General features: G+C 64.1%; 52 protein-coding genes and 1 tRNA gene (1 of these 53 running past the window's edge). 30 read left to right on the top strand and 23 right to left on the bottom strand.

Features of this window, described 5'->3' with window-relative positions; all coding sequences use genetic code 11:
• The 3 genes from hemN to G3N59_RS21570 form a co-directional block, all read left to right on the top strand.
• Nucleotides 1–256, top strand: the 3' end of a protein-coding gene (hemN, locus tag G3N59_RS21580) for an oxygen-independent coproporphyrinogen III oxidase (RefSeq protein ID WP_205984663.1). It extends 1130 nt beyond the left edge of the window; only the last 256 of its 1386 coding nucleotides appear in the window; its start codon lies off the left edge, out of view; its stop codon occupies nt 254–256.
• Between the two features lie 82 nt (nt 257–338).
• Nucleotides 339–423: transfer RNA gene (locus tag G3N59_RS21575), tRNA-Leu, on the top strand.
• A gap of 299 nt (nt 424–722) precedes the next feature.
• On the top strand, nt 723–1703 hold the full coding sequence (locus G3N59_RS21570) for a phosphatase PAP2 family protein (protein ID WP_205984662.1): 981 nt from the start codon (nt 723–725) through the stop codon (nt 1701–1703).
• Between the two features lie 186 nt (nt 1704–1889).
• On the opposite strand, the gene poxB is transcribed toward G3N59_RS21570, so the two are convergent.
• The gene (gene poxB, locus G3N59_RS21565) at nt 1890–3608 is read right to left on the bottom strand and encodes a ubiquinone-dependent pyruvate dehydrogenase (protein ID WP_205984661.1); all 1719 of its coding nucleotides are present in this window, start codon (nt 3606–3608) and stop codon (nt 1890–1892) included.
• Nucleotides 3609–3890: 282 nt separating this feature from the next.
• On the opposite strand from poxB, the gene G3N59_RS21560 reads away from it, so the two are divergent.
• Nucleotides 3891–4598, top strand: coding sequence for a 16S rRNA pseudouridine(516) synthase (locus G3N59_RS21560; RefSeq protein WP_205984660.1), 708 nt, complete (start codon nt 3891–3893; stop codon nt 4596–4598).
• Nucleotides 4599–4752: 154 nt separating this feature from the next.
• Entirely contained in the window at nt 4753–4941 is a 189-nt protein-coding gene (locus G3N59_RS21555) for a hypothetical protein (protein ID WP_205984659.1), read from the top strand.
• 34 nt (nt 4942–4975) lie between these two features.
• On the opposite strand, the gene G3N59_RS21550 is transcribed toward G3N59_RS21555, so the two are convergent.
• A complete protein-coding gene (locus tag G3N59_RS21550) occupies nt 4976–6034 on the bottom strand; it encodes an NAD-dependent epimerase/dehydratase family protein (protein WP_205984658.1) in 1059 nt (352 codons plus the stop codon).
• Between the two features lie 116 nt (nt 6035–6150).
• Between G3N59_RS21550 and G3N59_RS21545 the strand changes: the two genes are divergently transcribed.
• From G3N59_RS21545 to G3N59_RS21535, 3 genes are all read left to right on the top strand, one after another.
• Nucleotides 6151–7182 (top strand): CDP-6-deoxy-delta-3,4-glucoseen reductase, encoded by a 1032-nt coding sequence (locus G3N59_RS21545; RefSeq protein ID WP_205984657.1) that lies wholly within the window; start codon nt 6151–6153, stop codon nt 7180–7182.
• A gap of 377 nt (nt 7183–7559) precedes the next feature.
• Nucleotides 7560–8744 carry an acetylornithine transaminase gene (locus G3N59_RS21540; RefSeq protein WP_205984656.1) on the top strand — a complete coding sequence of 395 codons (1185 nt, stop codon included), beginning with the start codon at nt 7560–7562 and terminating at the stop codon, nt 8742–8744.
• 18 nt (nt 8745–8762) lie between these two features.
• Nucleotides 8763–9239, top strand: coding sequence for a GNAT family acetyltransferase (locus tag G3N59_RS21535; protein WP_205984655.1), 477 nt, complete (start codon nt 8763–8765; stop codon nt 9237–9239).
• Nucleotides 9240–9340: 101 nt separating this feature from the next.
• On the opposite strand, the gene G3N59_RS21530 is transcribed toward G3N59_RS21535, so the two are convergent.
• The 7 genes from G3N59_RS21530 to G3N59_RS21500 form a co-directional block, all read right to left on the bottom strand.
• The gene (locus tag G3N59_RS21530; protein ID WP_205984654.1) at nt 9341–10057 is read right to left on the bottom strand and encodes an ABC transporter ATP-binding protein; all 717 of its coding nucleotides are present in this window, start codon (nt 10055–10057) and stop codon (nt 9341–9343) included.
• Nucleotides 10057–10833, bottom strand: a complete 777-nt coding sequence (locus G3N59_RS21525) for an ABC transporter ATP-binding protein (RefSeq protein ID WP_205984653.1) — start codon at nt 10831–10833, stop codon at nt 10057–10059. The genes G3N59_RS21530 and G3N59_RS21525 overlap by 1 nt, the downstream gene beginning before the upstream one ends.
• 13 nt (nt 10834–10846) lie before the next feature.
• Nucleotides 10847–12016, bottom strand: a complete 1170-nt coding sequence (locus G3N59_RS21520) for an ABC transporter ATP-binding protein (RefSeq protein ID WP_205984652.1) — start codon at nt 12014–12016, stop codon at nt 10847–10849.
• Nucleotides 12017–12032: 16 nt separating this feature from the next.
• Nucleotides 12033–12983 carry a branched-chain amino acid ABC transporter permease gene (locus G3N59_RS21515; RefSeq protein ID WP_205984651.1) on the bottom strand — a complete coding sequence of 317 codons (951 nt, stop codon included), beginning with the start codon at nt 12981–12983 and terminating at the stop codon, nt 12033–12035.
• 210 nt (nt 12984–13193) lie between these two features.
• The gene (locus tag G3N59_RS21510) at nt 13194–13742 is read right to left on the bottom strand and encodes a hypothetical protein (protein WP_205984650.1); all 549 of its coding nucleotides are present in this window, start codon (nt 13740–13742) and stop codon (nt 13194–13196) included.
• 579 nt (nt 13743–14321) lie between these two features.
• Nucleotides 14322–15281, bottom strand: coding sequence for a 4-hydroxy-3-methylbut-2-enyl diphosphate reductase (ispH, locus tag G3N59_RS21505; protein WP_205984649.1), 960 nt, complete (start codon nt 15279–15281; stop codon nt 14322–14324).
• 9 nt (nt 15282–15290) lie between these two features.
• Nucleotides 15291–15746, bottom strand: coding sequence for a peptidylprolyl isomerase (locus tag G3N59_RS21500; RefSeq protein WP_183720364.1), 456 nt, complete (start codon nt 15744–15746; stop codon nt 15291–15293).
• 173 nt (nt 15747–15919) lie between these two features.
• On the opposite strand from G3N59_RS21500, the gene radC reads away from it, so the two are divergent.
• The 4 genes from radC to nadB all read left to right on the top strand — a co-directional run bounded on the left by radC (nt 15920) and on the right by nadB (nt 19309).
• Nucleotides 15920–16741 (top strand): DNA repair protein RadC, encoded by an 822-nt coding sequence (radC, locus tag G3N59_RS21495; protein WP_205984648.1) that lies wholly within the window; start codon nt 15920–15922, stop codon nt 16739–16741.
• 248 nt (nt 16742–16989) lie between these two features.
• Nucleotides 16990–17223: a 50S ribosomal protein L28 gene (rpmB, locus tag G3N59_RS21490; protein ID WP_027794135.1), complete on the top strand. Its 234-nt coding sequence runs from the start codon at nt 16990–16992 to the stop codon at nt 17221–17223.
• A 10-nt stretch (nt 17224–17233) separates the two neighbouring features.
• The gene (gene rpmG, locus G3N59_RS21485; RefSeq protein ID WP_027817504.1) at nt 17234–17401 is read left to right on the top strand and encodes a 50S ribosomal protein L33; all 168 of its coding nucleotides are present in this window, start codon (nt 17234–17236) and stop codon (nt 17399–17401) included.
• A gap of 306 nt (nt 17402–17707) precedes the next feature.
• Nucleotides 17708–19309 carry an L-aspartate oxidase gene (gene nadB / locus G3N59_RS21480; RefSeq protein WP_205984647.1) on the top strand — a complete coding sequence of 534 codons (1602 nt, stop codon included), beginning with the start codon at nt 17708–17710 and terminating at the stop codon, nt 19307–19309.
• Between the two features lie 98 nt (nt 19310–19407).
• On the opposite strand, the gene nadC is transcribed toward nadB, so the two are convergent.
• The 6 genes from nadC to purN form a co-directional block, all read right to left on the bottom strand.
• Complete coding sequence (gene nadC, locus G3N59_RS21475) at nt 19408–20307, bottom strand: carboxylating nicotinate-nucleotide diphosphorylase (RefSeq protein WP_205984646.1); 900 nt, start codon at nt 20305–20307, stop codon at nt 19408–19410.
• Entirely contained in the window at nt 20308–21438 is a 1131-nt protein-coding gene (gene nadA, locus G3N59_RS21470) for a quinolinate synthase NadA (protein ID WP_205984645.1), read from the bottom strand.
• 183 nt (nt 21439–21621) lie between these two features.
• The gene (locus tag G3N59_RS21465; RefSeq protein WP_205984644.1) at nt 21622–22821 is read right to left on the bottom strand and encodes an acyl-CoA desaturase; all 1200 of its coding nucleotides are present in this window, start codon (nt 22819–22821) and stop codon (nt 21622–21624) included.
• A 263-nt stretch (nt 22822–23084) separates the two neighbouring features.
• The gene (locus G3N59_RS21460; protein WP_205984762.1) at nt 23085–24458 is read right to left on the bottom strand and encodes a mechanosensitive ion channel domain-containing protein; all 1374 of its coding nucleotides are present in this window, start codon (nt 24456–24458) and stop codon (nt 23085–23087) included.
• Nucleotides 24459–24622: 164 nt separating this feature from the next.
• Entirely contained in the window at nt 24623–26014 is a 1392-nt protein-coding gene (locus tag G3N59_RS21455) for an RsmB/NOP family class I SAM-dependent RNA methyltransferase (RefSeq protein ID WP_205984643.1), read from the bottom strand.
• On the bottom strand, nt 26011–26685 hold the full coding sequence (gene purN, locus G3N59_RS21450; protein ID WP_205984642.1) for a phosphoribosylglycinamide formyltransferase: 675 nt from the start codon (nt 26683–26685) through the stop codon (nt 26011–26013). Before purN ends, G3N59_RS21455 begins: the two co-directional genes overlap by 4 nt.
• A 175-nt stretch (nt 26686–26860) precedes the next feature.
• Between purN and G3N59_RS21445 the strand changes: the two genes are divergently transcribed.
• The 6 genes from G3N59_RS21445 (at nt 26861) to dut (ending at nt 34259) form a co-directional block, all read left to right on the top strand.
• Nucleotides 26861–27868 carry a bifunctional riboflavin kinase/FAD synthetase gene (locus G3N59_RS21445; RefSeq protein ID WP_205984641.1) on the top strand — a complete coding sequence of 336 codons (1008 nt, stop codon included), beginning with the start codon at nt 26861–26863 and terminating at the stop codon, nt 27866–27868.
• Between the two features lie 178 nt (nt 27869–28046).
• Nucleotides 28047–30896: an isoleucine--tRNA ligase gene (ileS, locus tag G3N59_RS21440; protein WP_205984640.1), complete on the top strand. Its 2850-nt coding sequence runs from the start codon at nt 28047–28049 to the stop codon at nt 30894–30896.
• Nucleotides 30896–31420 carry a signal peptidase II gene (lspA, locus tag G3N59_RS21435; RefSeq protein ID WP_205984639.1) on the top strand — a complete coding sequence of 175 codons (525 nt, stop codon included), beginning with the start codon at nt 30896–30898 and terminating at the stop codon, nt 31418–31420. The genes ileS and lspA overlap by 1 nt, the downstream gene beginning before the upstream one ends.
• A 57-nt stretch (nt 31421–31477) precedes the next feature.
• Nucleotides 31478–32698: a bifunctional phosphopantothenoylcysteine decarboxylase/phosphopantothenate--cysteine ligase CoaBC gene (gene coaBC, locus G3N59_RS21430; protein ID WP_277397927.1), complete on the top strand. Its 1221-nt coding sequence runs from the start codon at nt 31478–31480 to the stop codon at nt 32696–32698.
• Nucleotides 32699–32774: 76 nt separating this feature from the next.
• Complete coding sequence (locus G3N59_RS21425; protein ID WP_205984638.1) at nt 32775–33776, top strand: LLM class flavin-dependent oxidoreductase; 1002 nt, start codon at nt 32775–32777, stop codon at nt 33774–33776.
• A 36-nt stretch (nt 33777–33812) separates the two neighbouring features.
• Nucleotides 33813–34259, top strand: coding sequence for a dUTP diphosphatase (dut, locus tag G3N59_RS21420; RefSeq protein WP_205984637.1), 447 nt, complete (start codon nt 33813–33815; stop codon nt 34257–34259).
• 71 nt (nt 34260–34330) lie between these two features.
• Here the strand turns inward: dut and G3N59_RS21415 are convergent, their stop codons facing one another.
• From G3N59_RS21415 to G3N59_RS21400, 4 genes are all read right to left on the bottom strand, one after another.
• Nucleotides 34331–35737, bottom strand: a complete 1407-nt coding sequence (locus G3N59_RS21415; protein WP_346777915.1) for an amino acid permease — start codon at nt 35735–35737, stop codon at nt 34331–34333.
• 139 nt (nt 35738–35876) lie between these two features.
• A complete protein-coding gene (gene clpA, locus G3N59_RS21410; protein ID WP_205984636.1) occupies nt 35877–38168 on the bottom strand; it encodes an ATP-dependent Clp protease ATP-binding subunit ClpA in 2292 nt (763 codons plus the stop codon).
• Entirely contained in the window at nt 38165–38479 is a 315-nt protein-coding gene (gene clpS / locus G3N59_RS21405; RefSeq protein WP_028213389.1) for an ATP-dependent Clp protease adapter ClpS, read from the bottom strand. The genes clpA and clpS overlap by 4 nt, the downstream gene beginning before the upstream one ends.
• A 398-nt stretch (nt 38480–38877) precedes the next feature.
• A complete protein-coding gene (locus G3N59_RS21400; RefSeq protein WP_205984765.1) occupies nt 38878–39150 on the bottom strand; it encodes a hypothetical protein in 273 nt (90 codons plus the stop codon).
• A gap of 63 nt (nt 39151–39213) precedes the next feature.
• Here G3N59_RS21400 and cspD point away from each other — a divergent pair, with 63 nt between their 5' ends.
• Nucleotides 39214–39420, top strand: coding sequence for a cold shock domain-containing protein CspD (cspD, locus tag G3N59_RS21395; protein ID WP_007586257.1), 207 nt, complete (start codon nt 39214–39216; stop codon nt 39418–39420).
• Between the two features lie 236 nt (nt 39421–39656).
• Here the strand turns inward: cspD and G3N59_RS21390 are convergent, their stop codons facing one another.
• The 4 genes from G3N59_RS21390 to icd all read right to left on the bottom strand — a co-directional run bounded on the left by G3N59_RS21390 (nt 39657) and on the right by icd (nt 43955).
• Entirely contained in the window at nt 39657–41255 is a 1599-nt protein-coding gene (locus G3N59_RS21390; RefSeq protein WP_205984635.1) for a multicopper oxidase family protein, read from the bottom strand.
• 162 nt (nt 41256–41417) lie between these two features.
• Entirely contained in the window at nt 41418–41774 is a 357-nt protein-coding gene (locus tag G3N59_RS21385) for a hypothetical protein (RefSeq protein WP_205984634.1), read from the bottom strand.
• A gap of 204 nt (nt 41775–41978) precedes the next feature.
• The gene (locus G3N59_RS21380) at nt 41979–42611 is read right to left on the bottom strand and encodes a hypothetical protein (protein WP_205984633.1); all 633 of its coding nucleotides are present in this window, start codon (nt 42609–42611) and stop codon (nt 41979–41981) included.
• An 87-nt stretch (nt 42612–42698) separates the two neighbouring features.
• Nucleotides 42699–43955, bottom strand: coding sequence for an NADP-dependent isocitrate dehydrogenase (gene icd, locus G3N59_RS21375; protein WP_205984632.1), 1257 nt, complete (start codon nt 43953–43955; stop codon nt 42699–42701).
• 284 nt (nt 43956–44239) lie between these two features.
• Between icd and G3N59_RS21370 the strand changes: the two genes are divergently transcribed.
• The 11 genes from G3N59_RS21370 to G3N59_RS21320 all read left to right on the top strand — a co-directional run.
• The gene (locus tag G3N59_RS21370) at nt 44240–44836 is read left to right on the top strand and encodes a pseudouridine synthase (RefSeq protein ID WP_205984631.1); all 597 of its coding nucleotides are present in this window, start codon (nt 44240–44242) and stop codon (nt 44834–44836) included.
• A gap of 345 nt (nt 44837–45181) precedes the next feature.
• Nucleotides 45182–45382 (top strand): hypothetical protein, encoded by a 201-nt coding sequence (locus G3N59_RS21365; RefSeq protein WP_027817526.1) that lies wholly within the window; start codon nt 45182–45184, stop codon nt 45380–45382.
• A 238-nt stretch (nt 45383–45620) separates the two neighbouring features.
• Complete coding sequence (locus G3N59_RS21360; RefSeq protein ID WP_205984630.1) at nt 45621–46133, top strand: DUF192 domain-containing protein; 513 nt, start codon at nt 45621–45623, stop codon at nt 46131–46133.
• Between the two features lie 296 nt (nt 46134–46429).
• Entirely contained in the window at nt 46430–48538 is a 2109-nt protein-coding gene (gene fusA, locus G3N59_RS21355) for an elongation factor G (RefSeq protein WP_205984629.1), read from the top strand.
• A gap of 145 nt (nt 48539–48683) precedes the next feature.
• The gene (locus tag G3N59_RS21350; protein ID WP_205984628.1) at nt 48684–49196 is read left to right on the top strand and encodes a cupin domain-containing protein; all 513 of its coding nucleotides are present in this window, start codon (nt 48684–48686) and stop codon (nt 49194–49196) included.
• Between the two features lie 4 nt (nt 49197–49200).
• Complete coding sequence (locus tag G3N59_RS21345) at nt 49201–50238, top strand: HoxN/HupN/NixA family nickel/cobalt transporter (RefSeq protein ID WP_205984627.1); 1038 nt, start codon at nt 49201–49203, stop codon at nt 50236–50238.
• Between the two features lie 269 nt (nt 50239–50507).
• Nucleotides 50508–52181, top strand: a complete 1674-nt coding sequence (locus G3N59_RS21340) for an ABC transporter substrate-binding protein (protein ID WP_205984626.1) — start codon at nt 50508–50510, stop codon at nt 52179–52181.
• 68 nt (nt 52182–52249) lie between these two features.
• The gene (locus tag G3N59_RS21335) at nt 52250–53263 is read left to right on the top strand and encodes an ABC transporter permease (protein ID WP_205984625.1); all 1014 of its coding nucleotides are present in this window, start codon (nt 52250–52252) and stop codon (nt 53261–53263) included.
• Between the two features lie 7 nt (nt 53264–53270).
• Nucleotides 53271–54143 carry an ABC transporter permease gene (locus tag G3N59_RS21330; RefSeq protein WP_205984624.1) on the top strand — a complete coding sequence of 291 codons (873 nt, stop codon included), beginning with the start codon at nt 53271–53273 and terminating at the stop codon, nt 54141–54143.
• A gap of 65 nt (nt 54144–54208) precedes the next feature.
• On the top strand, nt 54209–56389 hold the full coding sequence (locus tag G3N59_RS21325; RefSeq protein ID WP_205984759.1) for an ABC transporter ATP-binding protein: 2181 nt from the start codon (nt 54209–54211) through the stop codon (nt 56387–56389).
• Between the two features lie 540 nt (nt 56390–56929).
• Nucleotides 56930–57671 (top strand): hypothetical protein (locus G3N59_RS21320; RefSeq protein ID WP_205984623.1); only part of this gene is annotated, 742 nt, incomplete at its 3' end.

Here is a 57671-nt window from a genome sequence, read left to right as displayed (position 1 = left end):
CATCATCACCGAGCTGATGTGCAATCTCGAATTGCGCTTCGACGAGTTCGAGGCCGCTTATGGCGTGCGCTTTCTGACGACGTTCGCGCCCGAGCTCGAGCGCCTGCGCGCCTTCGAAGCCGACGGGCTGGTCGCGCGCAGCCCCAACCGGCTGGAAGTGCTGCCCGCCGGGCGCATGTTCGTGCGCAACATCGCAATGGTGTTCGACCGCTACCTCGGCACGCAGCAGGCCGAGCGCTTTTCGCGCACCGTCTGAGCACGGCTTGCCGAGGCTGCGGTTTTACGTCATAATTTACGGCTACTTCGAGCGCCCATTTATCTGACGGGTTGCGAGAGCTGCCTCGGTGGTGAAATTGGTAGACGCGCCGGACTCAAAATCCGGTTCCGAAAGGAGTGCCGGTTCGATTCCGGCCCGAGGCACCAAAGAATATTCCGGCAAAGTCTGGCGAAAGATTGAAACCCGCGAAAGCTTCATGCTTCGCGGGTTTTTTCTTTTCTGCGTCCGTTGTTCGTGAACTCGCACAACCCCGCCCACCAACCATCTCTCGCGCGCTTTTTATCGATATCGATAGTTGACGAATCGATGACGGCGAAATAATGTCGTTTGATAACTGAAAGCATTGCGAGGGGATGGCCGGACCGGCACGCGTCGCGCCATTCGAGCAAGAAAAAACCGTGAGAGTTCGCGCAGCGCGACCGGCGCTGTGAACGACGGGGGACGAGTGAGCGAAACCGGCATCTCCGAGCGCGCGATCGCAGTCTATGAAGATGGCAATCCGTCGTCTGCATCCGCGCGACTGAATTTCGCCGCCTGGGCCATTGCCGCTGGCGTCGCAGCCGTCGATTATGTCTGGATGCAGCGCGCCGGATTCGCTGTCACATCCGCTTCGTTCGCACGCAATACGTGGCCGCCGTTGATGCTTGCAGTTTCAGTGCTGATCCTCCGCGGCATCGCCCGCATGCCGCGCTATTCGCGACTGGCGGCGAGCAGACATATTCGCCATGGCTGCGCGCTGGTCAACGGATTCGCGGTCATGCTGCTGTTCACCCAGGCCGCCATCATCCTGCAAAACCTCTGTGTTGCGCTCGCCCCGCCTGTGATCGACAGCCAGCTGATCGCACTCGACGCCGCACTCGGTTTCCACTGGCCGGATCTCTTTGCGTGGCAGCTAAAACACCATGACCTGAATTTCGCGCTTGGCTTTGTTTATGTGACGTACACCGTTCAGGTGACGTTCACGATCATTGCGCTGGGCGTGGCGAAGCGAACCGACGATCTCGCTGACTTTGTATTGTTGTTCATGGTGAGCGTCGTTGCCGCAATCCTGATCTCTGCGCCATTCCCGGCGTCGAACCCGCTCATCCATTTTGGTGTCTATCGCACGCCTGCGGATTCGCCCTGGTCGCAGTTCTACGCGCTGCGCGAAGGCGCGATGAGGGTTTTCGATCTCGACATCGAGCAGGGGCTTATCTCGATGCCTTCGCTGCACGCGGCCAACGCGGTGCTGTTTGTCTACGCGCTGCGGCACCTTCGTTGGCTCTTCCCGATTTCTGCGGTGCTCAACGCCGTCATGATCTATTCGGCGATCACGGTTGGCGCGCACTATCTCGTCGATATTATTGCGGGCGTCCTGCTCGCAACGCTGCTCATCGCTGCATTACGCCGTTGGCGAATTTATCAGCAGCGGCGGCGCTCATCGTAACGTTGCGTTGCGTCGCCGCCCTTCCGGCAAGTGCCCTAAGGCACGATGGCGTCCTCTCCCGCAGACGAGGACCTTTGCTGTCAACCGGGCCACCAGCCTTTGCTTTCCAGCAAACCCACGTACAAAGCCCCGCATTCGCGAGGCTTTGTCCTTCCTACTCTCTGCCCATCCAGGCGCGCGGCTGAGTCAGCGCAAATTCGTCTCCGCGAGTTCCACCACTTCGTCGCCGCGGCCGCTCAGCACGGCGCGCAGCATATACAGGCTGAAGCCCTTCGCCTGCGCCCATTGCAGCTTCGGCGGCATCGCCAGTTCGTGCTTCGCGGTGACCACGTCCACGAGCGCCGGCCCCGGATGCGCGAACGCTTCGCGCAGCGCATCGTCCAGTTCCTCGGAGGTCTCCACCCGCACGCTGAATAGCCCCGCGCCCTTGGCGATATCCGCGAAATTGGTCGCAGCGAGATCGGTGCCGGTTTCCACGTAGCCGCCCGCCTTCATCTCCATCGCCACGAAACCGAGCGAACCGTTATTCAGGACGACGATCTTGATCGGCAGATCGAGCTGGCGCGCGGTGAGAATGTCGCCGAGCAACATGGAAAGGCCGCCGTCTCCCGATAGCGAAATCACCTGCCGCCCCACGTGCGCAGCCTGCGCGCCGAGCGCCTGCGGCATCGCATTGGCCATCGAGCCGTGGTTGAACGAGCCATGCAGACGCCGCCGCCCGTTCATCGTCAGATAGCGCGCGGCCCAGAGCGTGGGCGTGCCGACATCGACGGCAAAAATCGCGTCGTCGGCGGCCAGCGCGTCGAGGCGCGCCGTCACATATTGCGGATGCAGCGGCTTGCCCGCCGGCGCCGGGCGTGCGAGATCGTCGAGTCCCTTGCGCGCCTCGGCGTAGTGCCCGCGCGCGTGCATGATGAACTGGCGATCGGTCTTGCGCGTGAGTTTGGGCGCGAGCGCGCGCAAGGTTTCGCGCACGTCGCCGATCAGGCCGAGCGCGAGCGGCGCACGCTTGCCGAGCGCCGCCGCATCGCGATCGATCTGCACGATGTTCGCGTGATCGGGATAAAAATTGCGATACGGAAAATCCGTGCCGAGCATCACCAGCGTGTCGCACGACATCATCGCGTGATAGCCCGAACTGAAGCCGATCAGCCCCGTCATGCCCACGTCGAACGGGTTATCCCATTCGACGTATTGCTTGCCGCGCAGCGCATGCACGGTCGGCGCGCCGAGCGTGTCGGCGAATGCCACCACTTCGTCGTGTGCGCCCTTGCAGCCGCTGCCGCACAGAAGCGTCACGGCCTTCGACTGGTTGAGCAGGTCCGCCAGCCGGTCGAGGTCCGCGGCCGCCGGCAGCGTCGCGGGTCGCGCGGCCTGCGCCCACGCCGGCTCTTCGTCGGGCGCGTCGAGCAGCGCGACGTCGCCGGGCAGCACGATCACCGCCACGCCCTTCTGGTCGATCGCCGTGCGCAGCGCCGTGGCCAGCACGCGCGGAAACTGCGCGGCGTTCGTCACCAGTTCGACGTAGTGCGCGCATTCGCGAAACAGTTCGGTCGGATGCGTTTCCTGAAAATAACCGAGGCCGATTTCCGTCGACGGAATATGCGCGGCAATCGCCAGCACCGGCGAGTGATTGCGATGGCAATCGTAGAGACCGTTGATCAGGTGCAGGTTGCCCGGGCCGCAACTGCCCGCGCAGACGGCGAGCCGGCCGGTCGCCGCGGCTTCCGCACCGGCCGCGAAGGCCGCCACTTCCTCGTGACGCGTATGCATCCAGCGAATGGTGCCGAGCTTGCGCAGGCTCGCCGATAGCCCATTCAGGCTATCGCCCGTCACGCCCCAGATGCGTTCGACACCCACTGCTTCGAGCGTTTTCGCCAGAAAATCCGCGATCGTCTTCGCCATGCTGTCCTCCACGTAAGCGGTCAGGCGCAGCGCGCACCGCATGGCGGCGGCACGCGACGCTGCGCGCGATGAAAGGGGAAGCGAGCGGCACCGAACACAGTCCATCGCCGCTGCATCGCGTTACGTTACGCCATCCTCGCGAAACACGTCGCGAACAGCGCTTAACCGCAACGAGAATGGATGGAAACAGCAAGCCGATCGTCAAGCGGGCCAGGCCGTCGTACGCCTGCCGCGACGCGGTTCGCTAAAATGCTGCGGTTTTCACGCCATCGGCGTTCCGCCATGAATCTCGAAAGTATTCTTTTCTCGCAAGGCTTCGGCACGCGCCGCCAGTGCCGCGGGCTGATCGCCGATGCGCGCGTTGCCGTCGCAGGCGACACCTGCACCGATCCGCACGCCGATTTCGACACCGCCGCTCTCGTGTTCAGCGTCGACGGCGCGTCCTGGCCGTTTCACGAGCGCGCTTACGTGGTGCTCAACAAGCCTGCGGGCTACGAGTGCTCGCGCGATCCGCAGCATCATCTGAGCGTGTTTCATCTGCTGCCGCCGCAGTTCGCCGAGCGCAACGTGCAGTGCGTCGGCCGGCTCGATCAGGACACCACCGGCCTGCTGCTGCTCTCCGACGACGGCCAGTTCGTCCACGCGTTCACCTCGCCCAAACGCAAGGTGCCGAAGATCTACGTGGCGACCACGCGCCACGCCATCGACGATACGCAGTTGCAGGCGCTGCGCGAAGGCGTCCTGCTGCACGGCGAACGCGCGCCGAGCGTGGCGCTCGCGGCGAATGCACGCGGCGAGCACGAACTTGAGCTGAGCGTGCTCGAAGGGAAATATCACCAGGTCAAACGCATGGTCGCGGCGGCGGGCAATCGCGTGGAAGCGCTGCATCGCGAGCGCATCGGCGGATATTCGCTGCCGGCGGACCTCGAACCGGGCCAGTGGAAGTGGCTCGACGCGGCCGCCCTCGACGCGCTGCGCAACACGGGGTAAACCACCACGCATCGCGCGCGGGCTTGTCCCGCCGGGCCGGCGCCCGATTCAACGCATGAATGCGCCCTTTTTATGCCGCGCCGCAGCATGCCCTGCCTGACGTTCCGCCCTATACTCGTTTAAACAACGATTACAAGTTTCAAGGAGGGGCATCATGGACATCAACGGCACATTCGAGATCCCATTCGTGCTGATGGCTTTCATGGGTCTAGGGGTGATTCTGATCGGCGGCCTGCTGGCCTCGATGCATTTTCGGCATCAATACCATCCGAACCTGATCGGCGCACTCATCGGGGCGCTGTTGTGCTTCCTCCTTATCGAGGCGCTGCCGGCAATCACGTGAACGGCACGCTTTGCGCCGCGCCGCCCGCCCGGGCTTACGGGCGCGGCGGCAGCGTGCGCAAAAACGCATCCACATCCGGGTAACGCAGGCTCACGCGCAATTCGCGCTTGAGCCGCGTATTGTCGAGCCGGCGCGATTCCCGCATGAACGAGAGCAGCACCGGGTCGAGTTCGCGCTCGGCGATGTCGCGGCTCACGCGCGGCGCGCGGTTCAGGCCGAAGGCATCCGCCACGTGGTCGAAATACTCCCCCATCTTCAGTTCGCTGTCGTCGCTTGCGTGCACGATGCGCGCGGCCCGGCCGTGCGTGGCCATGCGCAGCAGAATGGCGGCGAGATCGTCGGCGTGGATGTGGCTCGTGTAGACGTCGTCGCTGGCCGCAAGCGCGGGCGTGCCCTTTTCCAGCCGCGCAAGCGGCAGGCGGCTGGCCGCGTAGATGCCGGGGATGCGGGCGATGGTTGCCTTGAGCGCGCCGCGCGCGGTGGCGCGGCGCAGTTGACGCTCGGCGGCCACGCGGCGTTTTGCGCGCACGTTGGCGGGACGCGGCGTGCGCGTTTCGTCGATGCGCGCGCCGCCGCAATCGCCGTAGACGCCCGTCGTGCTGGCGTACACGAGCGTCGGACGACCCGGCGCGGCGCTGTGGGCGGGCCGGGCTCGCCAGGTGCGCTCGGGTACAATAGCGGAGGTTTTCGCGAAGGGTTTTGGCGTCAGATCAGGGCGCAATGCCGGGCGCATCAGACGGCTGGATATGCCCCCTGCCCGCACGCGCGAAGCGCCACTGCGGCGCGTCTTGAGCGCGGCGATCAGACGGCGGGTACGCAGATCGTCGTTGCCGTCTTTCTGCGGCGGCGCGAGATGCAGCACGGTATTGGCCAGACCCGCGAGACGCTTGATGCGCGCGCGCTGGTCGAGGTCGCCGGTTACCGGCACGGCGCCTGCGGCACGCAGCAGATCGACGCGTTCCGGGCGGCGCGTCAGCGCGAATACGCGCGGTTTGGCGCGGCGCGCCTGCAACTGCGCGACACAGCGCAGGCCGACGTCGCCGCAACCGACGATAAGGATGCGCGCACGGCGCAAGGTTCGTGTGGCAATCATAATGGACCCATTTTAGCGGCCGATGACGCCCGCGACCTGCAGAGCCCCTACCGGCGACGGCCCGAACCGGCCCCAAGCCGGTTCACCCCGAATCACAGACTCACGTTTTTTCGAATATGGCTTTCAACGTAACGCTTAAGCAAAGCGGCCGGCAATTCCAGGTCGAACCCGACGAAACCGTCCTGAACGCGGCGCTGCGCCAGGGCGTCGGCATTCCCTACGGCTGCAAGAACGGCGCCTGCGGCTCGTGCAAGGGCTCGATCTGTAGCGGCGAAGTCGAGCAGCGCGCGCACGCGGCATCGGCATTGTCGAACGACGAAAAAACCCGCGGCATGGCACTGCTGTGCTGCGCGACGGCGCAGACCGACCTCGAAGTCGACATCCGCGAAGTCGCCGGTGTCGGCGACATGCAGGTGCGCAAGCTGCCCACCCGCATCGCCGCGATCGAGCGCCGCGCCAACGACGTCGTCGTCCTCAAGCTGCAACTGCCCGCCAACGAGCGTCTGCAGTACCTCGCCGGCCAGTACCTCGAATTCATCCTCAAGGACGGCACGCGCCGCTGCTACTCGATGGCCAGCGCCCCGCACGAGGAAGGTCCGCTCGAATTGCACATCCGCCACATGCCGGGCGGCAAGTTCACCGATCACGTCTTCACGCAGATGAAGGAGCGCGACATCCTGCGCTTCGAGGCGCCGCTCGGCACCTTCTTCCTGCGCGAAGATTCGGCTAAACCCATCGTGCTGCTGGCGTCGGGCACCGGTTTCGCGCCGCTCAAGGCGATCGTCGAGCATGCGGTCCACAAGAAGCTCGACCGCCCGATGACGCTCTACTGGGGCGCGCGCCAGAAGAAGGATCTGTACCTGATGGAACTCGCCGAACAATGGGCGAAGGAGATCCCGAACTTCCGCTTCGTGCCGGTGCTCTCCGAGCCCGCCGACGACGACGCCTGGAGCGGCCGCACGGGCTTCGTGCATCGCGCGGTGATCGAGGATCTGCCCGATCTGTCGGGTTATCAGGTCTACGCATGCGGCGCGCCGGTGATGGTGGAGTCGGCCCAGCGCGATTTCACGCAGCATCACGGCCTGCCCGAAGACGAGTTCTACGCGGACTCGTTCACGAGCGCCGCCGATCTGGCGAATCCGGTTTAAGACACGGCGAGGCGGGTCGTTGCGCGCGCAATGCCCCGCCATAACCGGCAATACCCCGCAATAACCAGCCGCCGCGCCCCGCCGTCACGAAAATTTCTTCGCCGCGCAGCACATTGACGGTTTACATCGCCGATCCGCTTGTCGTATTCTTGCGCCCATGAACCGCATCCTGTCCGAACTCCGACGTCGCCGCTCGCCCCATCTTTAGGGCCTGGCTTAGTCGCGGACGCGCGTTGCAAAGGGTTTCATCCCCACAGCGCACAGGAAGTTCGAATCACGAAAGCCACGGCCAGCCCGTGGCTTTTTGTTTTTCTGCCGTATCGTTATCCACCCCTTTTTGCAGCCTCAACTGCAGCCTCACCGCGGAGCCCGTTGCCATGAATTTTTCCGAGTACCCGATCGAGTCGCTGATGTACATCACCAACCGGCCCGAAATCGTTTTCACGCATGGCAAGGGGTCGTGGCTCTACGACAACGAAGGCAAGCGCTACCTCGACTTCATCCAGGGCTGGGCCGTCAACAGCCTGGGTCACGGCAACGAAGGCATGATCGAAGCGCTCGAAAAGCAGGCGCGCCTGATCATCAACCCGTCGCCGGCGTTCTACAACGAGCCGATGGCGAAGCTCGCCGGTCTGCTCACCGAACATAGCTGCTTCGACAAGGTGTTCTTCGCCAACAGCGGCGCCGAAGCCAACGAAGGCGCGATCAAGCTCGCCCGCAAGTGGGGCAAGAAGCATCGCGACGGCGCGTTCGAGATCATCACGTTCGACCACAGCTTCCACGGCCGCACGATCGCGACGATGTCGGCGAGCGGCAAGCCGGGCTGGGACACGATCTACGCACCGCAAGTGCCGGGCTTCCCGAAGGCCGATCTGAACGACATCGCTTCGGTCGAAAAGCTCATCACCGGCAAGACCGTTGCCGTGATGCTCGAGCCGATCCAGGGCGAAGGCGGCGTGATTCCCGCCACGCGCGAATTCATGCAGGAACTGCGCGCGCTCACGAAGAAGCACGGCATCCTGCTGATCGTCGATGAAGTGCAGACCGGCTGCGGCCGTGCGGGCACCCTGTTCGCCTACGAACTCTCGGGCATCGAGCCGGACATCATGACGCTCGGCAAGGGCATCGGCGGCGGCGTGCCGCTCGCGGCGCTGTGCGCGAAGAAGGAAGTCTGCGTGTTCGAAGCGGGCGATCAGGGCGGCACCTACAACGGCAATCCGCTGATGACGGCGGTCGGCTACTCGGTGATCTCGCAACTGGTCGCGCCGGGCTTCCTCGAAGGCGTGCGCGCCCGCGGCGAATACCTGCGCGAAAAGCTGCTCGAACTGTCGGCCGAACGCGGCTTCCAGGGCGAGCGCGGCGAAGGTCTGCTGCGCGCGCTGATGCTCGGCAAGGACATCGGCCCGGAAATCGTCGAAAAGGCGCGCGTCATGCAGCCGGACGGCCTGCTGCTCAACGCGGCGCGCCCGAACCTGCTGCGCTTCATGCCGGCGCTCAACGTCACGAACGAGGAAATCGACCAGATGATGGCGATGCTGCGCAACATCCTCGATTCGCTGTAAGCCAGGGAAATCCACGCGATGTCCGCCACGCCGATGACGTCCATGACGATCCGCGCGTTCGATCCGGCCGATACCGACGCCGTGCTCGCGCTCTGGCTGCTGGCTTTCCCGGAGTACAACGACGCGAGCCGGCCGCATCGCAATCCGCGTCTGTCGATTGCGAACAAGCTCGGCACGCAGCCGGAGCTGTTTTTCGTCGCGGTCGATGACAACGATGCGGTGGTCGGCACGGCGATGGCGGGTTACGACGGACATCGCGGCTGGCTCTACTCGCTGGCCGTGGCGCCGCAGGCGCGGCGTCTGGGCATCGGCACACGGCTGGTGCGCCATGCCGAAAACGCGCTGGCGGCGATGGGCTGCCTCAAGCTCAATCTCCAGGTGCTCAGCGACAAGCCCGAAGTGATCGCGTTCTATGACGCGCTCGGTTATCGGGCCGATGCCGTCGTGAGTCTGGGCAAACGGCTGGGCGTGCAGGAGCCCGAAGCGATCGCCTGAGGCAAGCGTCTGTAGTACGCACGCGATAAAAAAGCCGCATGAGCATTACGCTCATGCGGCTTTTGTACTTCTGGCGCTCGGGTCAGAAAGACCGTTTCAGATCATTCACCCAGATACGCAGCCCGCACCTTCGGATCGTCGAGCATCTGCTTCGCGTCGCCTTCCATCGTGACGAGACCGGAGTCCATCACGTAGCCGCGATTGGCCGCCTGCAGCGCCAGACGTGCGTTCTGCTCGACCAGCAGCACGGTGATGCCTTCGCTCGAAATCGTGCGCACCACTTCGAAGATCTTCTCGACCATGATCGGCGAGAGACCCATCGACGGCTCGTCCAGCAACAGCAGCTTCGGACGGCTGATGATCGCGCGCGACATCGCCAGCATCTGCTGCTCGCCGCCCGAGAGCGTGCCTGCGAGCTGCGTGGCGCGTTCCTTCAGGCGCGGGAAGAAGCCGAACATGCGATCGACGTCCTTCTGGATGCCGTCCTTGTCGTTGCGCAGATACGCGCCCATCTGCATGTTTTCGACGATCGACATGCGCGCGAAGATGCCGCGGCCTTCCGGCACCATCGCCAGGCCCTTCTTCAGCAGCTCGTGCGCGGGGATGCCCTTGATCGACTTGCCCATGTACTCGATATCGCCCGCCGAGTAAGCCTTCAGGCCCGTGATGGCCTTCATGGTGGTGGTCTTGCCGGCGCCGTTCGCGCCGATCAGCGTGACGAGTTCGCCCTGCTGGACCTCCATGTCCACGCCCTTCACTGCCTGGATGCCGCCGTAATTGACCTGCAGGCCCTTGATTTTCAACATCGGTGTAGACATCAGTGAACTCCCGCGCCCAGATATGCTTCGATAACCTTCGGGTCCTTCTGCACGTCCTGCGGCAGACCTTCGGCGATCACCTTGCCATAGTCGAGCACTGTCATGCGGTTGCACAGGCCCATCACCAGTTTCACGTCGTGCTCGATCAGCAGGATGGTCTTGTCATCGGCGCGGATCTTGTCGAGCAGGCGCGTGAGTTCGACCTTCTCGGTCGCGTTCATGCCGGCCGCCGGCTCGTCGAGCGCGAGCAGCTTCGGGTCGGTGGCCAGCGCGCGCGCGATTTCCAGACGGCGCTGGTGGCCGTACGAGAGATTGCGCGAGGTGTAGTCCGCGTACTGCGCGATGCCCACGTATTCGAGCAGTTCGAGCGCGCGTTCCTTGATCTCGCGCTCTTCCTTGCGCTCCGAAGGCGTCTGGAACACCGCGCCCAGCAGGCCGTGCTTCGTCCGCACGTGACGGCCGACCATCACGTTTTCGAGCGCCGTCATGCCGCCGAACAGACGGATGTTCTGGAAGGTGCGCGCGATACCGGCTTTCGCGACCTGGTACACGGCGGTCGGCGTATAGGCCGTGCCGTCGAGCTTGAACTCGCCCGAATCCGGCGTGTAGAGACCCGTGATCACGTTGAAGAACGTGGTCTTGCCGGCGCCGTTCGGGCCGATCAGGCCGTAAATGGTGCCTTCCTCGATCTGCAGGCCCACATCGGACAGCGCCTGCAGGCCGCCGAAGCGCTTGTTCACGCCGCTCACGGAGAGGCGGATTTGCTTGTTGCTCATATGTGTGGCCCCCTTAAGCGCGCACCGGCTTCTTGCTGCCGCGTTTGGCGATCTTCGCGATCTTGTCTTCGTGCTTCGGCGCGGGCCAGAGGCCTTCCGAGCGGTACAGCATGATCACGACCATGGCGAGACCGTAGAGCAGCTGGCGAATGACTTCCGTATCGACGATCTCGTGACCGAAGATGGCGTTCTGCAGCGGACCCATGGTCGAGCGCAGGAACTCGGGGAAGATGGCGAGCAGCACGGCGCCCAGAATCACGCCCGGAATGTGGCCCATACCGCCGAGCACCACGCAGGCCAGCACCACGACCGATTCCCAGAACGTGAACGATTCCGGCGACACGAAGCCCTGGAACGAACCGAACATCGCGCCCGACAGACCGCCGAACGATGCGCCCATGGCGAAGGCCAGCAGCTTGACGTTACGCGTGTTGATGCCCATCGCCTTGGCGGCGATTTCGTCTTCGCGGATCGCGGCCCATGCGCGGCCGATACGCGAATGCTGCAGACGCGTACAGACCCAGATCACGAACAGCGCGCACACCACGAACGCGTAGTAGTACATGTACACCGACGGGAACGAGAAGCCGAAGAAGGTGTGCGTCTGCGAGAGATTGAAGCCCGCCACCGTCAGCGGATCGATCCCCGTGATGCCCTTCGGGCCGTTGGTGATGTTCACCGGACGGTCGAGGTTGTTCATGAAGATACGAACGATTTCCCCGAAGCCCAGCGTCACGATCGCGAGGTAGTCGCCGCGCAGTCGCAAGGTCGGTGCGCCGAGCAGCACGCCGAACAAGGCCGCGAGCGCCATCGCGCACGGAATGATGACCCAGAACGGCGCATGCAGGCCGTTCGGGAACATGTGCGCGATCCACTCGAACTGCGAGGTCAGGTGCGGCGAGGACAGCAGCGCGGCAACGTAGGCGCCCACCGCGTAGAACGCGATATAGCCCAGGTCCAGCAGACCGGCGAAGCCCACCACCACGTTCAGGCCCAGCGCGAGCATCACATAGAGCATCGCGAAGTCCAGCACGCGCACCCAGTAGTTGCCGCCCGTTGCGCCCACCACCATCGGCAGGGCGATCACGAAAGCCGCCGTGAGAATGCCCACGGTCAGCGTCTTCGTCATGTTCTTTTCGGGGATGAGCGTCGTCGACGGCTCGATCGGTTGAATGGAAGTCATGTTGTTCTACCCCCTCTTATGCGCGGTCCGCGACACGTTCGCCCAGCAGCCCCGACGGACGGAACACGAGCACGACGATCAGCACGACGAATGCGAAGACGTCCTGATAGTTACTGCCGAACACCCCACCGGTCAGATTGCCGATGTAGCCCGCACCCAGCTGCTCGATCAGACCGAGCACCACGCCGCCGACCATCGCGCCGCCGAGGTTGCCGATCCCGCCCAGCACCGCTGCGGTGAACGCCTTCATACCGGGGATGAAGCCCATGTAGAAGTGCGCGTTGCCGTATTCCGAGGCGATCATCACGCCAGCCAGCGCCGCGAGCGCCGAGCCGATCATGAAGGTGGCCGAAATCACGAAGTTCGGGTTCACGCCCATCAGCGAGGCGTTGTTCGGGTTCTCGGCGATCGCACGCATCGCACGGCCGAGCTTGGTCTTGTGCACGAGCAGCAGCAGGCCGGCCATGACCAGGAACGCGACGATGATGATGACGATTTCAGTCGGCGAGATCACCGCGCCCACGCCGGTTTCGGTCGGCTTGATGACGTTGAGCGGATCGGTCGAGATGAGCTGCGGGAACGGCAGCGGATTGCGGCCCCAGATCAGCATCGCGAGCGTCTGCAGCAGGATCGACACGCCGATGGCGGTGATCAGCGGTGCGAGACGCGGCGCGCGGCGCAGCGGCCGGTAAGCGATCCGTTCGATCGTGTACCCGACGAACGCACAGACCACGGCGGCAATGACCAGCGCGATACATAGCGTGGGGATGTTCCCGAGGCCCGGGAAGTGATTCTGGAGGACCGTGATCGCGGACAGCGCAACCATCGCGCCGACCATCAGCACGTCGCCGTGCGCGAAGTTAATGATGCCCAGAATCCCGTACACCATCGTGTAGCCCAGCGCGATGATGGCGTAGATGCTGCCAAGCACCAGCCCATTCAGGATCTGCTGGATGAAAATATCCATTTAATGCTCCTTTGCCCGTGCGACCGGATTCGCGCTTGTCATCGGCCGGTGGGCGATGTTTTACGGAACCGCAACGACACTCTCGGGTACTGAAGTAAAAGACCGGTAACGGTTGGCCACCTCCGGTTCGCGTTGCCGCTGTGTTGCAGCGGCAGGCTCGCCAGGGCGGATGCAAAAACGGCACCGTCGGATGGTTCGGTGCCGTCGGGTTCAACTACCTGTCACATTCGCTGCGACGCGCACGTTACGAGCCTTGCGGCCAGCCACGTTTGCACCATGCGTCATGACTCCCTTTCCCGGGCGGCCCACTGCACCTGCGGACACGGCGTCAAGCGACGCTGTGGAGCCGCGCAGTACGGCGGGCAAACCGGCTGACAGATTTTGAGTCGAAGCCGCGCCACCTTTTACGGCAACATCGGCGACAACTTTTGGGTCCGTTACGAAATCCACTTTTGCGGGTTTCGCGGCGCTGCTGCTGTATGCAACATGCGTGCCAGTTTTCATGACTACAGAGGCGATTGCGATTCCGGTCGGCTCGGCAGCATGGCCCTGCTTCAGGCCCATGTGGCTGAAGCGCCTTTCCCCAAGGCGCTTCCGTCCGTTGTCATCGTCGTTTCCGGATCGCATATCGGTTTCCTCCGGGAGCGCAACGGTCATCGATGTCGCACTCATGCCCGTTCGGGCACCACAGGAGAACCACGCGAGGCGTGGCGCAACCGCAGGTGCCGACGACGCGGCAAAAGCAAACTCGAATTGCATTAAACAGGTCTCCTGCGCCTTCCGAAATGCTTGTCTGGTGGGCCTCGCACGGATGTCCGGCCCTCAGAACGCGCGCATTGTAACTCCAATTATGCAGCCGGCAATATTGTTGAACCGACAGGGTTTTCCTGCATTGCAACCACTCCCTGAAAGAAGAAGCCGTCAGAGGTTGCACCTTTGGTTGCGCCGCATTTTCGTGCATCAGTTGCACCAGAATTCGCCGCAATTCGCATCAAGTGTTGCGGGCGTGCGCCGCTACGCCTTATGGGGCGGGCATCGCCTGTCTGAGGGCGAGCATTTAAATGGGTATTGAGTGACAGCACCGCTTTGGTGCAGATGAATTATTCAGGACTCCGATGGCCCCATTAAACGGGGTCACACCACCAAAATCCACCCTGCCCTATAGCGAAAACACTAATACGAACAGGGTGTAGCAACGCGGTTCACCGCACATTTCCGACGATGGAGCCCCATTTATTGAACGGCCAGCGCTTCGCCGTCCTGGTGCGCAGGCAATAAAAAAGCGCGCCATCGGCGCGCTTTTAGGGGAGCGGCAAAGCGTCTGTCGATCTTTCTGTCTCAGGCAGGCTGACCCAGCCCGCGCGGCAACGGGAACGCGATGTTCTCTTCGATGCCATCGAGCGCGCGCACGTTCCGCACGCCCAGCTCGTTCAGACGCTGGATGATCTGCTGCGCGAGCGCCTCGGGCGCCGAAGCGCCAGCCGTCAGGCCGATACGGCGCTTGCCTTCGAGCCAGGCCGGATCGATCTGGTCGGGCGCGTCCACCATATAGGCAGGAATGCCACGCTTTTCCGCGACTTCGCGCAGACGGTTCGAATTCGAGCTGTTCGGGCTGCCCACCACGATCACGACGTCGCACTGCGGCGCCATGAACTTGACGGCGTCCTGACGGTTTTGCGTGGCGTAGCAGATGTCCTGCTTCTTCGGCTCGCGAATCGCGGGGAAGCGCGTCTTGAGCGCGGCGATGATGTCGGCCGCATCGTCCACGGAAAGCGTGGTCTGCGTGACGAACGCCACGCGTTGCGGATCGCGCAGCGTGAGCGCCGCGACATCGGCGATATCTTCGACGAGATACATGCCCTCGCCCACCTGGCCCATCGTGCCTTCGACTTCAGGATGGCCCTTGTGGCCGATCATGACGATGTCGAGGCCTTCGTCGCGCATCTTCGCGACTTCGACGTGCACCTTGGTCACGAGCGGACAGGTCGCGTCGTAGACGCGCAGGCCGCGCGATTCGGCGTCGGCGCGCACCGCCTTGGAGACGCCGTGCGCACTGAAGATCACCGTGTTGCCGGACGGCACTTCATCGAGCTGCTCGATGAAAATCGCCCCTTTCTTGCGCAGGTCTTCGACGACATACGCGTTGTGGACGATTTCGTGGCGCACGTAGATCGGCGCGCCATGGATCTGGATAGCCCGTTCGACGATCTCGATGGCGCGGTCGACACCGGCGCAGAAACCGCGCGGCTGGGCTAGCAGAATTTCAGCGTTGGCGAGAAAGGACGTATCCGTGGTCATGGGCTTTCTTTACAGGATTCCAATGATTTGCACTTCGAACGCAACCGCCTGGCCAGCGAGCGGGTGATTGAAATCAAAGAGCGCGGAAGTCTCGTTGACTTCCTTGAGCACGCCGGCGTAACGGTCGCCGTTAGGTGCGTTGAATTCGACGAGGTCGCCAGGGCGGAAGCTTTCACCGATCACCGCATTGTCGCGCAGCGTTTTGAGCGAGATGCGCTGGATCAGGTCGGGATTGCGCTGACCGAAGGCGACACCCGGTTCTAGCTGAAAGGTGGAGTGGTGCCCAACCTTCAGACCCCGCAGAATGTCTTCAAGCGGCGGCGCGAGCTGGCCGGCGCCCAGCAACAGCGTGGCGGGCCGGTCGACAAAGGTGTTGACGATCTCGGTGCCATCGGCGAGCGAAAGCCGGTAGTGCAACGTGACGTGGGAACCGGGTTTCACCTCGGAGATGTCGATGATGCTCATGCGGTACTCATTTTCGTCTGGGCGCGCCCGCCGCGCGTGCTCGCCCCAAGCGCCCGAAAGGGCCGGCCCGGCCGCCTGGCGTTCCAGCGGTCGGAAAACGCCTATTGTAAGCCACATAGATCATCGACGGACGCCGCGCGCAAGGCGTGCCCCGCCGGTCTTGAGGAGGTCGAATGTTCGAAATCGCCTGTGACAAACCGCATCGCGGCAGCGAGGCCGCGAGCGCGAATCCCCTGCCGCCGTTGCCGCCCTTGCCGGGCCTGAAACCCGCGACGCCAGTGGGGTCTGCGGCGCCTTTGCCTTCGGTGTCGTTCGCGCCGCCCGAACCCGGCGTGCCGCGCCGCCTCGCCATGCCGCGCGAGCGGCTGCGCGAAGCCGGCCCCGGCTCGCTTTCCGACCTCGAACTGGTCGCGCTGCTGCTCGGCTCCGGCCTGCCCGGCCACGATGTCTTCGATGTCGCGCGCTCGCTGCTCAAGCACTTCGGCTCGCTGCGCGCGATGCTCGACGCCCAGCGCGAAGAGTTCGAAGGGCTGCGCGGCATCGGCCCGGCCAAGGCGTCGAAGCTCGTGGCCGTGCTGGAACTGGCGCGGCGCGCGCTCGCCGAGCAGATCGAGGAAAAACCGCTGATAGATTCGCCCGGCGCGGTGGAGGATTATTTGCGCCTGCTGATCGGCGGGCGCGCCCATGAGGTGTTCATCTGCCTCTTTCTGGATATCCGGCACCGGCTGATCCGCACCGAGGAAAGTACGCGCGGCACACTCACCCGCATGGCGGTGTATCCTCGTGAAATCGTGCGACGGGCGCTGATGCTCAACGCCGCGCACCTGATCGTGGCGCACAACCATCCGTCCGGCGCGGTCCAGCCAAGCGCGAGCGACCGGCGCCTCACCCGGGTTCTGCGCGAAACGCTCGCACTCGTGGACGTCCAGCTGGTCGACCACCTGATCATCGGCACGCAGGAGACGTTTTCGTTTGCCCGCCATGGCCTGGACTGAGGCGTCCAGCCGACACCGCCACCACGATATCCGCAAATTGCGTTTGATTTTCCTGGATTTTTTCTGCTAGAATCGCGGTTTGCCTATTTCCAACCCTGTTCTGAAGCCCTTTGAGGCGTTCCAAGGGAAATACGGCCTGGGTTCGAGGTTGTCTCTCATCCATACGTGAGCGCGCTCTTATTCCGGCCATTTCTCGCCTGGGAAACCTTCAGCGGCTCTCGAACTCCGAATTCCGTAGGAGTGCACTCATGGCACGTGTATGCCAAGTCACTGGGAAAGCGCCGATGAGCGGCAACAACGTTTCCCACGCTAACAACAAAACCAAGCGCCGTTTCCTCCCGAATCTGCAAAATCGCCGTTTCTGGGTTGAAAGCGAAAACCGTTGGGTGCGTCTGCGCATCTCGAACGCAGGCCTGCGCCTGATCGACAAGAACGGCATCGATTCCGTGCTCGCAGACCTGCGCGCACGCGGCGAACTGTAAGGAGTAAATCATGGCCAAGGGTATCCGCGACAAGATCAAGCTCGAGTCGACCGCAGGCACGGGTCACTTCTACACGACGACGAAGAACAAGCGCAACATGCCGGAAAAAATGTCGATCAAGAAGTTCGACCCGGTTGTTCGTAAGCACGTCGAGTACAAGGAAACCAAGATCAAGTAATTGATCCGGTTTCGAGCCTGACGAAGACAAGAAAAGCCCCGCTTCCAGCGGGGCTTTTCCTTTTCCGGCCCAGATTTCGTCATGCCTCTTTCGCACATCGCGTAACAGGCTTTTGCGTGCCGCTTTTCCGTACCGCTTTTCCGTACCTTTTCTGCCTCTCGCCGCAAGTGCGGCTTTTCCTACGCTCCCCTCTCGGAGTATGCTTGCCGCTTCACCCGCCGCCGGCGCGCCTACCATGCAACCTGGGCACGCACATGACAGCGGACAGCAGTCAGCGCAGAACAAAAGAGACGGAGAAGCAGGACCATGAATTTCGATGTAGCGATCGTCGGCAGCGGGCTGGCGGGATTGAGCGTCGCCCTGAACCTTGCCGAATCGCGCCGCGTGGTGATCATCGCCAAACGCGCGATGACCGAAGGCGCGAGCGATCGTGCGCAAGGCGGCATCGCCGCGGTGCTCGACTCGGCCGACAGCGTGGAAAACCACGTCGATGACACGCTCGTCGCCGGCGGCGGACTCTGCGACGAAAGCGCGACACGCTATATCGTCGAGCACGGCCGCGCCGCCATCGAATGGCTGATCGCGCAGGACGTGCCGTTCACGAAGGACGCCGCCGCGGAACTGGGCTTTCACCTCACGCGCGAAGGCGGCCACAGCCATCGCCGCATCATCCACGCCGCCGACGCCACCGGCCACGCCGTCGTCCAGACCCTGCTCGAACGCGCGCGCCAGCATCCGAACATCACGATTCTCGAAGATCACCAGGCGATCGACGTCATCACGTCCGACCGCCTTGGCCTGCCGGGCCGCCGCTGCCACGGTCTCTACGCGCTCGACCTGAAAAACGACCGCACGGTGACGATCCAGGCGCCGCACACCGTACTGGCGACCGGCGGCGCGGGCAAGGTCTATCTCTACACGACCAACCCCGACACGGCCACCGGCGACGGCATCGCCATGGCCTGGCGCGCGGGCTGCCGCGTGGCGAACATGGAATTCATCCAGTTCCACCCGACCTGCCTGTTCCACCCGCACGCCAAGTCCTTCCTGATCACCGAAGCCGTGCGCGGCGAAGGCGGCCTGCTGCGTCTGCCCGACGGCACGCGCTTCATGCCCGAACACGATGCGCGCGCCGAACTCGCGCCGCGCGACATCGTTGCGCGCGCGATCGACTTCGAGATCAAGAAACACGGCATCGACTGCGTGCATCTCGATATCAGCCATCAACCGGCGGCGTTTCTCGAAGAGCACTTCCCCACCGTGCTGGCGCGTTGCCGCGAGTTCGGCATCGACATCACGAAAGAGCCGATTCCGGTCGTGCCTGCCGCGCACTACACCTGCGGCGGCGTCGTCACCGATCTGGCGGGCCGCACCGATCTCGCGGGCCTCTATGCCGTCGGCGAAACGTCGTACACGGGTCTGCACGGCGCGAACCGTCTGGCCAGCAACTCGCTGCTCGAATGTCTGGTGATCGGCCGCTCGGCGGCTGAAGCGATCGAGGCCGAAGGCTTCGAAGCCGGCGCGCACGCCCCGCTGCCCGATTGGGACGAGAGCCGCGTTTCGGACTCGGATGAAGAAGTCGTGGTCGCCCACAACTGGGACGAACTGCGCCGCCTGATGTGGAATTACGTGGGCATCGTGCGCACGGACAAGCGCCTCGAACGCGCGCAGCATCGCATTTCGCTGCTGCGCGACGAAATCCAGGAGTACTACGCCAACTTCCGCGTCACGCGCGATCTGCTGGAACTGCGCAACCTCGTGGAAGTGGCGTCGCTGATCGTCGAAAGCGCGCGTTCGCGTCGCGAAAGCCGTGGCCTGCACTACAGCCGCGACTGGCCGAATTCGCTGCCCAAGGCGCTGCCGAGCGTGCTGTCGCCGCAGCACGTGCGCAATCGCACGGTGTCGTAAGCGCGCCGGCAACGCCCGCGCAAACGCCCGGCGCAATAGAAAAGGCCGTCTCTCGCGAGACGGCCTTTTTGCTTTTCAAGCGCGAGTGGACTTGCCGCTCAGACGATCCGCATCGAGTAGTCGGTGGCGCGCACGTCCTTCGTCAGCGCGCCGATCGACACGCGGTCCACGCCGGTTTCCGCGATCGTGCGCACGGTATCGAAGTTCACGCCGCCCGAAACTTCGAGCACCGCGCGGCCCGCCGTGCGCGTCACCGCTTCGCGCATCATCTCGAACGAGAAGTTATCGAGCAGCACCGAGGTCGCGCCGTGGGCGAGCGCCGTGTCGAGCTGTTCGAGCGTTTCAACTTCGATCTGGATCGGCACGCCTGCGTCGAGCGCGAGCGCCGCGTTCATCGCCGCGCCCACGCCGCCCGCCGCCGCGATGTGGTTTTCCTTGATCAGGATGCCGTCGTAAAGCGCCAGACGCTGATTCGCGCCGCCGCCCACACGCACCGCGTACTTCTGCGCGAGGCGCAGGCCCGGCAGCGTCTTGCGCGTGTCGAGGATGCGCGTTTTCGTGTGCGCGATGGCATCGACGTAACGACGCGTCGCGCTCGCCACGCCCGAAAGCAGTTGCAGGAAGTTCATCGCGTTGCGCTCGGCCGTGAGCAGCGAGCGCGCCGGACCGCGCAGCGAGCAGACCGGCGTGTCCGCCGTCATGCGATCGCCTTCGCGATAGTGCCAGCGCACTTCGATGCGCGGATCGACCTGCTTCACCACGCCGTCGAACCACAGCACGCCGCACAGCACCGCGTCTTCGCGCACGATGATGCGCGCGTCGCGCACATCGTCGGCGGGCACGAGACGCCCGGTCTGGTCGCCGCTGCCGACGTCTTCCGCCAGCGCATCGGCCACATTGCGCGCAATCGCGTCATCGAACGCCGCGCCGTATTGCGCACGCACTTCGGGCAGCACGGTCGAGACCGCGTTCACTGCCATCAATTCCAGAGCACCCATTTACGCCGGCCCCACTTGAGAGAACAGCGCGGTGTCACGCGCGAGATCGCCGCTCGCCTGCACGCGACGCTTGTGCTCGGCCGCGAACGCCAGCATGCGGTCGATCGGCAGACGCGCACGTTCGCCGATGGCGGCATCGACGAAAATTTCGTTGTGGCCGCGCTCCAGCACATCGGCCAGATTCGCGAGGCCGTTCATGGCCATCCACGGGCAATGCGCGCAGCTCTTGCAGGTTGCGCTATTGCCGGCCGTAGGCGCTTCGATGAAGGTCTTGCCGGGCGCCGCCAGACGCATCTTGTGCAGAATGCCCAGATCGGTCGCGACGATGAAACGCTGCGCGTCGAGCTTCACGGCGGCGTCGATCAGCTGCGTGGTCGAGCCGACCACGTCCGCGAGCGCCACCACGCCTTCGGGCGATTCCGGGTGCACGAGCACCTTGGCATCGGGATATTCGGCGCGCAGCAGATCGAGTTCGACGCCCTTGAATTCGTCGTGCACGAGGCAGGAGCCTTGCCAGAGCAGCATGTCGGCGCCCGTCTTTTTCTGGATGTAGCTACCCAGATGGCGGTCCGGCGCCCACAGGATCTTTTCGCCCTTCGCGTGCAGATCGGCGACGATTTCGAGACCGATCGACGACGTCACCATCCAGTCCGCGCGTGCCTTCACGGCGGCGCTGGTATTGGCGTAGACGACCACGGTGCGGTCGGGATGCTGGTCGCAGAACGCGGAGAATTCGTCGGCCGGGCAGCCGAGGTCGAGCGAACAGGTCGCGTCGAGGTCCGGCATCAGAATGCGTTTGTTCGGGCTCAGGATCTTCGCCGTCTCGCCCATGAAGCGCACACCGGCGACCACCAGCGTCTGGGCCTCGTGATCGCGGCCAAAGCGCGCCATTTCGAGCGAATCGGCCACGCAGCCGCCGGTTTCGTCGGCCAGCTCCTGCAATTCAGGATCGACATAATAGTGCGCGACGAGCACCGCTTTCTCGCGCTTGAGCAATGCGCGGATGCGCTCCTTCAACGCAGCGCGCTCGGCCATCGAAGGCGCGTCGGGCACCTTCGCCCACGCCTGTCCGACACCGCACATCGCGCCCTGCGGACGGTCGTATTCGACCGCTTTAATCGCCTGACTCATGATCTCCTCTGTCGACCAGGATTGCCGCGCAAGCGGCCTGCCCTGATCCCATGCATCGTTGCTGCCCTGCCAACCGCCGCGGCACCACTGAAATCCGCGGCCCAAAAAGAAAAACCCCGCCAGCGCGGGGTTTTGTGACGTATCTGAATTCTAATGGATTTTCTTCAGATCACGCAGGGTGCATCAGGCGTAGCGGCGCAGACGCGACGCGAATTCCTGCAGCGCCTTGATGCCGCTTTGTTCGGCACGATGGCACCAATCCTGCAGCTGCGTGAGCAGTTGTTCGCGCGAAGCGCTCGAACGATCCCAGATCTGCGCGAGTTCGTTGCGCAGTTCGATGAACGTGCGCATCTTCTGGCTGTTCGCAAAAATCTGCGGCAGCTGACGCTTCTGCGGCTCGTTCAGGCTGGCTTCTTCCTTGGCGACCCACTTGCTGGCGCCGCGCATGATCTTGTACTTCTCGCGCTCGCCCACTTCCTTGAGGTGCGCCAGTTCCTGGCGATAGGCCTGCTTCACGGCCTTGGCGTAGCGCGCCATCACTTCGTAGCGGTTCGAGAGCACGGCCTGCAGCGTTTCGTGGTCGGCGATCAGCTTGCCTTCCTTGGCCAGACGCGGCGTGGGCGCGACCTTCTTGACCTTGGCCAGACCCACTGCCGACATCAGACGGATATACATCCAGCCGATATCGAACTCGTACCACTTGTTCGACAGCTTCGCGGACGTCGCGAAGGTGTGGTGGTTGTTATGCAGCTCTTCGCCGCCGATGATGATGCCCCACGGGAACAGGTTCGTGCTGGCATCCGACGAGTTGAAGTTGCGATAACCCCAGAAGTGGCCCAGACCGTTCACGACGCCGGCGGCCCAGAACGGAATCCACGCCATCTGCACGGCCCAGACGGTCAGACCGAGCACGCCGAACAGCGCGACGTCGATGACCATCAGGATGCTCACGCCGAGGATCGGGAAGCGCGTGTAGACGTTGCGCTCCATCCAGTCGTTAGGCGTGCCGTGGCTGAAACGGCGCAGCGTTTCTTCGTTCTTCGCTTCGGCGCGATAGAGTTCTGCGCCTTCGAGGAACACCTTCCAGATGCCGCGCGTTTGCGGGCTGTGCGGATCTTCTTCGGTCTCGCACTTGGCGTGGTGCTTGCGGTGGATAGCCGCCCATTGGCCCGTCAGCATGCCCGTGGTCATCCACAGCCAGAAACGGAAGAAGTGGCTCGCGATCGGGTGCAGTTCGAGCGCACGGTGCGCCTGGCAGCGGTGCAGATACACCGTCACGCCGACGATCGTGATGTGCGTCGCAGCCAGCGCGCAGAGCAGGATCTGCCACCACGAGAAATGCAGCACCCCGTGGGCGAGAAAATCAAGCAGGGAATTCAACAAGGTTCGTACCCGTGAAACGAAGCGTGCCGGCCCGGGAGCCTTACGCCGTTGTCAGAAAAGTGAAAGCGTTCAGGAGAGTTTGGACGGCATTCTACTAGAACCGTTCCAAGTGTTTGTAACAAATGAAGATTTTTTTCCCTAATGACGTCTGAGTCAACGGCTATGAGGCTGAATTTTGGCCCCTGGAGGCGCTTTGCCGCACCTGATTTGCCCCTCCAGAATCGCCTCAGCCTTTCGGCCCTTTTAGCCTCGATTCGATGCCGTCAGCGCGTCTGGGCCGCCCCACTTGCGTCTCCCGCTTCGGCGGCGTTCAAAGCGTCATTCGCGACGACCGGCAGTCCAACCGGCAGGCCTTGACCGATGATCCGCACCTCGCGCTGGGCGAACGGAATCGAAATGCCGTGCTCGTTATATAAGCGCCAGATGTTCAGATTCACGTTCGAGCGCACGCTCGACGTGCCGTTGGCCGCATCGGCGATCCAGAAACCCAGTTCCAGGTTGATGCCATCGGCGCCGAAGCCTGCCAGATATGGGGTCGGGGCCGGATCGTTCAAGACCCGGTCCACGCCCTCGGCGGCCCGCGCAAGCAGCGCCATCGCCTGTTCGATATTCGTGTCGTAGGCCACCTGCACCGCCGCCTTCGCGTAGCCACGCGTCAGATACGACGACTGGTTTTGTACGACATCGGTGATCAGTTTTTCGTTCGGAATCAGCGTTTCCACGCCGTCGAGCCCGCGCACCACGGTGTAGCGCGTGCGGATCTGCGTCACCTTGCCCGCGAGCCCGCTCACGTTGATGGTGTCGCCCAGACGCAACGAGCGGTCGATCAGGATGATGAAGCCCGACACATAGTTGCTCGCGATCTTCTGCAAGCCGAACCCGAGCCCGACGCCCAGCGCGCCGCCGAACACGCCCAGCACCGTAATGTCGATGCCGACGATCGACAGGCTGAACAGAATCGCCGCGAACACCAGCAGCGCACGGCCCACGCGCGCGAGCACGACGCGCAGATTGGCGTCGATGGTCGTGGCGCGCATCAGACGGTCTTCGAGCGCCGCGCCCGCCCAGATCGCCACCAACATCGTCACGCAGACCCACAGCACGCCGGTGGCGAGCGACAACAGCGTCACATGCGCCGTGCCGATGCGAAAGCGCACGCTCTCCATCCACGCGAGCACGTCGTCCTGAATGCCGAGCACGGTAAACAGCATGCCGAGCCAGACGATCAACGACACCAGCTTTTCGGCGATCGAGAGCCACGCGTGCGTCTGGCCGTCGCGGCTGAACACGCGCCGCGCGAAGAAGAACGCGATGTAAATCAGCCCGATGCCGAACAGCGGCACGAGGGCCAGATTCAGCAGCGAGGTGTGGATGAAGTTGCTGGAGATCTCGCGCGCGGCCCAGACGCAGCCCGCGCCGATCAGCGGAAAGAGCGCGCGGGAGAGGCTTTCGGCGCCGAAGCGCAGCGCCTCGTAGCGGACCTGGCGGCGCGCTTCGAGCGCGTGACGCAACAGGCGCGCGATCAGCCACGCGAGCACCAGCGCGCCGATCAGCACGGCGGCCTGCCAGAGCATGACCGGCTGGCCGAAGTCGCGGATCACGCCGCCCAGCATGTGTGAGAACAAACGGTTTTCCATCATGAGCGCTTTCGCGTCCGGTAATTCTGGTGAATCAAGTCCTGCTTCAAGTTCCGTTGCCAGAAACGACGACCCAAGCGACGCGGGGCCGCCCGGTCTTCACCGGACGGCCCCGCGCGCCTGCCAGCCGGACTTTTCAGTGCGGCTGGCTGCAACGCTGAAGCTTATTCGAGCGCGGCGTCCGGCTCGGCGGCTTCGGGCTGCTGCGCTTTGGCGATCGCATCGGCAGTTTCCGTGACCGCTGCGGCTTCGTCAGGCGTCGTTTCAGCCTTGGCCTTCTTCGTCTTCGGCTGCGCATCGCCGCGACGCTCCAGCACGGCGGCGAAGAAGCCGTCCGTGGCGTGGCGGTGCGGCCACAGCGAGAGGTAATCGCCGGTATCGAGACCCACGCGCTGATCCGCCAGCACCTCACGCGCGGGCACCAGCGCGTAGTCCGGGTGCGCTTCGAGGAACTGCTTCACGACTGCTTCGTTTTCCGCTTCCAGAATGCTGCAGGTTGCGTACACGAGACGGCCGCCGCGCTTGAGCAGACGCGCGGCGCTGGTGAGAATCGACAGTTGCTTGGGCGCGAGTTCCGCGACCGATTCCGGCGATTGACGCCACTTCAGGTCGGGGTTGCGACGCAGCGTGCCCAGACCCGAGCACGGCGCATCCACCAGCACGCGGTCGATCTTGCCGATCAGGCGCTTGATCTTGGCGTCGTGTTCGCTATCGATCAGCACCGGATTCACGTTCGACAGGCCGCTGCGCGCGAGACGCGGCTTGAGCTTGGCCAGACGCTTTTCGGAGATGTCGAAGGCGTACAGACGGCCGCTCGAACGCATCATCGCGCCGAGTGCGAGCGTCTTGCCGCCCGCGCCGGCGCAGAAGTCCACCACCATTTCGCCGCGGCGCGGCGCGAGCAGCGAACACAGCAGCTGGCTGCCTTCGTCCTGCACTTCGAACCAGCCGTTCTTGAACGCGTCGAGCTTCGACAGCGCCGGCTTGCCCGTCACGCGCACGCCAAACGGCGCGAACGGCGTTTCAGCGCCTTCGATGCCCGATTCCGACAGCGCGCGAATCAGTTCTTCGCGGTTCGCCTTGATCGGGTTCGCGCGCAGATCCAGCGGCGCCGGGTAGTTCAGCGCGGCGGCCAGTTGAGCGAGCTCGGCGGCGTCGAAGCGCGAATCCAGCGCCTTGACGATCCAGTCGGGCAGGTTCAGCTGCTGGCGCAGCGGCAGGCTCGCCGGGTCGATCTTCGCGACGTGCTCGAGCCAGCTGGCTTCGGCGTCCGACACAAAGGGACGAATCGCGTTGCGGCCCGCCGTGGCCATCAGGCCGAGCAGCGTGAGGCGGCGCGTCGGGTTGCCCGTACCGCTTTCGGCCAGATGCGCGAACTCCATGCGACGGCGCAGCACCGCGAACACGGCTTCGGCGATCACACCGCGTTCGGCGTGGCCGAGCTTCGGATGCTCGCGGAAGAAACGGCTCGTCGCCGCGTCAGCGGGACCCGTGAATTTCAGAACGTCGGCAAGCAACGTCTCAGTTTGTCCAATCAAAAAACCATGCAGCCTCATGCGCCCTCCCCGGCGGTGTGTGCTTGTGCTTCGTTTGCGTCGTCAAGGAAGAGCCATTGCGGCTCGGGTGCTGCGAGCGTCACGCGTTCGCCGTCGAGCGCGAGGCGCCCTTCGACGAACCAGCGCACCGCACGCGGATACATCTCATGTTCGGTCTTCAGCACGCGCGCAGCGAGCGCGGCGGCATCGTCGCCCGCCCGCACCGGCACCGCCGACTGTGCGACGATCGGCCCATGGTCGAGCGTGGGCGTGACAAAATGCACCGTCGCGCCGTGGACGCGGCAACCCGCGTCGAGCGCCTGCTGGTGCGTCTTGAGGCCCGGAAAGCTCGGCAGCAGCGACGGGTGGATGTTGAGCATCCGGCCCGAATAATGCTGGACGAAGCCTTCCGTCAGCACGCGCATGAAGCCGGCGAGCACGACGAGGTCCGGCGCGTAGCCGTCGATGGTTTGCGCAAGCGCCGCGTCGAAGCTGACCCGATCAGGATACTGGCGATGATCGACGACCGCCGTGGCGATGCCGTGCGAGGCTGCGAACGCAAGCCCCGCGGCATCCGGGCGGTTGGCAATCACGGCGGCGATGCGCGCCGGCCAGGCTTCGTGCGCGCAGGCGCGCACGATGGCTTCCATGTTGCTTCCCCGTCCCGAAATCAGGATGACGAGATTTTTCATCCGCGGATTTTATCATCGGGCGGCACTCCTCACGCTCGGGCGGCGGCGATCGGCGTCGCGTGCGTTTATAATCTCCTGTTCCGTCGCGGCTAATCGCCGCCGAACCAGTCACATTCGTGGTCTCATTCGGTCAAATTCAGGACGCCAGGCTGGCGTCCGCTCAGGTCCCGTTATCGTGAGAGTCTTCCGCGGTCTTCCCAATGCCGAAAGCCGCGCGCCCTGCGCGCTCACCATCGGCAACTTCGACGGTGTCCACCGCGGGCATCAGGCATTGCTCGCGCGCGTGCGCGAAGCGGCCGACGCGCGCGGCCTGCCCGTCTGCGTGATGACTTTCGAACCGCATCCGCGCGAGTTCTTCAATCCTGCGAGCGCCCCGCCGCGCATCGCCATGCTGCGCGACAAGCTCGAAGCGCTGCGCGAGAACGGCGTGGACCGCGTGGTAGTCGAGCATTTCAACCACACCTTCGCCAGTCAGTCGCCGGACGATTTTGTCTCGCGCATCATCGTGGGCGGCCTGCACGCGCGCTGGATGATGATCGGCGACGACTTCCGCTACGGCGCGAAGCGCGCGGGCGATTTCGCCTCGCTGCAGGTGGCGGGCGCGGAACATGGTTTCGAAGTCGAACAGATGGCTACCGTCGCCGATCCATCCGGCGTGCGTATCTCCAGTTCCGCCGTGCGCACGCAGCTCGCGGCCGGCGATCTGGACGCGGCGCGCGCCTCGCTGGGCCGCGGCTATGAAATCAGCGGGCACGTCACGCACGGCCTGAAGCTGGGCCGCGATCTGGGCTTCCCCACGCTGAATCTGCCGATCGGCCACAAGCGCCCCGCGCTCAAAGGCATTTTCGTCGTGCAGGTGCATGGCATCGCCGATCATCCGCTGCCCGGCGTCGCCAGCCTCGGCCTGCGCCCGACGGTGGACGATTCGGGCCGCGTGCTGCTCGAAGTGCATCTGCTCGACTGGCATGGCGACGCCTACGGCAAGCTCGTACGCGTCGAGTTCCTCAAGAAATTGCGTGACGAGGAGAAGTTCGCCGACCTCGAAACGCTGACCGCCGCCATCGCGCGCGACGTGACGCATGCCCGCGCGTGGTTCGCCGCGGCGGGTGTCGACGCGAGCGCGGATACACCCGGCGGACGTTCCAACGGTTTCGCCACCTCGGCGACCGACCGAATTAGGTGACTTGCGGTCCACGGGCGCCGCGCCGGCTTCTGCACTTTCTGCCAGCGCGACATCCGAACGGACCGCTTCGCCCCTTCGCGCCACGCGGCCTGTGCCGCACATGGCGCGCGAGGCGACGGTTGCGCGGCCTGGCCGCAATGCTGACGCCGTGCATCCCCGAATTCACCGTGATATCACCATGAGCGACAAGAAAGCATCCTCCGGCAAGCCGCAGAAGTCCGAATCGAAGTACCCCGTCAACCTGCTCGATACCGCGTTCCCGATGCGCGGCGATCTGCCAAAGCGCGAGCCGCAATGGGTCAAGGAGTGGGAAGAAAAGGGGCTCTACAAGAAGATCCGCGCCGCTTCGAAGGGCCGCAAGAAGTTCATCCTGCACGATGGCCCGCCGTATGCGAACGGCGACATCCACCTCGGCCACGCGGTGAACAAGATCCTCAAGGACATGATCGTCAAGGCGCGCAATCTGGCGGGCTACGACGCGGTCTACGTGCCGGGCTGGGATTGCCACGGCATGCCGATCGAAATCCAGATCGAAAAGCAGTTCGGCAAGTCGCTGCCCGCGCAGGAAGTGATGAAGAAGGCGCGCGAGTACGCCGCCGGCCAGATCGAAACGCAGAAGGCGGGTTTCAAGCGCCTGGGCGTGCTCGGCGACTGGGACAACCCGTACAAGACGATGAATTTCGCCAACGAAGCCGGCGAAATCCGCGCGCTCGCGAAGATCATCGAAAAGGGTTACGTGTTCCGCGGCCTGAAGCCGGTGAACTGGTGCTTCGACTGCGGCTCGGCGCTGGCCGAAGCGGAAGTCGAGTACAAGGACAAGACCGATCCGACCATCGACGTGCTGTTCACGTTCGCGCAGCCCGCCGAAACGGCTGCGGCGTTCGGCCTGCCCGCGCTGCCGCGCGAAGAAGGCGGCATCGTCATCTGGACCACCACGCCCTGGACGATCCCGTCGAACCAGGCGCTCAACGTGCACCCGGAAATCGAGTACGCGCTGGTCGACACGCCGCGCGGCCTGCTGATTTTCGCCAAGGAGCGCGTCGAAGCCTGCTTGAAGGACTTCGGTCTCGAAGGCACGGTCATCGCCACGACGCTGGGCGACAAGCTCTCGGAACTGCGCTTTAACCACCCGCTCGCTTCGGCGCACGAAGGCTACAAGCGCACCTCGCCCATCTATCTGGGCGACTACGTGACGACCGACACCGGCACCGGCATCGTGCACTCGGCGCCCGCCTACGGCGTGGAAGACTTCGTGTCGTGCAAGGCGCACGGCATGGTCGACTCGGACATCATCAGCCCGGTGATGGGCGATGGCCGCTACGTCGAATCGCTGCCGCTGTTCGGCGGCCTGTCGATCTGGGACGCAAACCCGAAGATCGTCGATGCGCTCGACGCCGCCGGCACCCTGCTGCGCAGCGAAAAGTACCTGCACAGCTACATGCACTGCTGGCGCCACAAGACTCCCATCATCTACCGCGCCACCTCGCAGTGGTTCGCGGGCATGGATGTCACGCCCAATGACGGCGGCAAGACGCTGCGCGAAACCGCGCTCGAAGGCATCGAAGCCACCGCGTTCTACCCGTCGTGGGGCAAGCAGCGCCTGTTCTCGATGATCGCCAACCGCCCGGACTGGACGCTCTCGCGCCAGCGCCAATGGGGCGTGCCGATGGCCTTCTTCGTGCACAAGGAAACGGGCGAACTGCATCCGCGCACGCTGGAGTTGCTCGAAGAAGTCGCGAAGCGCGTCGAACAAAGCGGTATCGAAGCCTGGCAGACGCTCGACCCGCGCGAACTGCTCGGCGACGACGCCAACCTGTACGAGAAGAACCGCGACACGCTCGACGTGTGGTTCGACTCGGGCACGACGCACTGGCACGTGCTGCGCGGCTCGCACGCGGAAGAACTGCAATTCCCGGCCGACCTGTATCTGGAAGGCTCGGACCAGCACCGCGGCTGGTTCCACTCGTCGCTGCTGACCGCCTCGATGCTCGACGGCCGCCCGCCGTATAACGCGCTGCTCACGCACGGCTTCACCGTCGACGGCGAAGGCCGCAAGATGTCGAAGTCGCTCGGCAACGGCGTCGATCCGCATGAAGTCGCGAACCGTCTGGGCGCGGAAATCATCCGTCTGTGGATCGCTTCGACCGACTACTCGGGCGAACTGGCGATCTCGGAAGAAATTCTCAAGCGCGTGACGGAAGGCTATCGCCGTATCCGCAACACGCTGCGCTTCCTGCTCTCGAACCTGTCGGACTTCGACTTCGACAAGCACGCGCTGCCGGCCGATCAGTGGCTCGAAATCGACCGTTACGCGGTGGCGCTCACGCACACGCTGCAAAACGACGTGCTCTCGCACTACGACCGCTACGAGTTCCACCCGGTCGTGGCGAAGCTGCAGACGTTCTGCTCGGAAGACCTCGGCGGCTTCTATCTGGACGTGCTGAAGGACCGCCTCTACACGAGCGCGCCGGATTCGGCCGCCCGTCGCGGCGCGCAGACGGCGCTGCACCACATCACGCACAGCCTGCTGCGCATCCTCGCGCCGTTCCTCTCGTTCACGGCCGAAGAAGCGTGGAAGGTGTTCCAGCCGAACACCGAAACCATCTTCACGGAAACCTTCCATGCGTTCCCGGATGTCGCGAACGCGCCGGAACTGATCGCCAAGTGGACGCTGCTGCGCGAAGTGCGCGGCAACGTGACGAAGGCGCTGGAAGAAGCGCGTGTGGCGAACCAGATCGGCTCGTCGCTGCAGGCCGAAGTGCGCATTCTCGCGAGCGGCGCGCGTTACGACGCCCTCACCTCGCTCGGCGACGACCTCAAGTTCGTGCTGATCACCTCGGCGGCGGAAGTCGTGAAGGTGGAAAGCGAAGCCGACGAAGGCGTCGAAGTGGTCACGTCGAAGTACCTCAAGTGCGAGCGCTGCTGGCACTATCGCGACGACGTGGGCGCGAACGCAGAACACCCGGGCCTGTGCGGCCGCTGCGTGGTGAATCTGTTCGGTAACGGCGAAAACCGGAGCGCCGCATAATGGCCAAAACCCTGTCGAAGCAGGTCAAGCCGAACGGCGCCAATGGTGCCAAGGGCACGCTCGTGCCGTGGCTCGGCATCGCGGTGATCGTGATCCTCGCGGATCAACTCACGAAAATCGCGATCTCGAAGGTCTTCGCTTACGGCGAAGGCCGTGTCATCACGCCGTTCTTCAACCTCGTGCTTGTGTACAACAAGGGCGCGGCGTTCAGCTTCCTCGCGGCGGCAGGCGGCTGGCAGCGCTGGGCCTTCACGGCGCTGGGCGTCGTGGCGGCGCTGGTGATCAGCTATCTGCTCAAGCGTCATGCGGGTCAGCGCATGTTCTGCACGGCGCTTTCGCTGATTCTGGGCGGCGCGCTCGGCAACGTGCTCGACCGTCTGATGTACGGCCACGTGATCGACTTCCTCGACTTCCATCTGGGCGCGTCGCACTGGCCGGCGTTCAACGTCGCGGATAGCGCGATCACCGTCGGCGCCGTGCTGCTGGTGTTCGACGAACTGCGCCGCGTGCGCGGCTCGCGCTAACGCACGCGTGACGCCAAGAGACCGAGGAGACTGGCCTTGAACACCTCCGCAGCCGATCTGGAAAACAAGTCCGGCGAGCTGGCCGGGCGGCATCTCGTGCTCGGCATGTCGGGCGGCATCGCCTGCTACAAGATCGCCGAGCTCACGCGTCTGCTGACCAAAGCCGGCGCGACCGTGCAGGTCGTCATGACCGAAGCGGCCACGCAGTTCATCACGCCCGTGACGATGCAGGCGCTCTCGGGCCGCCCCGTCTACACGAGCCAGTGGGACGCCCGCGTGCCCAACAACATGGCGCACATCGATTTGTCGCGCGAAGCGGATGCCATCGTCATCGCGCCCGCCTCGACCGACTTTATCGCCAGGCTCGCCCACGGTTTCGCCGACGATCTGCTCTCGACGCTGTGCGTCGCGCGCGACTGTCCGCTGCTGGTGGTGCCGGCCATGAACCGGCAGATGTGGCAAAACCCGGCCACGCAGCGCAATGTCGCGCAGATCCGCGCGGACGGCATCGAAACGCTCGGCCCCGATTCCGGTCCGCAGGCTTGCGGCGAAGTCGGCGACGGGCGCATGCTGGAGCCGCAAGCCGTTTATGAAGCGATCGTCGCGTTCTTCGCGCCCAAGGTGCTGGCTGGCCGCAAGCTGCTGATCACCGCCGGGCCGACGTTCGAGCCGCTCGATCCGGTGCGCGGCATCACCAATCGTTCGAGCGGCAAGATGGGTTTTGCGCTCGCCCGCGCCGCACAGCAGGCCGGCGCGGAAGTGCATCTGGTGGCCGGTCCAGTCGCGCTGGAAACGCCTTGGGGCGTGTACCGCGAGAACGTGCAGACCGCGCAGCAGATGTACGACGCCGTGATGCGCGGCGTGCCCGATGCCGATGTCTTTATCGGCGTGGCGGCGGTCGCCGACTGGCGCGTCGATCATGTCGCGGAACACAAGATCAAGAAGACGGCGGAGCAGCGCATGCCCACCTTCTCCTTCGTCGAGAACCCCGACATTCTCGCCTCGGTCGCGGCACTGCCGAATCCGCCGTATTGCGTGGGCTTCGCCGCCGAAAGCGGCGACCTGGAAGTGCACGGCGAAGAAAAGCGCGCGCGCAAGAAGGTGCCGTTGCTGATCGGCAATCTGGGCCCGCTCACCTTCGGTCAGGACGACAATGAAGTCGTGCTGTTCGAAGCCAGCGGTCGCACGCCGCTGCCGCGCGCGGCGAAAGTCACGCTCGCGCAGACGCTGATCGCGGAAATCGCCAAGCGCCTGCCGGACACGGGCATCCTGTCCTGAGGTTGTCCTGAAATTGTCTTGATGCACGCGGCAAGGTATCGACCTTGCCGCCCGTAGTTGAAGGAGCAGTCCCGCCATGACACTGCTTTCCGTACTTGACCAGTCGCCCGTGATCGCCGGGCACAGCGCGGCGGACGCCATCGCCGCCACCATCGAACTCGCCCAGCTCGCCGACGACCTCGGCTACACGCGTTACTGGTGCGCCGAACACCACGGCCTGCTGGGCGTTTGCAACCCCTGCCCCGAAGTCATGCTGGCGCGTCTGGGCAGCGTGACGAAGCGCATCCGCATCGGTTCGGGCGGCATCATGCTGCCCTACTACAGCCCGTTCAAGGTCGCCGAGCAGTTCATGATGCTCGAGGCGCTGTTTCCGGGCCGCGTCGATCTGGGCGTGGGCCGCGCGCCGGGCGGCGATATGCGCACGGCACAGGCCGTCGCGGCAGGCGCCTACAATCGCGGCGACCAGTTCGCGCAGCAGGTGCAGGATCTGGTCGGCCTGATGGACGGCACGCTCGCCGACGATCACCTCGCGCAAGGCGTCGTGCTGCAGCCGCAGATCGCCACGCGCCCGCAGCTTTGGGTACTTGGCTCCAGCGACTTTGGCGGCGAGCTGGCCGCGCAACTGGGCCTGCGTTTCTCGTTCGCGCATTTCATCAACGCGCACTTCGGGCATCTGGTGGCGAATGCGTACCGCGAGCGCTTCCAGGCGGGCCACGAAGCGCGGCCGTATCTGGCCTGCGCCGTGTTCGCGATCTGCGCCGACACCGAAGCCGAAGCCGCCGAGCTGGAAAAAGCCGTCGATCTGCGCCGCGTGCAGATGGCCTACGGCCTGAACGCGCCGATCCCGAGCCTCGAACAAGGCCGCGCGCAGGAATACGGCGAGCGCGAACAGCTCGTGATCGATCGCGAAAAGCCGCGCAGCATCATCGGCACGCCTGAAAGCGTGGCGGAACGGCTGCGCACATTGCAGGACCGTTTTCACGCCGACGAACTCGTCGTGCTCACCGTCGCGGGCAGCTACAAGGCACGCCTGCGCTCCTACGAATTGCTCGCCGAGGCGTTCGAGTTATCCCGATAACGCGCCTCGATCCACACTGACTCAACCGCACACCCCATGAAAATCGACGTCAAAATCCTCAACGAACGCATGCGCGACCAACTGCCCCACTACGCGACGCCGGGCAGCGCGGGCCTCGATCTGCGCGCGTGCCTCGACGCGCCGGTCACGCTCGAACCGGGCGAAACCAAGCTGATCCCGACGGGTCTGGCGATTCACCTCGCCGATCCGGGCTACGCCGCGCTGATCCTGCCGCGTTCGGGTCTGGGCCACAAGCACGGCATCGTGCTGGGCAACCTGGTCGGTTTGATCGACTCGGACTACCAGGGCGAACTGATGATCTCCACCTGGAACCGTGGCCACACCACCTTCACGCTGAATCCGCTGGAGCGTCTGGCGCAACTCGTGATCGTGCCGGTCGTGCAGGCGCAGTTCAATGTCGTCGATGATTTCGAAGCCAGCCAGCGCGGCGAAGGCGGCTTCGGCAGCACGGGCAAGCACTGACTCCCCGCGCCGTTGCGACAACAAAAAAGCACGCTCTGGAGCGTGCTTTTTTGCTTTTAACGGGGGGGCGCCTAGCGGGCCACGCCAGACGTGGCGTCCGGTGTTTCACGTCGCCGATACCAGAGCGCGTAGATGATCGTCAGCACCACGAGGAACGCCACGCCATACGCCATCGTCATGCGGAATTCCGGCGTGAACGCCGTGCCCACCAGAATGCCGAGCATCAGCAACGCACCCAGCACGCTCGTGAACGGAAAGCCCCACATGCGGAATGTCAGCGGCTCGCCGCCTTGCTTCGCGCGGAAGAAAATCTGCGTCACGAAGATCATCAGCCACGTGAACATCGCGCCGAACATGGCGATCGACATCATCAGCGTGAACGCCGTTTGCGGCCAGAGCGCATTGAGCACGGCTGAAACCGCAATGCCGATGGTGGACAGCGACAGCGCAGCAGTCGGCACGCCCTGACGCGTGAGGCGCCCGAACACCGCCGGTGCGTAACCCGCGCGCGACAGGCTGAACATCATGCGCGTGGTGATGTAGAGCTGGCTGTTCATGGCCGAGAGCGCGGCCACCAGCACGATGAAGTTGATCGCGCCCGCGGCGTACGGCACGCCGGTTTCGGCCATCACCTTCACGAACGGGCTTTCGTTGCCGCCCGCCTGCGTCCACGGCACGATGGCCAGCATCAGCGCGAGCGTGAGCAGATAGAACAGCACCAGACGCACGACCGTGGCACGGAACGCGCGCGTGACGGCGCGCTGCGGGTCTTGCGCCTCGGCAGCGGCCACCGCGATGGTTTCCAGACCGAGATAGCTGAACAGCGACACGATCGTGCCCACCCACACGCCCCACCAGCCCTTGGGCAGCCAGCCGCCGTGCGAGGTGTAGTTGGCCACGCCCACACCCGAATCCGCCGGCGCATGCCAGACGAACCACGCGCCCAGCACGATAAAGGCCACGATCGCGGCGATCTTGAGGCTGGAGAACAGATATTCGATGGAGCCGTAGGCGCGCACGCTCATCGCGTTCACGACGATCAACGCCGCCGAGAAACCGACGATCCAGTACAGCCCCGGCACATGCGGAAACCAGAACTTCATGTACACGGCGATGGCCGATACCTCGGTGCCCACCGCCAGCACATACGCCGACCAGTAGGCATAGCGCACGAGAAAACCCGCCAGCGGCCCGATGTAGTGCTCGGCATACGCGCCGAACGAACCGGACGTCGGATGCGCCACCGTCATCTCGGCGAGCGCGCCCATCAGCAACAAGGCGATCAGCGCGCCGATCGCGTAGGAAATCAGCACGCCGGGCCCGGCGAAGCTGATCGCGAAACCGCTGCCAAGGAACAAGCCCGTGCCGACCGCACCGCCGATGGCGATCATCGTCATCTGACCGGCGGACAGCCCGCGGCGCAAACCGCGTTCGCGCTCGACGATCGAATCGAACGCACCCTTTTTATCTGAACTCACCTTCACCCTCTACGGCATGCGGCCATATCGCCGATAATGCGCGCACGTTCACCGTCAATCGACGAACTTGCGCGCACAAAACAAAACGGCGCGGACCGTGAAGTCCGCGCCGTTCCGGCTGGCCTGAAGCGGAAACCGCTTATTCTACTTCGACCGCCTCCGGCGGACGCGTGGCCGGTTGCTCGTCGAACGTGAGCAGCACCTTGTCGTCCGCATCCACATCCACGGTCACGCGGCCACCGGTCATGAGCTTGCCGAACAGCAGTTCGTCGGCGAGCGCACGGCGGATCGTGTCCTGGATCAGGCGTTGCATCGGTCGCGCGCCCATGAGCGGGTCGAAACCGTGCTTGGCCAGATGCGCGCGCAGTGCGTCGGTGAAGAGCGCGTCGACCTTCTTCTCGTGCAGCTGATCTTCCAGTTGCATGAGGAACTTGTCGACCACGCGCATGATGATTTCCTCATCGAGCGCACGGAAGCTGATCGTCGCATCCAGACGGTTACGGAACTCCGGCGTGAACAGGCGCTTGATATCGGCCATTTCGTCGCCTTGTTCGCGGCGCGTCGTGAAACCGATAGTCGACTTGTTCATCGTGTCGGCGCCCGCATTCGTCGTCATGATGATGATGACGTTGCGGAAATCCGCCTTGCGGCCGTTGTTGTCCGTCAGCGTGCCGTGGTCCATCACCTGCAGCAGCACGTTGAAGATGTCCGGGTGCGCCTTCTCGATTTCGTCGAGCAGCAGCACGCAATGCGGCTTCTTCGTGACGGCTTCAGTCAGCAGACCGCCCTGGTCGAAACCGACGTAGCCCGGCGGCGCGCCAATCAGACGGCTCACCGCATGACGCTCCATGTACTCGGACATGTCGAAGCGGATCAGCTCGATACCGAGCGTGAACGCGAGCTGGCGCGCCACTTCGGTCTTGCCGACACCCGTCGGACCCGAGAACAGGAACGAGCCGATCGGCTTGTCCGTCTTGCCCAGACCCGCGCGCGCCATCTTGATCGAAGCCGACAGCGCGTCGATGGCCGGATCCTGGCCAAACACCACGGCCTTCAGATCGCGGTCGAGCGTCTGCAGCTTGCTGCGATCGTCCTGCGACACGCTTTGCGCCGGCACGCGCGCGATCTTCGAGATGATCTCTTCGATCTCGCTCTTGCCGATGGTCTTCTTCTGCTTCGACTTCGGCAGGATGCGTTGCGCCGCGCCCGCTTCGTCGATCACGTCGATCGCCTTGTCGGGCAAGTGCCGATCCGTGATGAAGCGTGCCGACAACTCAGCCGCCGCGTTGAGCGCACCCGACGAATACTTCACGCCGTGGTGCTCTTCGAAGCGCGACTTCAGCCCGCGCAGGATCGCCACGGTCTGCTCGACCGTCGGCTCGATCACGTCGACCTTCTGGAAGCGCCGCGACAGCGCCGCGTCCTTCTCGAAGATGCCGCGATATTCCGTGAACGTGGTCGCGCCAATGCACTTGAGCGTGCCCGACGAAAGCGCCGGCTTGAGCAGGTTCGATGCGTCGAGCGTACCGCCCGATGCCGCGCCCGCGCCAATCAGCGTATGAATTTCGTCGATGAACAGGATCGCGTGCGGACGCTCCTTGAGCTCCTTGAGCACCGTCTTCAGACGTTGCTCGAAGTCGCCACGGTATTTCGTGCCGGCCAGCAGCGCGCCCATATCGAGCGAGTAGACCTGGGCATCGGCAAGGATGTCCGGCACTTCGCCGCGCGTGATGCGCCAGGCGAGGCCTTCCGCGATAGCGGTCTTGCCTACGCCGGCTTCGCCCACGAGCAGCGGATTGTTCTTGCGGCGGCGGCAGAGTACCTGCACGACGCGCTCGACTTCCGACTCGCGGCCGATCAGCGGATCGATACGGCCGTCCTTCGCCATCTGGTTCAGGTTCTGCGTGAACTGGGCGAGCGGGGTTTCCTTCTGACCTGCGGCGTCTTCGGCTTCCGCGCTGGCGTCGCTCGACTTGGCGGCTTCGCCGCTGCCGGTCTTCGCGATGCCATGCGAAATGAAGTTCACCACATCCAGACGCGTGACGCCCTGCTGTTGCAGGTAGTACACCGCGTGCGAGTCCTTCTCGCCGAAGATCGCCACGAGCACGTTCGCGCCGGTCACTTCCTTCTTGCCGTTGGAAGTGGACTGAACGTGCATGATGGCGCGCTGGATCACGCGCTGGAACCCGAGTGTCGGCTGCGTATCGACATCATCCGTGCCGGGCACGGTAGGGGTGTTGTCGTGAATGAAGTTGCGCAGGTTCTGTCGCAGGTCTTCGATATTCGCGGCGCACGCTCGCAGCACTTCCGCTGCTGTTGGGTTGTCCAACAGCGCCAGCAAAAGGTGCTCGACCGTGATGAACTCATGCCGCGCCTGACGTGCTTCCATGAACGCCATGTGCAGGCTGACTTCCAGTTCCTGGGCAATCATGCTTCCTCCATCACACACTGCAGCGGATGCCCGGCCTGCCGTGCGTGGGTAACGACTTGCTCAACTTTGGTCGACGCGATGTCCCGCGTATAGACCCCACAAACACCCCTGCCCTCGCGATGGACCTTCAACATGATCTGCGTTGCGGTCTCGCGGTCTTTATTAAAGTATTCCTGCACGACCATCACGACGAATTCCATCGGCGTGTAGTCGTCGTTCATCAGCACGACCTTGTACATGGAGGGCGGTTTGACCTTTTGCTCCTGCCGCTCCAGTACGGTTGAATCCTGCTTGTCCGGGATAATCGCCATACACCCATTCTAAACAACTCGGACAGGCCCGCAATCCTGCCGAAACCCGACCGGCCGTCCGGTGACGCTGGCTCCGGCGCCCTCATCACTGCGAGCAATCCCTGCGCCTTCCCGTTCCGGGCTCGATCAACTTCGCCCAGATCAGTGTCTCGCATGGGCGCCCGGCTGCGGGGCCGGTTCGAATCTTCCTGCCAGCAGCTTTCGGGCCACCGTCGAATCGAGTATCGCACAACCTGCGCGCTCACGTGGGCAGCGCTTACGGGCCTATCGTCGACGCTTTGTCGGCCTGCGCACGCATGCAAACAGATTTCGTGCCACGTGTGCGCCCTGCCTCGCCGCCGTTGCCCTCGCTGCCTTCGCAACCGCGTGTTCCCCATGTGAGTCGATTATGCGACTTTTCAAGATGCGTGGTTCAACGCCATCGTGCGGGTAGGGACAAAAAACGAACCGGATGCGTGCTGAGGCAACGTGTTGCGCGCCGCAGCAGCAATGGCCGCTAGAAAAGCCGGAAAAACCCTGGAAATGCGATCTTTACAACGCGTCCGAGCACGTCTCAAAATATTCTTGACACCAGAATAAAGAGCCTCAACAATCAAGCTGGCACTTTTTTCAACCGCCTTTAATTTCGAAAAAATGCCGTTGGTGAGCTTGTGAGGAGGGGGCGATCGCATTTCGCGATCGTTTAGCTTTTCGAACTGCTCGTGGTAGTGACATGAGTTACAGGGGAAGTTGGTATGGCAACCGGTACGGTCAAGTGGTTCAACGACGCGAAGGGTTTCGGGTTCATCACGCCGGATGAAGGCGGCGAGGACCTGTTCGCTCACTTTTCGGCTATTCAAATGAATGGCTTCAAGACCCTCAAAGAAGGTCAGAAGGTGAGCTTCGAGGTCGTGCAAGGCCCGAAGGGTAAACAGGCATCGAACATTCAGTCTGCAGCCTGATCTGTTCGATATCTGTACCTTGGAAACCCGGCTTCGGCCGGGTTTCTTTTTTGGGCAAACGCTTTTGTTAATGTGGAGTCCGTCGGATTTTTTTGACTGTGATATTCCACACTACGCATTTTGAATAAAACACCTGGCGCAACTCACAATTTTTCACATTGATTTCACTCGCGCGTGTTAATGAGGCATTAGATACGCGCATGAATCGATATGAATCGATGTAATTACGCCGTGCCTCATATCACGCGCAGCGTCCCCATCATGCCGAGGTCCTCGTGTTCGAGGATGTGGCAATGAAACATGCGATCACCCGCCTCGTGCTGAACGGTCGCCAGATGCACACTTTCGCCGGGTTTCACGTTGACCGTGTCGCGCCACGCAAGCAGCGTTTCCTCGATGCGCTGGCCACCCGACTCGCGCGCAAGCACCTGAAACTGCGTGCCGTGCAGATGGAAGGGATGATCCATGTCCGTCTGGTTCGCAATCGTCCAGGTTTCGACTTCATTGCGACGGCTCGTGAGCGTGACGCGCGCGGGATCGTATGACTCGCCATTGATCATGAAATGCATGCCTTGGGGCATGCTGCGTTTCGATGCACCCGGCTGGTGCATCGCGTGCATATCCATTTCCTCGCTGAACACCACGGATTTTTTGACGTCCGACGGCACGAGCCGCTCGATCGGGAGCAGTTGCGCCGGTAACGCCTTGCTCGCTTCCTGTGGCGCGAATTTCACCTGGGCGAGCGTGGCCATGGGCGTGGGCGGCAGGCTGCCGTGTGTCATCGCCATTTTGCGGCGGTCGTATTGCGCCGCGAGCAGGCGTGCGGCCGATGCGCCCTGCCCCGCGCGCACGATCAGCTCGGCACGCTCGCCGGGCGCCAGCAGCAGCGAGCTCACGCCTTCGCGCGGCGCGCCCAGCAAGCCGCCATCGGTGCCGACCTGCGCGAAGGCGCGGCCATCGTCGAATGCCAGCAGCAGATAGCGCGCGTTGCAGCCGTTCCAGACGCGCCAGCGCTCGTCGCGCACGACTTCGATGTGCGGTTCGCGCGCGCCGTTTGCGAGCACGAACTGACCTTCGCGGCCGTTCATCCAGTCCATCATGCTGTTGGCCGGGATCGTGCCGTCGGCGGCCAGCTTCAGGTCGGAGACGAACAGATGACGCTCGGGCCAGGCCGCGAGCGGATCGTCGGCGGCGCGCACGACGATCGGCCCCGCCAGCCCGCGAAACACCTGCTCGGCCGACAGCATGTGCGGATGCGGGTGATACCAGTACGTGCCCGCGCTGCCCTTCGGCAAGGTGAAGCGATAGGTGTGCTCCGCGCCGGGTTCGATCGGCTTCGACGGATTGCCATCCTGATCGGGCGGCACGGGCAGGCCGTGCCAGTGAATCGTCGAGGGTTGGGCGAGACGGTTGACGAAGCGGATCTCCACGCGATCGCCTTCGCGCACGTCGATCAGCGGGCCGATCACAGGGCCGCGATGATCGGACGATTGCGCGCCGTCGTACTGCCAGAAGGTGGTGGGCGCAACGCCTGGGAGCAAGGCGTGGGGCGCGGGCTGCGCGATCAGCGTCGCGCGGAAGACGCCGGCTTCGCGGCTGTCGTTCGCCAGCGTGCGCAAGGCGGCCAGCGGCGCGCCTGCGGGCAAGGCGTCAGCGGCGGCTAGCGGCGCGGGCGCGTGGGGCATTTCGGCCGACGTGCCCGACATACCGGCCATGCCGCCCATGTTGCCCATGTTGCCCATGCCCGGCATGGCCTCGCCCGCCACGGACGCGCGCGCGAACAGCGTCGCCGTTGCGGCGCCCAGCACGCCGGACAAAAATTCTCTGCGTTTCATCGATGAATTCCTCAAATACGTCTACCGGCGCGGCGTGCAGCTTTGGCACGCGGCGCTGGCGTATATCGCTTTCGCACGCGATTCATGCTGGTGCGTGATGGTGCGCAATGGCGTGATGGCGTGCGAAGTCTCGTCGAACGATGGATGGCCTGAAGCCTGCGTTCAGACGATCGGAGGAGGCAAAGGAGGCGCGTGCGTAATGCCGGCGCGCAAGGCGGCAACCGGCACGGATGGCGCGTCGTGCGCGCGCGTGTAGTGATCGACGTGCGACGCCAGCGGCGGCGCGCCGCAATGGCTGCCGCAGCCCTGGCTGCAACAACCCGCATGGTGGCGGCAATCGGAGGTATCGGGACGATTGGAGTAATCGAGGCGATCGAGGCTATGAGCGACGCCGTGGTCGATCTGCGCCGTCATGGGCATCGCGTGCGTGCCATGTGTCATCTGCTCGCACGCGTTCGCACCGCGCATGCCGAGCAGCGCAAACACGCAAACGAGAAGAAGGCGACACAGAACCGTCATGAAAGAGAAACGACGTGCGATGGATGGTTGCCATGATAGCGCAGACAAAGTGCCCAAACATGGCGCGACCATCCTGCCAACCGGCATCGTTTAGCGGAGAGTTGGTTCGCGATTCTATGTTCGCGATTCAAGGGCCGTCCATTTAGTTTGACATCCGAATCAAACTTCCTGCTGCGCACCAGGGCTCCCGCTATCGCCGCGAAACTAGACGCGTTTCGTGGCTTCAGCGAGCCAGTCTTCCCGACCATAGCGATACTCGGGCCATTCCTGCTCGATCGTGGTCTCGCGCTTCACAAGCCGTCTCGCAAGTGCCGCCAGCGACTCAATGCCCTCTGTCGAACGCACTTCGAGAGGAGCCGTCAGGCTCACGAGCATCGCGTGGTAGCACCAGCCAATCTTCATGGAAGGCCGAATTTCCAGATCGATCCCGCTGCGCATCAGTTCGTCCTGACGGGCTTCGAATGCTGAGTAATAGTCTTCCCACGGTTGCGAAAGCGGCCCAAAAGCAATGGTCGCGACTTTCTTGCGCGAGCGCCCCAACTTCCGATAGGTTTTCTCGCCGTCTGCACCCCGGGGCGGCCAGTCCTCAGGCGAGGCAACTTCTGACAGCACCTGCTGCTCGATCGCATCCTCGTACGCACAGCGCGGATGAACCCAGTTCACGATCACGCGTCTGCCGCCCAGGATGAAGCCAACATCGTCCCACCAGGACAGTTTTTCCTGATTTTCTTCGGGGTACAGGTGAGGAATGAACAGGCCATTCTCAAGTCGCCATTGATGTCGGCGATGATATTCGCGCGTGCCGCGGCGCAGGCTTTCGAGGTATTGATGTTTCATCGGGATCGGAGCGCAAAAGAAAAACCCCGGCGTCACGCGTGCTCACCGGGGTCTGGCAGTGTGTGCTGAAGCTAAATCGAAGCCAACTCACATATTATCGATCATCACCTGACCAAACGCCGAGCACGACACCTGCGTCGCGCCTTCCATCAGCCGCGCGAAGTCATACGTCACGCGCTTCTGTTGAATCGACTTTTCCATCGAAGCGATGATCAGATCCGCGGCCTCGGTCCAGCCGAGGTGACGCAGCATCATCTCCGCCGAGAGAATCTCCGAGCCCGGATTCACATAGTCCTTGCCCGCGTACTTCGGCGCCGTGCCGTGCGTCGCTTCGAACATCGCCACCGAATCCGACAGATTCGCGCCCGGCGCAATGCCGATGCCGCCCACCTGCGCCGCCAGCGCATCCGAGATGTAATCGCCGTTCAGATTCAGCGTGGCGATCACGTCGTATTCGGCCGGGCGCAACAGGATCTGCTGCAGGAAGGCGTCGGCGATCACGTCCTTGATGACGATATCGGCGCCCGTCTTCGGGTTCTTGATCTTCATCCACGGGCCGTCGTCGATCAGTTCCGCCGCGAATTCCTTCTGCGCGAGCGCATAACCGTAGTCGCGGAACGCGCCTTCGGTGAACTTCATGATGTTGCCCTTGTGCACCAGCGTCACCGAGCGGCGTTCGTTGTCGATCGCGTACTGGATCGCCTTGCGCACGAGACGCTCGGTGCCTTCGCGCGACACCGGCTTCACGCCCACGCCCGAGCTTTCCGGGAAGCGGATCTTCGCAATGCCCATTTCGTCGCGCAGGAACGCGATCAGTTTCTTCGCGCCTTCCGAATCCGCCGGCCATTCGATGCCCGCATAGATGTCTTCCGAGTTCTCGCGGAAGATCACCATGTTGACCTTCTCCGGCGCACGCACCGGCGAAGGCACGCCCTTGAAGTACTGCACCGGACGCAGGCACACGTAGAGGTCGAGCTGCTGGCGCAGCGTCACGTTCAGCGAGCGGATGCCGCCGCCGACCGGCGTCGTCAGCGGGCCCTTGATCGACACGACGTAATCCTTCACGACGTCGAGCGTTTCATCGGGCAGCCACACATCCGGGCCGTATACGCGCGTGGCCTTCTCGCCCGCGTAGATCTCCATCCAGTGAATCTTGCGCTTGCCGCCGTAGGCTTTCTCGACGGCTGCGTTGACCACCTTGAGCATGACCGGCGTGATATCGACGCCGGTGCCGTCGCCTTCGATATACGGAATGATCGGCTGGTCGGAGACATTGAGCGAGAAATCCGGATTGACGGTGATCTTCTCACCGCCCGCCGGGACCTTGATGTGCTGATACGGCATGATCAACTCCAGAAGGGGGATCGTCTGTGGAGCGCGAACGGATCGCTATGCGTTAATTTTGCGTGCAGCCTTCGGGCAGCGCGCGGCACACAATCTGCTGCGCGGCGCCCGGTCTGGCCGTTATTCTAGCCCACGCCCCGAACGCCCGTGCCGATGCCCTCAAGCCGCCCGCATCGGCCGATGATGTCTCATGTCTTATATAAGACTCATGACAGGCGGATCGGCGAGATGCTTTAAGATCGCGTCGCTACCCTATTCCTGATTTGCCTTTTGTTTCTTTTGCCATGCGCTTGATCGCCCTCAATAAACCGTTCGGCACGATCTGCCAGTTTTCGCCGCACGAGACCCGTCAGTCGCTGGCCGACTGGGTCAAGACGCCGAACGTCTATCCCGCTGGCCGTCTCGATGCCGACAGCGAAGGCCTGCTGCTGCTCACCGACGATGGCGGCCTGCAATCGCGCATCGCCGAACCGAAGCGCAAGCTCGTCAAGCGCTACTGGGCGCAGGTCGAAGGCGCGCCCGGCGACGACGCGCTGGCCGCGCTCGAACGCGGCGTCGATGTCGGCGACTATGTGACACAGCCGTGTCGGGCACGAAAAATTTCCGATGCCGATGCGGCGCTGCTCTGGACGCGCACGCCGCCGATCCGCTTTCGCGCCGCGATTCCCACCACCTGGATCGAACTCTCCATCAGCGAGGGCAAAAATCGCCAGGTGCGGCGCATGACGGCGGCCGTTGGCTTTCCGACGCTGCGTCTCGTGCGTGTTGCGATCGGCTCGCTCGATATTTTTTCGCTGGGTCTTGCGCCCGGCGAGAGCGTCGATGTGCCCACCGATGCGCCGTGGAAACCCGCCCCGCATGCGCCACGCACGCACAAGTAACTGTTGCACAAGCACTTTTCCTGTTTTTGGCCTGTAAATGCAGGCTAAAACCCTGCGCCTTTCAGTTGCCGCGCATCGTCAAAAAAACGCGAAGCAAATGAAAACTTCGCGTCAACCGACTGTGCGGACCATGCGTTAAACCACGCAGATGCCGCCGAAGCTATCCGGCATTCAGCCTTCAGGGTCCTCGCAGCAATGCACGGTCCCGACCGCTGGCAGACACGAATTGCAAGTTCGCACGAATTTGTCGATCCGACTGTCAACCGAAAGGTGGATGGCACGTTTACCGACCTGATCCAATAACCGGGTCACTTGGTTAATTAACTCAAGCTGAGGATTCACAAAATGAACAAACTGATCGCTGCTCTGGTCGCTGGCCTCTTCGCATCGGCTGCATTCGCACAAGCTTCGGCTCCGGAAGCTGCTTCGGCTGCTCCGGCAGCTGCTGCTTCGTCGGCACACAAGGCTTCGCACAAGAAGTCGCACAAGAAGTCGCACAAGAAGGCAGCAGCTAAGGCTGAAGCAGCTTCGGCAGCTTCGGAGTAAGCTTGTTGTAAGACGTTTCGAAGAACTGCGCTCAGCGCCGATCTTCGCTTCGTTCGAAAGGCAGAGTGTCGCAAGGCGCTCTGCCTTTTTGTTTATGTCGTCTCGACATATCGCTGTTAAAAGCTGTGCGCATGCACGCTGCAACATCGCGACGCGTCGTCATGCTGCTGCGAGTTTTGACCCGCGCCGACCGACTCGCGTAACATGCGCGGACTAATCCCTACCCAGGAGCTTTCTCGTGCGATTTTCCCTGCGCCCGTTTATCGCGCGTTGCGCGCTCGCCGCTGCGTTTGCCGCCGTCTCGACCTTCACGCTGTCGACGGCGCTGATCAGCACGCCGGCGCATGCCCAGCAGATGCCGCCCGGCGCGAAGCAGCCCGGCGATTTTCCGCGTCTGAAGCTCACGGCCGGCATGTTCGTGATCGACGCCGCCGTGGCCGCGAACGATCAGGACCGCGAGCAAGGTCTCATGTATCGCACGCAGCTCGCGCCTAACGAAGGCATGCTGTTCGTGTTCGGCGAAAACGCCGTGCACTGCTTCTGGATGAAGAACACGCTGATCCCGCTGTCGATCGCCTTCATGCGCGCCGACGGCACGATCACCGACATCGACGAGATGCAGGCCGAAACCACCAACAACCACTGCCCGCGCAACAACGGCGTGTATGCGCTGGAGATGAGCAAGGGCTTCTTCACGTCGAAGGGCATCAAGCCCGGCATGAAGATCGAAGGCCTGCCGCCGATGCAGTAAGCGCGGCATCCGGCGTCGCCGCACGCGCGCCCTCCGCCTGCCTCGAAAAACCGGCCCCGCTGCGCGCGGCGCCGGTTTTTTTACGTCCGCGCGCCGGCTGGCAAGGCCCGCCGGGCCGCTGCGGCACCGTTACCAGCAAAAGCCACGCGCAAGCGCTATCCTAGTAATCCGCCGCGCGGCACCGGCTTGCCCGATTCCATCCGGGCAAGCCGTCCGCGCGGGCCGCCGGACCGCGCGCAGGCCGCGCCGCGCGCCGCCCGGCACTTTCCATGGCGCGTCTTTCCAAGGAGATCACCGTGCCTCGCAAGACTCCCATCGAGCGCTATCGCAATATCGGCATTAGCGCCCACATCGATGCCGGCAAAACCACCACGACCGAACGCATCCTTTTCTATACCGGTGTGAATCACAAGCTCGGCGAGGTTCACGACGGCGCGGCGACCATGGACTGGATGGAGCAGGAGCAGGAACGCGGCATCACGATCACGTCGGCCGCGACGACTGCGTTCTGGAAAGGCATGGCCGGCAATTATCCCGAACACCGCATCAACATCATCGACACCCCGGGGCACGTGGACTTCACGATCGAAGTCGAGCGTTCCATGCGCGTGCTCGACGGTGCGTGCATGGTGTACGACTCGGTGGGCGGCGTGCAGCCGCAGTCGGAAACCGTGTGGCGCCAGGCGAACAAGTACAAGGTGCCGCGCATTGCGTTCGTCAACAAGATGGACCGCGTGGGCGCGGACTTTTTCCGCGTGCAGCGGCAGATCGGCGAGCGTCTGAAAGGCGTGGCGGTGCCGATCCAGATTCCCGTGGGCGCGGAAGATCACTTCCAGGGCGTGGTCGATCTCGTGAAGATGAAGGCGATCGTCTGGGACGACGAAAGCCAGGGCGTGAAGTTCGAGTACGAAGAGATTCCGGCGAATCTCGTCGCGACGGCAAAGGAGTGGCACGACAAGATGGTCGAAGCCGCCGCCGAAGCCGATGAAGCGCTGCTCGAAAAGTATCTCGAAGATCACGAAAGCCTGACCGAAGACGAGATCAAGGCCGCGCTGCGCAAGCGCACCATCGCCGGCGAAATCGTGCCGATGCTGTGCGGCAGCGCGTTCAAGAACAAGGGCGTACAGGCGATGCTCGATGCCGTGATCGACTATCTGCCCTCGCCGGTCGATGTGCCCGCCATTCTGGGCCACGACCTGCACGACAAGGAAATCGAGCGTCATCCGAACGATGAAGAGCCGTTCTCCGCGCTCGCCTTCAAGATCATGACCGACCCGTTCGTCGGCCAGCTGATCTTCTTCCGCGTCTATTCGGGCGTGGTGGAATCGGGCGACACGGTGCTCAATGCGATCAAGGAAAAGCGCGAGCGTCTGGGCCGCATCCTGCAGATGCACGCGAACGAGCGCAAGGAAATCAAGGAAGTGCGCGCGGGCGACATCGCCGCTGCCGTGGGCCTGAAGGAAGCCACGACGGGCGACACGCTGTGCGATCCCGCCAACCCGATCGTGCTCGAACGCATGATCTTCCCGGAACCGGTGATCTCGCAGGCCGTCGAGCCCAAGACCAAGGCCGACCAGGAAAAGATGGGCATCGCGCTCAATCGTCTTGCGCAGGAAGATCCGTCGTTCCGCGTGCAGACCGATGAAGAGTCCGGCCAGACCATCATTTCCGGCATGGGCGAGCTGCACCTGGAAATTCTGGTCGATCGCATGAAGCGCGAGTTCGGCGTGGAAGCGACCGTCGGCAAGCCGCAGGTCGCGTATCGCGAGACCGTGAAGAACAAGGTCGAGGATGTCGAAGGCAAGTTCGTCAAGCAGTCGGGCGGGCGCGGCCAGTACGGTCACGCGGTCATCACGCTCGAACCGCAGGCGCCGGGCAAGGGCTACGAATTCGTCGATGCGATCAAGGGCGGCGTGATTCCGCGCGAATTCATTCCGGCTGTCGACAAGGGCATCCAGGAGACGCTGAAGGCTGGCGTGCTCGCGGGTTATCCGGTCGTCGATACGAAGGTGACGCTCACGTTCGGTTCGTACCACGACGTGGACTCGAACGAAAACGCTTTCCGCATGGCCGGTTCGATGGCCTTCAAGGAAGCGATGCGCAAGGCCAAGCCGATTCTGCTCGAACCGATGATGGCCGTGGAAGTGGAAACGCCCGAGGATTTCATGGGCAACGTGATGGGCGATCTGTCGAGCCGTCGCGGCATCGTGCAGGGCATGGAAGACATTGCGGGCGGCGGCGGCAAGATCGTGCGCGCCGAAGTGCCGCTCTCGGAAATGTTCGGCTATTCCACTTCGCTGCGCTCGCTCACGCAAGGGCGCGCCACGTACACGATGGAGTTCAAGCACTACTCGGAAACGCCGCAGAACGTGGCCGAAGCCGTCATCAACGCGAAGAAGTCGTAACGCGCCTGAGGTCTCACACGAAAGCCCGTCCCCTGCTGGACGGGCTTTTTTTTCGCGCGCGCGGCGAAATTTTGACCATGACACAATGCAGCGACAACGCTGCGCGCGGCTCGCACGACGCAAGCCACCGCAAGGAGACACGACGATGAGTCACGACCACGAACATCATCACGACGATCACGACGAAAGCGCGCCGGTCGACTGGCGCGAGAACGGCGTCAAGGTGATCCGCGGCGATCAACTCGACAGCAACACCGCGCAGACGCCCGGCATGAATCGCGCCGCCGCCATCAACGCCGCGCGCGTGGGTGCACAGAAGATCTGGGCCGGCACCGTGACGATTCATCCGAACGCGAAGACCGGCGCGCATCATCACGGCGCACTGGAAAGCGTGATCTACGTGGTGCGCGGCCACGCGCGCATGCGCTGGGGCGAGCATCTGGAGTTCACCGCCGAAGCCGGTCCCGGCGACTTCATCTTCGTGCCGCCTTATGTGCCGCACCAGGAGATCAACGCGAGCACCGACGATCCGCTCGAATGCGTGCTCGTGCGCAGCGACAACGAGGCGGTCGTCGTGAATCTGAACATCGACGCCGTCGAAGCCCCCGAAACCGTCTACTGGGTCGATCCGATCCATCGCCACCCGCACGATCATTGAACGCATGACACAGCCCGCCCAGCGCCTGCTCACCCGCCTGATTCCGCTTTACGCCGTGCTGATCGCCGCGAACCTCGGCGCCTGGGCATGGGCGCTGATCGCCTTTCGCCACTATCCGCTGCTGCTCGGCACTGCGCTGCTCGCCTATGGCTTCGGCCTGCGCCACGCCGTCGACGCCGATCACATCGCCGCCATCGACGCCGTCACGCGCAAGCTCATGCAGCGCGGCCAGCAGCCGCTGGGCGTGGGCCTCGCGTTTTCGCTCGGGCATTCGAGCATCGTGATTGCGGCGACCATCGGCATCGCGTTGTCGGCGCTGACCTTGCACGGGCGCTTCGAGCAGTTTCACGAGATCGGCTCGACTATCGGCACGCTGGTGTCTTCAGGCTTTCTGCTGGTGCTCGCGGGCGTGAATCTCGTGATTCTGCGCGACGTGTGGCGGCGTTACCGGCAAGCCGGGCGCACGCCGAATAGCGATGAAAGCGCCGCGCTCGCGGCACAGGACATCGCGCCCGCCGGCCTGTTTTCGCGCGCGCTGCGTCCGCTTTTCAAGCTCGTGACGAAAAGCTGGCACATGTATCCGGTGGGCGTGCTGTTCGGTCTGGGCTTCGATACGGCCACCGAAATCGGCCTGCTCGCCATCGCCGCCGCCGAGGCCGGCAAGGGCCTGCCGATGTACTCGATCCTCGTGTTCCCCGCGCTCTTCACGGCCGGCATGACGCTCGTCGATTCCACCGACAACGTGCTGATGGTGCACGCCTACGGCTGGGCCATGGACGACCCCAGACGCAAGCTCTACTACAACGCGAGCATCACCTTTGTGTCCGCGCTGGTGGCGATCGTGATCGGCGGCGTGGAAGCGATCGGTCTGATCGGCGACAAGCTCGGCGCGAGCGGCGGCGTGTGGACGCTCGCATCAAGCCTCAACGACCGCTTCGGCGAACTGGGCTATGGCATCGTCGCGCTCTTTATCGCCTGCTGGATCGGCTCGGTGCTGTTCCATCGCTGGCGTCGGCCTGCCGCCGCCTCGGGCGCGCTCTGACGCCTCCCGCGCGATAGCGGAGGTTCGCGCCGCTGCTACAGCTGTTCCGGCGAAAGCGCGGCCATGCGCCGCGCGCGAGCGCAACCCCGCAGAACCCTGGCCTCGTGCCGATCCCGGAAAACGCGTAAACTGGCCTGCCAACCATGGCGATCGCCGGATCGTCGCCAGCTTCATTCGTCGTCAGCCGCACCGCATGCCGCCGTCGTGACCGCTTCCCCCGCTTCCCCGCGGCCACGCCCATCCACGGAACCGCACGGAAATACGCGCCGATGAAACGTCCGCAGTCCAACGTCTCCCCCGATCTCGAATCCTGGCGCGCCAGCGCCGGGGATTATGGCAATCACGCCCTCGACGAATTGCTCGCCGGCCGCCTCACACGGCGCGAACTGCTGCGCTACGCGGGCGTGCTCGGGCTGTCGAGCCTCGCGTTCGCGGGCGGCGGCCTGCTCGCGCCACGCACCGCGCGCGCCCAGAGCGCAGGCAAGCCCGGCAACCAGACCATCCGCGTGGCGCATCTGATGCCCGCGGGCGCCGTCGACCCGCTCACCGTCACCGATGCGGGCGCGCTGTGTCTGCTGAACCAGACCGGCGAATTCCTCGTCAACGACGACGCCGACGGCCATCTGCAACCGGCGCTCGCGCTCTCCTGGCAACCGAACGCCAAGGCCGATGTCTGGACCTTCAAGCTGCGCCCCGGCGTGAAATTCCACGACGGCCAGCCGTTCGGCGCGAAGGACGTGGTGGCCACCTTCGACCGTCTCGCCGATCCGGCCAGCGGCTCGGCGGCGCTTTCGGTGCTCAAGGGCGTGCTCTCGAAAGGCGGCACGAAGCTCGTCGACGAACACACCGTCGCGTTTCATCTGGACGCGCCCAACGGCAACTTCCCCTACTACGTTTCTTCGGACAACTACAACGCCGTGCTGCTGCCTGCCAATTACGCGGGCAACTACGAGAAAAGCTTTATCGGCACCGGGCCGTTCAAGCTCGAAAAATACGAGGCGCGGCGCGGCGCGAGCTTCGTGCGCCACGACGGCTACTGGGGCGACAAGGCGCTGCCCGAGCGCGTGCAGTTCGCCTTCTACGCCGACGAGCAGGCGCAGATTCTCGCGCTGCAAGGCCGTCAAGCCGATGTGATGGGCACCTTCACCGTGCAGGGCGGCATCGGCATTCTCAACAACCCGGATTTCAAGGTGATCGGCGTGCGTTCGAGCGCGCATCGCCAGATCCACATGCGCAACGACGTCGCGCAGTTCAAGGACAAGCGCGTGCGTCAGGCGCTGGCGCTCGCGCTCGATCGCGACGTGATGGTACGCGGGCTCTTCAAGGGCCGCGCCGTGGTGGGCAACGACAGCCCATTCGCGCCGATCTTCCCCTCGACGGCCACGAGCGTGCCGCAACGCAAGGTCGATCTCGCGAAGGCACGCCAGTTGCTCGCGCAGGCGGGCGTGGGCAATGGTTTCGACGTCACCCTCACGACCGAGAAGTACATGGAGATTCCCGATCTGGCCGTGGTCGTGCAAAACGCGGCCAAGGCGATTGGCGTGCGTATCGCGCTGAAAGTCGAAAGCCAGTCGCAGTATTACGGCGCGGGCACCTACGGCAAATCGGACTGGCTCGACGCGCCGCTCGGCATCACCGACTACGGCCATCGCGGCGTGCCGAACGTGTTCCTCAACGCGCCGCTGACGAGCGGCGGCACGTGGAACGCGGCGCATTTTCGCAATCCGCAGTACGACAAGCTGGTCGCGCAATTCGTCGCGACGCTCGACGTGGCCGCGCAAAAGCAGGTGTCCGCGCAGATCCAGACGCTGCTGCTCGACGAAACGCCGATGATCATTCCGTACTTCTACGACCAGTTGATCGCGCAACGCACCACGCTGTCGGGCGTGCATTTCACCGCGCTCGCGCAGTTGTATTTCGATCGCGCCACGCTTTCGGGCTGAGTCGTCGCGACGTCATGGGCGCATTTCGCCGTGCGCCCGCATTGGACCCTGCAGCTTTTGCCACACTCATGGCTACACCGCTGACGAAACCGCCCGGCCTGTCTCGACGCCTCACGCCGGGCGGCGGCGCGACGCGCTTTCTCGCCCAGCGCGCCGCGTGGGCGCTCTTCACGCTCTGGCTGCTTTCCGTGCTGGTGTTCGCGGGCGGCCAGTTGTTGCCGGGCGATATCGGCCGCGCCGTGCTCGGCCCGCTCGCCGATGCCCGCGCCGTCGCCGCGCTCAATCATCAACTGGGCGCGGACCGCCCGCTGCTCGACCAATACTTCGCGTGGATCGGCCATGCGCTGCGCGGCGACTTCGGCAGTTCGTGGACCTTCCGCCAGCCGGTCGCGCCGATGGTGGGCGACGCGCTGCTGCAATCGGCGAAACTCGGCTTTTTCGCGTTTATCGTGGTGGTGCCGCTGGGCATCGGCGGCGGCGTGCTGGCCGCGCTGTACGGCGGACGCTGGCTCGACCGCCTCATCAGCACGCTCGGCCTGTGCGCGAGCGCGGTGCCGGAATTCGTCTCGTCGATTGCGCTGATTCTCGTGTTCGGCGTGTGGCTGCGCTGGCTGCCGATCGAGGCCGTCGCGCCGCCGGATGCAGGCGTATTCGAAACGCTGCGCCATCTCGTGTTGCCGGTGCTGCCGCTCGTGCTGGTGTTCTTCGGCTATCTCGCGCGGATCGCGCGCGCGGGCATGCTCGACGCGCTCGACGCCGACTACACGCGCACCGCGATCCTCAAGGGCCTGCCGCGTCATACCGTGATCGTGCGCCACGTGCTGCGCAACGCGCTGCTGCCGAGCGTGACGGTCGCGGCCACGCAGCTTGGCTATCTGATCGGCGGACTGGTGGTGGTGGAGTCGCTTTTCCGCTATCCGGGCATTGGCTCGCTGATCTACAACGCGGCCAAAGCGAAGGATTTTCCGCTGCTCGAAGCGGGCGTGCTCACGGTCGGGCTCGTCTATACGCTCGCGAATCTGGGCGCGGATCTGCTGCACGCGCTGTTCGATCCGCGCCTGCGCAACCCTGCCAGCCGATGAAACCCGCATGAACGATACGGTATCCGCATCAATCGACGATTCACGCGCATCGGCGAGATTCACGGCCACGCTGCGCCTGCTGCTGCGCTCGCCCGCCTTCGTGCTGGGCGCGCTGATCCTGCTCGCGTGGATCGTCTGTGCGATTGCAGGCGTGTGGATCGCGCCTTACGACGCCTACGCGTCCGATCCGCTCAGCTCGCTGATGCCGCCCGATCGCACGCACTGGTGCGGCACCGACCAGCTCGGCCGCGATATCTGCTCGCGCGTGATCGTCGGAGCGCGCGACATCCTCACGATCGCGCCGCTCGCCACCTTGACGGGCACGCTCGCGGGCGCGGCGCTCGGCCTCGTCACCGGCTATCTCGAAGGCTGGGCCGGCACGCTGGTCGCGCGTGCGCTCGACGCCGTGCTCGCGCTGCCGCTCGTGATCGTCGCGCTGCTGGTGCTTGCGGGCGTGGGCGCATCGAACCTTGCCGTCGTGCTGGTGATCGGCATCACTTTCGCGCCGCTCGTCGCACGTACCGTGCGTGCGGCCGTGCTCGCGGAACGTCATCTGGATTACGTGAGCGGCGCGCAGTTACGCGGCGAAAGCGCGCTCTTTGTGATGTTCGCGGAGATCCTGCCCAACGTCTGGCCGCCGATTGTCGTCGAAGCCACGGTGCGGCTCGGCTACGCGATTTTCGCGGTGGCGACGCTGTCGTTTCTCGGCTTCGGCATCCAGCCGCCTTCCGCCGACTGGGGCCTCGCGCTGGCCGAATCGTATGCGCTGCTCGCGGGCGGCGCGTGGTGGACCGTGGCGTTCGATGCGCTCGCGATTGGCTCGCTGGTGGTCGCGGTGAACCTGATCGCCGACAGTCTGCGCGAGGTGCTCGAATCGTGAATCGGCATCATGCTGACAACAGCGCGGGCAAGAACGTGGCCAGCAGCGTCGACAAAAACGCGGACCTGCCAGCGGAAAAGCGCCCCGCCCTCGCGACCTTCAGCGCGCCGCGCGCCGACGACGCGCTCGCGCTCGTCGGCCTCACGGTGACCTACCGCGTGCGCGGCCGCGAACGCGACGTGCTCACCGATGTCTCGCTGCGCATCAAACGCGGCGAAGCCTATGGGCTGGTCGGCGAATCGGGCTGCGGCAAATCCACGGTCGCGCTCGCCGCGTTGCGCTATCTCGCGCACAACGGCCGCGTGAGATCCGGGCGCATCGCCATCGCGGGCGAGGACGTGCTCGCGCTCGATCGCGAGGGCCTGCGCCGCTTGCGCGCGCATAAGGTATCGATGGTCTATCAAGACCCGGCGAGCGCGCTCAACCCCACGCTCACGATCGCGCGCCAGTTGAGCGAAGCCTTCGAAGCCGCAGGCGCGAGCGCCGCCGACGCGCTCGCCCAGGCCCACGCGATGCTCGCGCGCGTGCGGATCGCCGATCCGGCGCGCGTGCTGGCAAGCTGGCCGCATCAGCTTTCGGGCGGCATGCAGCAGCGCGTGGTGATCGCCATGGCGCTGGCTTCGAACCCCGCCCTGCTGATCCTCGACGAACCCACCACGGGCCTCGACGCCACTGTCGAAGCCGAAGTGCTCGCCCTGGTCGCGCAACTGCGCGCGGAACTGGGCATGGCCGTGCTGCTGATCAGCCACGATCTCGGCGTGATCGCGCGCATGTGCGAACGCGTGGGCGTGCTCTACGCGGGACGGCTGGTGGAAGAAGGCGCGACGCAGGACGTGTTCGAGCGCGCGCGCCATCCGTACACCGTGGGATTGCTGCGCTGCCTGCCGGCGCCTGGCCGCACCAAGGCGCACGGCATGCTCGACACGATCGCCGGCGAACTGCCCGCGCCCGGCACGCTCACGCACGGTTGCATCTACGCGCCACGCTGCCGCCTTGCCGATGCTCGCTGCCGCGAACACGCGCCGCCGCCGCATCGCATGGAAGCCACGCATGGCGAGCAGATGTCGCGCTGCCACTATCACGAGCGCGCCATCGCGCTGCCCGCCTCGGATGCGGCCAATGCAAGCGATTCGATCGCAGCCGATGCATCGATCGATGCGTACGCAAGCGCACCGACAGCAATGCGCGCGCCCGAAGTCGGCATACAACAGACAAACGAACAAACAGACAAAAACGCGCCGGTCGTGTTGCGCGCGACGCATCTCTCGCGCACTTTCGGCCATGGCGAGCGGGCATTGCGCGTGCTCGACGATGTCTCGCTCGAATTGCGTGCGGGCGAAACGCTGGGGCTTGTGGGCGAATCGGGCAGCGGCAAGACGACGCTCGCGAAGCTGCTGCTAGGCGTGCATACCGCCGATGCGGGCGGCACGGTGGAACTCGACGGCAAGCCGCTCGCGGCGCGCCTCGCGCGGCGCAATGCGCAGGCGTTGCGGGCGCTGCGCATGGTGTTCCAGCATCCCGATGCCTCGCTCAATCGCGCCTTGCCGGTGAACCGGCTGGTGAGCCGGGCGCTCGTGCGTGCCGCCGACGAACACCCGGGCGCTGACAACGCGACCCGCATCGCCAGCCTGCTCGATGCGGTGCGCGTGCCCATCCGCTATCTCAACGCGCGGGCGCGGCAGCTTTCGGGCGGCCTCAAGCAACGCGTGGCGATCGCCCAGGCCTTCGCGGGCGAGCCGCGCGTGGTGATCTGCGACGAGCCGACTTCGGCGCTCGATGTCTCGGTGCAGGCGGCGATCCTCAATCTGCTCGCGCGTCTGCAGCGCGAGCGCGGCGTGAGCTATCTGTTCATTTCCCACGATCTGGACGTGGTGCGCTATCTCGCGGACCGTGTCATGGTGCTCTACGCGGGCCGCGTGGTGGAAAGCGGCCCGGCGAGCGCGGTGCTCGGCGGCCCTTGCCATCCGTACACCGAGACGCTGCTCAATGCGGGCTCGTTGGCGCGTGAGCATCCGGTGGATTATGAGTCCACTGCCGGTACGTCGCCTTCGCCAGCAGGCACTGGCTGCGTCTTCAGCGCGTGTTGCCCGCGCAAGCTCGGCGCAATCTGCGACAACACCGCTCCGCCATTTGCGGAAACAGCGGCAGGCAACGCGGATGTCGATGCTCACCGCATCCGTTGCCACATTCCCGCCGACGAATTGCGCGCCTTGCAGCACGCCAATACCCCGCCGGCCACGCGCTGAAAATCAGACGAATTCGTTGTGCTGTCCGCATTTGCAACGGATTTCGCCATTCCACACTGAGACGTTTCACCGCCGATACGTTTTCAGCGATTTTTTCAGCGCCGACACCATAGGTCGATTGTAAAGTCCCCGACACATGGGCTTTTCAGGCCGATGGCATAGAACTCGCTACATCGATATCAGGCATCCGGTAGCCGCCCAGCGACGTTTCGGGGCGTATAGCGCACAGCGTCGCAGCGGGCAATCGGATGACCGGCCCCACAACATGCATGGACGTCCTGCGGTCTGCCGCCCCTTCACGGGGATACGACAATCGGAAAGGACTCCTGTATAAGCCGGCCATCCGATCAGAAAGCCGCCGTGTGCCACGTGTACCGCTTCGGCTGGCATGACAACGCGCTCCCACGATAAGGACGCACACCGGCGCAAGGCGGATTCAGCCTGACGGGGGTCGGCGCCCGCGCAGTCGTTGCGCAGCGTCAGACACAAGGCGCAAGAGAAGCGAAGCGGACACGCGCCATCGCTTCCCGGGAGGAAGTCATGAAGAACAGATCATTTCATCAGTACTGCTACGGGGTTGGCCGAGGACTCGCAATCGTCGCAATCGGCGCGGCAGGAGCCAGCGTGCTCCTGCCCGCCATCGGCGCACACGCCGAGAGCAACGTCACGTCCCCGACCTGGATTGTCGTCGCCGATGCTGCCTTGCCGGCAAGCGGTGGCGCAGTCAACGATGCCGGCATGCCGGTCGATGCCTCTGGGCCGGGTTCCGCCGGCACGGCGGGCACGGCGGGCACGGCGGGCAAGCTGTCTTCCACTCCGGGCGCGTCGCCATTCAGCGCGGACGCTCCCCTGCCCGCAAGCGGATCGGCCGGTACGGTCGGCGTGGGCGGTGCGGCTGGCGCGGGTGCAGGCTCGGGCGCCAAGCCCGGCACCGCAGCCACGACCGGCAGCGCGCCAGGCACGGAAACCGTGAGCGAAGCGTCGGACGCGGCCACGGTCTTCCTGCCGAAGAACTGCTTCGGCAGCAACAACAACGGCAATTGCGGCCAGGGCGGACGCGGCGGTTCATCGTCGAGTTCCGCCAGCGCGGGTGGTGTTGGCGCAGGCGTGTCCGGCAGCACGAGTTCGAGCAGCAGTTCGGGAAGCGGACACGGCGGAGGCACTTCGGGTGTCGGCGGCTCGACCAGCGGCTCCAGCGGCTCGGGCGGCAGTGGTAACGGCGGTGGTGGTGGCGGTGGTGGCGGTGGCGGTGGCGGTGGCGGTGGCGGTGGCGGTGGTGGCA

It is taken from the genome of Paraburkholderia sp. Ac-20340, from assembly GCF_017104965.1.
Classification (GTDB): domain Bacteria; phylum Pseudomonadota; class Gammaproteobacteria; order Burkholderiales; family Burkholderiaceae; genus Paraburkholderia.
This window is presented reverse-complemented; position numbering and strand designations above follow the sequence as displayed.

What these genes read in the sequence shown, in the direction of transcription:
- poxB (WP_205984661.1), bottom strand. Translation starts at nt 3,608, where the DNA reads ATGGCGAAGACGATCGCGGATTTTCTGGCGAAAACGCTCGAAGCAGTG.
- G3N59_RS21560 (WP_205984660.1), top strand. Translation starts at nt 3,891, where the DNA reads ATGAATCTCGAAAGTATTCTTTTCTCGCAAGGCTTCGGCACGCGCCGC.
- G3N59_RS21555 (WP_205984659.1), top strand. Translation starts at nt 4,753, where the DNA reads ATGGACATCAACGGCACATTCGAGATCCCATTCGTGCTGATGGCTTTC.
- G3N59_RS21550 (WP_205984658.1), bottom strand. Translation starts at nt 6,034, where the DNA reads ATGATTGCCACACGAACCTTGCGCCGTGCGCGCATCCTTATCGTCGGT.
- G3N59_RS21545 (WP_205984657.1), top strand. Translation starts at nt 6,151, where the DNA reads ATGGCTTTCAACGTAACGCTTAAGCAAAGCGGCCGGCAATTCCAGGTC.
- G3N59_RS21540 (WP_205984656.1), top strand. Translation starts at nt 7,560, where the DNA reads ATGAATTTTTCCGAGTACCCGATCGAGTCGCTGATGTACATCACCAAC.
- G3N59_RS21535 (WP_205984655.1), top strand. Translation starts at nt 8,763, where the DNA reads ATGTCCGCCACGCCGATGACGTCCATGACGATCCGCGCGTTCGATCCG.
- G3N59_RS21530 (WP_205984654.1), bottom strand. Translation starts at nt 10,057, where the DNA reads ATGTCTACACCGATGTTGAAAATCAAGGGCCTGCAGGTCAATTACGGC.
- G3N59_RS21525 (WP_205984653.1), bottom strand. Translation starts at nt 10,833, where the DNA reads ATGAGCAACAAGCAAATCCGCCTCTCCGTGAGCGGCGTGAACAAGCGC.
- G3N59_RS21520 (WP_205984652.1), bottom strand. Translation starts at nt 12,016, where the DNA reads ATGACTTCCATTCAACCGATCGAGCCGTCGACGACGCTCATCCCCGAA.
- G3N59_RS21515 (WP_205984651.1), bottom strand. Translation starts at nt 12,983, where the DNA reads ATGGATATTTTCATCCAGCAGATCCTGAATGGGCTGGTGCTTGGCAGC.
- G3N59_RS21510 (WP_205984650.1), bottom strand. Translation starts at nt 13,742, where the DNA reads ATGCAATTCGAGTTTGCTTTTGCCGCGTCGTCGGCACCTGCGGTTGCG.
- ispH (WP_205984649.1), bottom strand. Translation starts at nt 15,281, where the DNA reads ATGACCACGGATACGTCCTTTCTCGCCAACGCTGAAATTCTGCTAGCC.
- G3N59_RS21500 (WP_183720364.1), bottom strand. Translation starts at nt 15,746, where the DNA reads ATGAGCATCATCGACATCTCCGAGGTGAAACCCGGTTCCCACGTCACG.
- radC (WP_205984648.1), top strand. Translation starts at nt 15,920, where the DNA reads ATGTTCGAAATCGCCTGTGACAAACCGCATCGCGGCAGCGAGGCCGCG.
- rpmB (WP_027794135.1), top strand. Translation starts at nt 16,990, where the DNA reads ATGGCACGTGTATGCCAAGTCACTGGGAAAGCGCCGATGAGCGGCAAC.
- rpmG (WP_027817504.1), top strand. Translation starts at nt 17,234, where the DNA reads ATGGCCAAGGGTATCCGCGACAAGATCAAGCTCGAGTCGACCGCAGGC.
- nadB (WP_205984647.1), top strand. Translation starts at nt 17,708, where the DNA reads ATGAATTTCGATGTAGCGATCGTCGGCAGCGGGCTGGCGGGATTGAGC.
- nadC (WP_205984646.1), bottom strand. Translation starts at nt 20,307, where the DNA reads ATGGGTGCTCTGGAATTGATGGCAGTGAACGCGGTCTCGACCGTGCTG.
- nadA (WP_205984645.1), bottom strand. Translation starts at nt 21,438, where the DNA reads ATGAGTCAGGCGATTAAAGCGGTCGAATACGACCGTCCGCAGGGCGCG.
- G3N59_RS21460 (WP_205984762.1), bottom strand. Translation starts at nt 24,458, where the DNA reads ATGGAAAACCGTTTGTTCTCACACATGCTGGGCGGCGTGATCCGCGAC.
- G3N59_RS21455 (WP_205984643.1), bottom strand. Translation starts at nt 26,014, where the DNA reads ATGAGGCTGCATGGTTTTTTGATTGGACAAACTGAGACGTTGCTTGCC.
- purN (WP_205984642.1), bottom strand. Translation starts at nt 26,685, where the DNA reads ATGAAAAATCTCGTCATCCTGATTTCGGGACGGGGAAGCAACATGGAA.
- ileS (WP_205984640.1), top strand. Translation starts at nt 28,047, where the DNA reads ATGAGCGACAAGAAAGCATCCTCCGGCAAGCCGCAGAAGTCCGAATCG.
- lspA (WP_205984639.1), top strand. Translation starts at nt 30,896, where the DNA reads ATGGCCAAAACCCTGTCGAAGCAGGTCAAGCCGAACGGCGCCAATGGT.
- G3N59_RS21425 (WP_205984638.1), top strand. Translation starts at nt 32,775, where the DNA reads ATGACACTGCTTTCCGTACTTGACCAGTCGCCCGTGATCGCCGGGCAC.
- dut (WP_205984637.1), top strand. Translation starts at nt 33,813, where the DNA reads ATGAAAATCGACGTCAAAATCCTCAACGAACGCATGCGCGACCAACTG.
- clpA (WP_205984636.1), bottom strand. Translation starts at nt 38,168, where the DNA reads ATGATTGCCCAGGAACTGGAAGTCAGCCTGCACATGGCGTTCATGGAA.
- clpS (WP_028213389.1), bottom strand. Translation starts at nt 38,479, where the DNA reads ATGGCGATTATCCCGGACAAGCAGGATTCAACCGTACTGGAGCGGCAG.
- G3N59_RS21400 (WP_205984765.1), bottom strand. Translation starts at nt 39,150, where the DNA reads ATGCGATCGCCCCCTCCTCACAAGCTCACCAACGGCATTTTTTCGAAA.
- cspD (WP_007586257.1), top strand. Translation starts at nt 39,214, where the DNA reads ATGGCAACCGGTACGGTCAAGTGGTTCAACGACGCGAAGGGTTTCGGG.
- G3N59_RS21390 (WP_205984635.1), bottom strand. Translation starts at nt 41,255, where the DNA reads ATGAAACGCAGAGAATTTTTGTCCGGCGTGCTGGGCGCCGCAACGGCG.
- G3N59_RS21385 (WP_205984634.1), bottom strand. Translation starts at nt 41,774, where the DNA reads ATGACGGTTCTGTGTCGCCTTCTTCTCGTTTGCGTGTTTGCGCTGCTC.
- G3N59_RS21380 (WP_205984633.1), bottom strand. Translation starts at nt 42,611, where the DNA reads ATGAAACATCAATACCTCGAAAGCCTGCGCCGCGGCACGCGCGAATAT.
- icd (WP_205984632.1), bottom strand. Translation starts at nt 43,955, where the DNA reads ATGCCGTATCAGCACATCAAGGTCCCGGCGGGCGGTGAGAAGATCACC.
- G3N59_RS21370 (WP_205984631.1), top strand. Translation starts at nt 44,240, where the DNA reads ATGCGCTTGATCGCCCTCAATAAACCGTTCGGCACGATCTGCCAGTTT.
- G3N59_RS21365 (WP_027817526.1), top strand. Translation starts at nt 45,182, where the DNA reads ATGAACAAACTGATCGCTGCTCTGGTCGCTGGCCTCTTCGCATCGGCT.
- G3N59_RS21350 (WP_205984628.1), top strand. Translation starts at nt 48,684, where the DNA reads ATGAGTCACGACCACGAACATCATCACGACGATCACGACGAAAGCGCG.
- G3N59_RS21345 (WP_205984627.1), top strand. Translation starts at nt 49,201, where the DNA reads ATGACACAGCCCGCCCAGCGCCTGCTCACCCGCCTGATTCCGCTTTAC.
- G3N59_RS21340 (WP_205984626.1), top strand. Translation starts at nt 50,508, where the DNA reads ATGAAACGTCCGCAGTCCAACGTCTCCCCCGATCTCGAATCCTGGCGC.
- G3N59_RS21335 (WP_205984625.1), top strand. Translation starts at nt 52,250, where the DNA reads ATGGCTACACCGCTGACGAAACCGCCCGGCCTGTCTCGACGCCTCACG.
- G3N59_RS21330 (WP_205984624.1), top strand. Translation starts at nt 53,271, where the DNA reads ATGAACGATACGGTATCCGCATCAATCGACGATTCACGCGCATCGGCG.